The 57,671-nt window shown below is 64.9% G+C and carries 46 protein-coding genes, 3 rRNA genes, 1 other RNA gene, 9 pseudogenes and 1 riboswitch (1 of these 60 running past the window's edge); of the genes and pseudogenes, 37 read left to right on the top strand and 22 right to left on the bottom strand.

Going from position 1 to position 57,671, the window contains the following annotated elements; genetic code table 11:
• Positions 1-68: 68 nt before the first annotated feature.
• From rrf to OL239_RS00015, 3 genes are all read right to left on the bottom strand, one after another.
• Positions 69-184, bottom strand: a 5S ribosomal RNA gene (gene rrf, locus OL239_RS00005).
• A gap of 312 nt (positions 185-496) precedes the next feature.
• A 23S ribosomal RNA gene (locus tag OL239_RS00010) occupies positions 497-3,663 on the bottom strand.
• A gap of 518 nt (positions 3,664-4,181) precedes the next feature.
• Positions 4,182-5,711 (bottom strand): 16S ribosomal RNA (locus OL239_RS00015).
• Together the 16S, 23S and 5S rRNA genes form the textbook arrangement of a ribosomal RNA operon.
• A gap of 741 nt (positions 5,712-6,452) precedes the next feature.
• Here OL239_RS00015 and OL239_RS00020 point away from each other — a divergent pair.
• The 7 genes and pseudogenes from OL239_RS00020 to OL239_RS00050 all read left to right on the top strand — a co-directional run bounded on the left by OL239_RS00020 (position 6,453) and on the right by OL239_RS00050 (position 13,736).
• The gene (locus OL239_RS00020) at positions 6,453-7,175 is read left to right on the top strand and encodes a serine hydrolase domain-containing protein (protein ID WP_268910225.1); all 723 of its coding nucleotides are present in this window, start codon (positions 6,453-6,455) and stop codon (positions 7,173-7,175) included.
• A complete protein-coding gene (locus OL239_RS00025; protein WP_268911618.1) occupies positions 7,109-7,525 on the top strand; it encodes a serine hydrolase in 417 nt (138 codons plus the stop codon). The genes OL239_RS00020 and OL239_RS00025 overlap by 67 nt, the downstream gene beginning before the upstream one ends.
• 36 nt (positions 7,526-7,561) lie before the next feature.
• Positions 7,562-8,209 carry a GNAT family N-acetyltransferase gene (locus OL239_RS00030; protein ID WP_268910226.1) on the top strand — a complete coding sequence of 216 codons (648 nt, stop codon included), beginning with the start codon at positions 7,562-7,564 and terminating at the stop codon, positions 8,207-8,209.
• Positions 8,210-8,216: 7 nt separating this feature from the next.
• Positions 8,217-8,312: signal recognition particle sRNA small type (gene ffs / locus OL239_RS00035), an RNA gene on the top strand.
• Between the two features lie 33 nt (positions 8,313-8,345).
• A pseudogene (locus OL239_RS19880) lies at positions 8,346-9,915 on the top strand (DNA polymerase III subunit gamma and tau); the annotation flags it as partial.
• Positions 9,916-11,624: 1,709 nt separating this feature from the next.
• Complete coding sequence (gene recR, locus OL239_RS00045) at positions 11,625-12,221, top strand: recombination mediator RecR (protein WP_268910227.1); 597 nt, start codon at positions 11,625-11,627, stop codon at positions 12,219-12,221.
• 229 nt (positions 12,222-12,450) lie between these two features.
• Positions 12,451-13,736, top strand: a pseudogene (locus OL239_RS00050) (aspartate kinase).
• Between the two features lie 41 nt (positions 13,737-13,777).
• Here the strand turns inward: OL239_RS00050 and OL239_RS00055 are convergent.
• The gene (locus OL239_RS00055) at positions 13,778-13,993 is read right to left on the bottom strand and encodes a hypothetical protein (RefSeq protein WP_268910228.1); all 216 of its coding nucleotides are present in this window, start codon (positions 13,991-13,993) and stop codon (positions 13,778-13,780) included.
• An 88-nt stretch (positions 13,994-14,081) separates the two neighbouring features.
• On the opposite strand from OL239_RS00055, the gene OL239_RS00060 reads away from it, so the two are divergent.
• From OL239_RS00060 to OL239_RS00105, 10 genes and pseudogenes are all read left to right on the top strand, one after another.
• Positions 14,082-14,537, top strand: a complete 456-nt coding sequence (locus tag OL239_RS00060) for a MarR family winged helix-turn-helix transcriptional regulator (protein WP_268910229.1) — start codon at positions 14,082-14,084, stop codon at positions 14,535-14,537.
• A 319-nt stretch (positions 14,538-14,856) separates the two neighbouring features.
• Entirely contained in the window at positions 14,857-16,740 is a 1,884-nt protein-coding gene (locus tag OL239_RS00065) for a BCCT family transporter (RefSeq protein ID WP_442864266.1), read from the top strand.
• Between the two features lie 54 nt (positions 16,741-16,794).
• Positions 16,795-17,787 (top strand): 3-methyladenine DNA glycosylase, encoded by a 993-nt coding sequence (locus OL239_RS00070; protein WP_268910231.1) that lies wholly within the window; start codon positions 16,795-16,797, stop codon positions 17,785-17,787.
• A 159-nt stretch (positions 17,788-17,946) separates the two neighbouring features.
• Positions 17,947-18,267 carry a hypothetical protein gene (locus OL239_RS00075; protein WP_268910232.1) on the top strand — a complete coding sequence of 107 codons (321 nt, stop codon included), beginning with the start codon at positions 17,947-17,949 and terminating at the stop codon, positions 18,265-18,267.
• Between the two features lie 64 nt (positions 18,268-18,331).
• The gene (locus tag OL239_RS00080; protein WP_268910233.1) at positions 18,332-18,844 is read left to right on the top strand and encodes a hypothetical protein; all 513 of its coding nucleotides are present in this window, start codon (positions 18,332-18,334) and stop codon (positions 18,842-18,844) included.
• Between the two features lie 200 nt (positions 18,845-19,044).
• The gene (locus OL239_RS00085; RefSeq protein WP_268910234.1) at positions 19,045-19,455 is read left to right on the top strand and encodes a hypothetical protein; all 411 of its coding nucleotides are present in this window, start codon (positions 19,045-19,047) and stop codon (positions 19,453-19,455) included.
• A gap of 219 nt (positions 19,456-19,674) precedes the next feature.
• Entirely contained in the window at positions 19,675-19,929 is a 255-nt protein-coding gene (gene purS / locus OL239_RS00090) for a phosphoribosylformylglycinamidine synthase subunit PurS (protein WP_268910235.1), read from the top strand.
• Positions 19,930-19,942: 13 nt separating this feature from the next.
• Positions 19,943-20,701: pseudogene (gene purQ, locus OL239_RS00095) on the top strand (phosphoribosylformylglycinamidine synthase subunit PurQ); the annotation flags it as partial.
• Positions 20,701-23,013, top strand: coding sequence for a phosphoribosylformylglycinamidine synthase subunit PurL (gene purL / locus OL239_RS00100; protein ID WP_268911619.1), 2,313 nt, complete (start codon positions 20,701-20,703; stop codon positions 23,011-23,013). The pseudogene purQ and the gene purL, both read left to right, overlap by 1 nt.
• A 171-nt stretch (positions 23,014-23,184) precedes the next feature.
• The gene (locus OL239_RS00105; protein ID WP_268910236.1) at positions 23,185-23,739 is read left to right on the top strand and encodes a GNAT family N-acetyltransferase; all 555 of its coding nucleotides are present in this window, start codon (positions 23,185-23,187) and stop codon (positions 23,737-23,739) included.
• Here OL239_RS00105 and OL239_RS00110 read toward each other — a convergent pair.
• Together OL239_RS00110 and OL239_RS00115 are read right to left on the bottom strand one after the other, a co-directional pair.
• On the bottom strand, positions 23,715-24,284 hold the full coding sequence (locus OL239_RS00110) for a DUF1990 family protein (RefSeq protein ID WP_268910237.1): 570 nt from the start codon (positions 24,282-24,284) through the stop codon (positions 23,715-23,717). The two genes, OL239_RS00105 and OL239_RS00110, sit on opposite strands and share 25 nt — an antisense overlap.
• Complete coding sequence (locus OL239_RS00115) at positions 24,281-24,730, bottom strand: MmcQ/YjbR family DNA-binding protein (RefSeq protein ID WP_329609308.1); 450 nt, start codon at positions 24,728-24,730, stop codon at positions 24,281-24,283. Before OL239_RS00115 ends, OL239_RS00110 begins: the two co-directional genes overlap by 4 nt.
• 131 nt (positions 24,731-24,861) lie before the next feature.
• Here OL239_RS00115 and OL239_RS00120 point away from each other — a divergent pair, with 131 nt between their 5' ends.
• Positions 24,862-25,434: a DUF1206 domain-containing protein gene (locus OL239_RS00120; protein ID WP_268910239.1), complete on the top strand. Its 573-nt coding sequence runs from the start codon at positions 24,862-24,864 to the stop codon at positions 25,432-25,434.
• Entirely contained in the window at positions 25,434-25,604 is a 171-nt protein-coding gene (locus tag OL239_RS00125) for a DUF1206 domain-containing protein (RefSeq protein ID WP_268911620.1), read from the top strand. Before OL239_RS00120 ends, OL239_RS00125 begins: the two co-directional genes overlap by 1 nt.
• 33 nt (positions 25,605-25,637) lie before the next feature.
• Here the strand turns inward: OL239_RS00125 and OL239_RS00130 are convergent, their stop codons facing one another.
• The 3 genes and pseudogenes from OL239_RS00130 to OL239_RS00140 all read right to left on the bottom strand — a co-directional run bounded on the left by OL239_RS00130 (position 25,638) and on the right by OL239_RS00140 (position 28,268).
• Positions 25,638-26,066 (bottom strand): CoA-binding protein, encoded by a 429-nt coding sequence (locus OL239_RS00130; RefSeq protein ID WP_268910240.1) that lies wholly within the window; start codon positions 26,064-26,066, stop codon positions 25,638-25,640.
• Between the two features lie 67 nt (positions 26,067-26,133).
• Positions 26,134-26,493, bottom strand: a complete 360-nt coding sequence (locus OL239_RS00135) for a hypothetical protein (RefSeq protein ID WP_268910241.1) — start codon at positions 26,491-26,493, stop codon at positions 26,134-26,136.
• 339 nt (positions 26,494-26,832) lie between these two features.
• Positions 26,833-28,268 (bottom strand): annotated as a pseudogene (locus OL239_RS00140) (LLM class flavin-dependent oxidoreductase).
• A 34-nt stretch (positions 28,269-28,302) separates the two neighbouring features.
• A riboswitch (SAM riboswitch) is annotated at positions 28,303-28,418 on the bottom strand.
• 365 nt (positions 28,419-28,783) lie between these two features.
• Between OL239_RS00140 and OL239_RS00145 the strand changes: the two are divergent.
• The 4 genes and pseudogenes from OL239_RS00145 to acs all read left to right on the top strand — a co-directional run bounded on the left by OL239_RS00145 (position 28,784) and on the right by acs (position 33,656).
• A pseudogene (locus OL239_RS00145) lies at positions 28,784-29,615 on the top strand (ABC transporter ATP-binding protein).
• A 110-nt stretch (positions 29,616-29,725) separates the two neighbouring features.
• Complete coding sequence (locus OL239_RS00150; RefSeq protein WP_268910242.1) at positions 29,726-30,784, top strand: aliphatic sulfonate ABC transporter substrate-binding protein; 1,059 nt, start codon at positions 29,726-29,728, stop codon at positions 30,782-30,784.
• Complete coding sequence (locus tag OL239_RS00155) at positions 30,784-31,647, top strand: ABC transporter permease (protein WP_268910243.1); 864 nt, start codon at positions 30,784-30,786, stop codon at positions 31,645-31,647. The genes OL239_RS00150 and OL239_RS00155 overlap by 1 nt, the downstream gene beginning before the upstream one ends.
• Positions 31,638-33,656, top strand: coding sequence for an acetate--CoA ligase (gene acs, locus OL239_RS00160; RefSeq protein WP_442864181.1), 2,019 nt, complete (start codon positions 31,638-31,640; stop codon positions 33,654-33,656). Before OL239_RS00155 ends, acs begins: the two co-directional genes overlap by 10 nt.
• Here the strand turns inward: acs and OL239_RS00165 are convergent.
• Entirely contained in the window at positions 33,650-33,910 is a 261-nt protein-coding gene (locus tag OL239_RS00165; protein ID WP_268910245.1) for a hypothetical protein, read from the bottom strand. The two genes, acs and OL239_RS00165, sit on opposite strands and share 7 nt — an antisense overlap.
• Before the next feature lie 154 nt (positions 33,911-34,064).
• Between OL239_RS00165 and OL239_RS00170 the strand changes: the two are divergent.
• Together OL239_RS00170 and OL239_RS00175 are read left to right on the top strand one after the other, a co-directional pair.
• Positions 34,065-35,406: pseudogene (locus OL239_RS00170) on the top strand (O-acetylhomoserine aminocarboxypropyltransferase/cysteine synthase family protein).
• 1 nt (position 35,407) lies between these two features.
• Entirely contained in the window at positions 35,408-35,902 is a 495-nt protein-coding gene (locus tag OL239_RS00175) for a CoA-binding protein (RefSeq protein ID WP_268911621.1), read from the top strand.
• Positions 35,903-35,928: 26 nt separating this feature from the next.
• Here the strand turns inward: OL239_RS00175 and OL239_RS00180 are convergent, their stop codons facing one another.
• The 3 genes from OL239_RS00180 to OL239_RS00190 form a co-directional block, all read right to left on the bottom strand.
• Positions 35,929-36,552, bottom strand: coding sequence for a hypothetical protein (locus OL239_RS00180; RefSeq protein WP_268910246.1), 624 nt, complete (start codon positions 36,550-36,552; stop codon positions 35,929-35,931).
• A complete protein-coding gene (locus OL239_RS00185; RefSeq protein WP_268910247.1) occupies positions 36,536-37,102 on the bottom strand; it encodes an RNA polymerase sigma factor in 567 nt (188 codons plus the stop codon). Before OL239_RS00185 ends, OL239_RS00180 begins: the two co-directional genes overlap by 17 nt.
• 178 nt (positions 37,103-37,280) lie before the next feature.
• A complete protein-coding gene (locus OL239_RS00190; RefSeq protein ID WP_268910248.1) occupies positions 37,281-38,087 on the bottom strand; it encodes a carbon-nitrogen hydrolase family protein in 807 nt (268 codons plus the stop codon).
• Positions 38,088-38,201: 114 nt separating this feature from the next.
• Between OL239_RS00190 and OL239_RS00195 the strand changes: the two genes are divergently transcribed.
• Entirely contained in the window at positions 38,202-39,194 is a 993-nt protein-coding gene (locus OL239_RS00195) for a DUF2804 domain-containing protein (RefSeq protein ID WP_268910249.1), read from the top strand.
• A 44-nt stretch (positions 39,195-39,238) separates the two neighbouring features.
• Here the strand turns inward: OL239_RS00195 and OL239_RS00200 are convergent, their stop codons facing one another.
• The gene (locus tag OL239_RS00200; protein ID WP_268910250.1) at positions 39,239-40,720 is read right to left on the bottom strand and encodes a tetratricopeptide repeat protein; all 1,482 of its coding nucleotides are present in this window, start codon (positions 40,718-40,720) and stop codon (positions 39,239-39,241) included.
• The gene (locus OL239_RS00205) at positions 40,717-42,063 is read right to left on the bottom strand and encodes an AAA family ATPase (protein WP_268910251.1); all 1,347 of its coding nucleotides are present in this window, start codon (positions 42,061-42,063) and stop codon (positions 40,717-40,719) included. Before OL239_RS00205 ends, OL239_RS00200 begins: the two co-directional genes overlap by 4 nt.
• Before the next feature lie 144 nt (positions 42,064-42,207).
• Here OL239_RS00205 and OL239_RS00210 point away from each other — a divergent pair, with 144 nt between their 5' ends.
• Positions 42,208-42,753: a CueP family metal-binding protein gene (locus OL239_RS00210; protein ID WP_268910252.1), complete on the top strand. Its 546-nt coding sequence runs from the start codon at positions 42,208-42,210 to the stop codon at positions 42,751-42,753.
• Positions 42,754-42,864: 111 nt separating this feature from the next.
• Complete coding sequence (locus OL239_RS00215) at positions 42,865-43,263, top strand: VOC family protein (RefSeq protein ID WP_268910253.1); 399 nt, start codon at positions 42,865-42,867, stop codon at positions 43,261-43,263.
• Between the two features lie 53 nt (positions 43,264-43,316).
• On the opposite strand, the gene OL239_RS00220 is transcribed toward OL239_RS00215, so the two are convergent.
• Positions 43,317-44,606 carry an adenylosuccinate synthase gene (locus tag OL239_RS00220; protein WP_268910254.1) on the bottom strand — a complete coding sequence of 430 codons (1,290 nt, stop codon included), beginning with the start codon at positions 44,604-44,606 and terminating at the stop codon, positions 43,317-43,319.
• Between the two features lie 231 nt (positions 44,607-44,837).
• Between OL239_RS00220 and OL239_RS00225 the strand changes: the two genes are divergently transcribed.
• On the top strand, positions 44,838-45,431 hold the full coding sequence (locus OL239_RS00225; RefSeq protein WP_268910255.1) for a hypothetical protein: 594 nt from the start codon (positions 44,838-44,840) through the stop codon (positions 45,429-45,431).
• Between the two features lie 10 nt (positions 45,432-45,441).
• On the opposite strand, the pseudogene OL239_RS19885 reads toward OL239_RS00225, so the two are convergent.
• A pseudogene (locus tag OL239_RS19885) lies at positions 45,442-46,667 on the bottom strand (Ldh family oxidoreductase).
• 56 nt (positions 46,668-46,723) lie between these two features.
• Here OL239_RS19885 and OL239_RS19890 point away from each other — a divergent pair.
• From OL239_RS19890 to OL239_RS00255, 6 genes and pseudogenes are all read left to right on the top strand, one after another.
• Positions 46,724-47,518 carry an IclR family transcriptional regulator gene (locus OL239_RS19890; RefSeq protein WP_442864267.1) on the top strand — a complete coding sequence of 265 codons (795 nt, stop codon included), beginning with the start codon at positions 46,724-46,726 and terminating at the stop codon, positions 47,516-47,518.
• 41 nt (positions 47,519-47,559) lie between these two features.
• On the top strand, positions 47,560-48,189 hold the full coding sequence (locus OL239_RS00235; protein ID WP_268910256.1) for a bifunctional 4-hydroxy-2-oxoglutarate aldolase/2-dehydro-3-deoxy-phosphogluconate aldolase: 630 nt from the start codon (positions 47,560-47,562) through the stop codon (positions 48,187-48,189).
• Positions 48,186-49,160, top strand: coding sequence for a sugar kinase (locus OL239_RS00240; protein ID WP_268910257.1), 975 nt, complete (start codon positions 48,186-48,188; stop codon positions 49,158-49,160). Before OL239_RS00235 ends, OL239_RS00240 begins: the two co-directional genes overlap by 4 nt.
• A gap of 57 nt (positions 49,161-49,217) precedes the next feature.
• A complete protein-coding gene (locus OL239_RS00245) occupies positions 49,218-50,678 on the top strand; it encodes an Nramp family divalent metal transporter (RefSeq protein ID WP_268910258.1) in 1,461 nt (486 codons plus the stop codon).
• Between the two features lie 12 nt (positions 50,679-50,690).
• A complete protein-coding gene (locus OL239_RS00250) occupies positions 50,691-51,569 on the top strand; it encodes a C-terminal binding protein (RefSeq protein WP_268910259.1) in 879 nt (292 codons plus the stop codon).
• 393 nt (positions 51,570-51,962) lie between these two features.
• Positions 51,963-52,463: pseudogene (locus OL239_RS00255) on the top strand (DUF427 domain-containing protein).
• Positions 52,464-52,525: 62 nt separating this feature from the next.
• Here OL239_RS00255 and OL239_RS00260 read toward each other — a convergent pair.
• The 3 genes and pseudogenes from OL239_RS00260 to OL239_RS00270 form a co-directional block, all read right to left on the bottom strand.
• On the bottom strand, positions 52,526-52,954 hold the full coding sequence (locus tag OL239_RS00260) for a DUF3151 domain-containing protein (RefSeq protein WP_104053616.1): 429 nt from the start codon (positions 52,952-52,954) through the stop codon (positions 52,526-52,528).
• A pseudogene (gene fbaA / locus OL239_RS00265) lies at positions 52,954-53,972 on the bottom strand (class II fructose-bisphosphate aldolase). The gene OL239_RS00260 and the pseudogene fbaA overlap by 1 nt, the downstream one beginning before the upstream one ends.
• Before the next feature lie 144 nt (positions 53,973-54,116).
• Positions 54,117-54,755 (bottom strand): TrmH family RNA methyltransferase, encoded by a 639-nt coding sequence (locus tag OL239_RS00270; RefSeq protein ID WP_268911623.1) that lies wholly within the window; start codon positions 54,753-54,755, stop codon positions 54,117-54,119.
• Between the two features lie 183 nt (positions 54,756-54,938).
• On the opposite strand from OL239_RS00270, the gene OL239_RS00275 reads away from it, so the two are divergent.
• A complete protein-coding gene (locus tag OL239_RS00275; protein WP_268911624.1) occupies positions 54,939-55,691 on the top strand; it encodes an HAD-IIA family hydrolase in 753 nt (250 codons plus the stop codon).
• A 10-nt stretch (positions 55,692-55,701) separates the two neighbouring features.
• Here the strand turns inward: OL239_RS00275 and OL239_RS00280 are convergent, their stop codons facing one another.
• Positions 55,702-56,688 carry an alpha/beta fold hydrolase gene (locus tag OL239_RS00280; protein ID WP_268910260.1) on the bottom strand — a complete coding sequence of 329 codons (987 nt, stop codon included), beginning with the start codon at positions 56,686-56,688 and terminating at the stop codon, positions 55,702-55,704.
• 51 nt (positions 56,689-56,739) lie between these two features.
• The gene (pyrE, locus tag OL239_RS00285; RefSeq protein WP_268910261.1) at positions 56,740-57,309 is read right to left on the bottom strand and encodes an orotate phosphoribosyltransferase; all 570 of its coding nucleotides are present in this window, start codon (positions 57,307-57,309) and stop codon (positions 56,740-56,742) included.
• Between the two features lie 67 nt (positions 57,310-57,376).
• On the opposite strand from pyrE, the gene nadE reads away from it, so the two are divergent.
• Positions 57,377-57,671 carry the 5' portion of an ammonia-dependent NAD(+) synthetase gene (nadE, locus tag OL239_RS00290; RefSeq protein ID WP_268910262.1) on the top strand. Its footprint extends 530 nt past the window's final position, so the window shows 295 of its 825 coding nt (coding positions 1-295); it begins with the start codon at positions 57,377-57,379; its stop codon lies beyond the right edge, outside the window.

The following is a 57,671-nucleotide window of genomic DNA, read 5'->3' on the forward strand; positions in this document are numbered from 1 at the left end:
GTAAGGCCCCGCAACCATGCGGGGCCCTACTCTCTGAACAACCGGTCAATGTTTCAACCGTAAATATTGTCCGGCGGTGACCTACTCTCCCACACCCTCCCGGATGCAGTACCATCGGCGCTGTGGGTCTTAGCTTCCGGGTTCGGAATGGGACCGGGCGTTTCCCCACGCTATGACCGCCGTAACCCTTCCACCCACACCACCCCGGCAAACAAACCCCGGGGCGAGGGGAAAACAATGGTCACAACAAGAAACACACACCCCCGGCAACCAGGAAACCCCAGCCACCTCAGCGCGTATTCCCCATAGGTGAATACAACAATAATAATTCTAAACCATCACACCGCCGGTAAAGACAGTCTGATGACCTGTTCACGGGTGACAAACCACACGGGTTTGTTATCCGGGAACCACATAGTGGACGCAAGCAGCACATGATCTAACATGATCCTTCTCTGGCCGGAACGTTTGAAGTCGTTTCCCGCCCAGATCATGGTGTGGTGTAAGTTATCGGCCTATTAGTACCGGTCAGCTTCACGGGTCTTTAGTCCCCGCTTCCACATCCGGCCTATCAACCCAGTGGTCTGGCTGGGGGCCTCTCACACACAAGGTGTATGGAAATCTCATCTCGAAGCGGGCTTCCCGCTTAGATGCTTTCAGCGGTTATCCCATCCGAACGTAGCTAATCAGCGGTGCACTTGGCAGTACAGCTGACACACCAGAGGTTCGTCCGTCCCGGTCCTCTCGTACTAAGGACAGCCCTTCTCAAATTTCCTGCGCGCGCAGCGGATAGGGACCGAACTGTCTCACGACGTTCTAAACCCAGCTCGCGTACCGCTTTAATGGGCGAACAGCCCAACCCTTGGGACCTACTCCAGCCCCAGGATGCGACGAGCCGACATCGAGGTGCCAAACCATGCCGTCGATATGGACTCTTGGGCAAGATCAGCCTGTTATCCCCGAGGTACCTTTTATCCGTTGAGCGACGGCCATTCCACAATGTACCGCCGGATCACTAGTCCCGACTTTCGTCCCTGCTCGAGATGTCTCTCTCACAGTCAAGCTCCCTTGTGCACTTACACTCGCCACCTGATTGCCAACCAGGCTGAGGGAACCTTTGGGCGCCTCCGTTACTCTTTAGGAGGCAACCGCCCCAGTTCAACTACCCATCAGGCACTGTCCCTGACCCGGATTACGGGCCGAAGTTAGATATCCAGTATGACCAGAGTGGTATTTCAACGATGACTCCGCCCGAACTGGCGTCCGGGCCTCACAGTCTCCCACCTATCCTACACAAGCCACACCGAATATCAATACCAAACTATAGTAAAGGTCTCGGGGTCTTTCCGTCCTGCTGCGCGTAACGAGCATCTTTACTCGTACTGCAATTTCGCCGAGTTTATGGTTGAGACAGCGGGGGAAGTCGTTACTCCATTCGTGCAGGTCGGAACTTACCCGACAAGGAATTTCGCTACCTTAGGATGGTTATAGTTACCACCGCCGTTTACTGGGGCTTAAATTCCCAGCTTCGCCCACGAGGGGCTAACCGGTCCTCTTAACCTTCCAGCACCGGGCAGGAGTCAGTCCGTATACATCGTCTTGCGACTTCGCACGGACCTGTGTTTTTAGTAAACAGTCGCTTCCCCCTGGTCTCTGCGGCCCCGATCCCCTCCGGACAGCAATGTGTCCATCAAGGTTGGGGCCCCCCTTCTCCCGAAGTTACGGGGGCATTTTGCCGAGTTCCTTAACCATAATTCTCTCGATCGCCTTAGTATTCTCTACCTGATCACCTGTGTCGGTTTGGGGTACGGGCGGCTAAAACCTCGCGCCGATGCTTTTCTAGGCAGCATAGGATCACCGGATTCCCCCTGAGGGGGTCCCGTCAGATCTCAGGATCGTCATCAAAGACACAGCAACGGATTTACCTATCGCTGACCCTACATCCTTAGACCAGGACAACCATCGCCCGGCCCGGCTACCTTCCTGCGTCACACCTGTTAATACGCTTACCTCCGGGATCAGGTCCCGCGCTCCACCAAAAACCATGTCGCCACAAGGGCTAACGGTCAGGTATCGGGCGGTTAGTGTCCCCCGTTCAGTATGGGCGGTTCTTCGCCGGTACGGGAATATCAACCCGTTGTCCATCGACTACGCCTGTCGGCCTCGCCTTAGGTCCCGACTTACCCAGGGCAGATTAGCTTGACCCTGGAACCCTTGATCATTCGGCGGACGGGTTTCTCACCCGTCTTTCGCTACTCATGCCTGCATTCTCACTCGTGTAGGCTCCACCGCTGGTTTACACCGCGACTTCACTGCCCTCACGACGCTCCCCTACCCATCCAAACGCTTGAACGAAAATGGATAAAACCATCCGCTTGGCTAATATTTGAATGCCACAACTTCGGCGGTGTACTTGAGCCCCGCTACATTGTCGGCGCGGAATCACTTGACCAGTGAGCTATTACGCACTCTTTCAAGGATGGCTGCTTCTAAGCCAACCTCCTGGTTGTCTGAGCAACTCCACATCCTTTCCCACTTAGCACACGCTTAGGGGCCTTAGTTGGTGGTCTGGGCTGTTTCCCTCTCGACTATGAAGCTTATCCCCACAGTCTCACTGCTGCGCTCTGACTTACCGGCATTCGGAGTTTGGCTGACGTCAGTAACCTTGTAGGGCCCATTAGCCATCCAGTAGCTCTACCTCCGGTAAGAAACACGCAACGCTGCACCTAAATGCATTTCGGGGAGAACCAGCTATCACGGAGTTTGATTGGCCTTTCACCCCTACCCACAGCTCATCCCCTCCATTTTCAACTGAAGTGGGTTCGGTCCTCCACGCGCTCTTACACGCGCTTCAACCTGGCCATGGGTAGATCACTCCGCTTCGGGTCTAGATCACGCCACTGCAACGCCCTGTTCAGACTCGCTTTCGCTACGGCTTCCCCCACGGGTTAACCTCGCGACGTAACACTAACTCGCAGGCTCATTCTTCAAAAGGCACGCTGTCACAACCACAACACCCCAAAAGGATGCTGCCCTGCTCCAACGGATTGTAGGCACACGGTTTCAGGTACTGTTTCACTCCCCTCCCGGGGTACTTTTCACCTTTCCCTCACGGTACTTGTCCGCTATCGGTCATCAGGGAGTATTTAGGCTTACCAGGTGGTCCTGGCAGATTCGCACGGGATTTCTCGGGCCCCGTGCTGCTTGGGATCCTCTCCAAGCGGCAGCATACATTCCGGTTACGGGGCTAACACCCTCTACGGCCCGGCTTTCAAACCGGTTCACCTATGCACCTGCACTCACTTCACCAATCCGGCAGAACTGGTACGGAAAGTCCCGCAACCCCAGTGATGCAACGCCCGCCGGCTATCACACACCACTGGTTTAGCCTCTTCCGCGTTCGCTCGCCACTACTAACGGAATCACTGTTGTTTTCTCTTCCTGTGGGTACTGAGATGTTTCACTTCCCCACGTTCCCTCCACGCACCCTATGTGTTCAGATGCGGGTCACCCGGTCACTCGCGCGCCGGGCGGGGTTTCCCCATTCGGACATCCTGGGATCACCGCTCGGTTATCAACTCCCCCAGGCTTATCGCAGATTCCTACGTCCTTCTTCGGCTCCTGATGCCAAGGCATCCACCGTGTGCCCTTAAAACTTGACCACAAAGATCAATAAATATTATCGCTATCGAGAAAACCATGATCTCACCAGGCACCACCCCAAAGGATGACCCCTGGATCCACCAGGTTTATCTGAAATTGCACTAATAATTTTAAGATGCTCGCGTCCACTATGTAGTTCTCAAACAACAACCCCGTCACACCCCGCCACCACCACGGATACACCGTGGACAGTCTTGGACCTGCGCAGGAACAACCGGAAACAACACGAAAACCCGTGTCCCCTCCAACCAAACATGCAGTTGTCAGTTCTTCGGTCCTGTTATTTCAGGACCCAACAGTGTGCCAAACGGTAAAACCCGGTACTTGAAGACACCGGCAGCGCTTTCCAGTTCCCGGAAGGGAACGTACTCCTGCTGCCGGGCCCAACGCCGGGCACCTGCTCATTGATATTCCACCCTTGAGCACCCACCGGAAAACGAATGTTTCCGACATGGGCATCTCCTGCAAAGCACACATCCAACACTGTGGAAGGATCCGGGCTTTGAGGTGCTCCTTAGAAAGGAGGTGATCCAGCCGCACCTTCCGGTACGGCTACCTTGTTACGACTTAGTCCCAATCGCCGGTCCCACCTTCGACGGCTCCCTCCCCGCAAGGGGGTTAGGCCACCGGCTTCGGGTGTTACCAACTTTCGTGACTTGACGGGCGGTGTGTACAAGGCCCGGGAACGTATTCACCGCAGCGTTGCTGATCTGCGATTACTAGCGACTCCAACTTCATGAGGTCGAGTTGCAGACCTCAATCCGAACTGAGACCGGCTTTTTGGGATTAGCTCCACCTCACAGTATCGCAACCCTTTGTACCGGCCATTGTAGCATGCGTGAAGCCCAAGACATAAGGGGCATGATGATTTGACGTCGTCCCCACCTTCCTCCGAGTTGACCCCGGCAGTCTCCTATGAGTCCCCGGCATAACCCGCTGGCAACATAGAACGAGGGTTGCGCTCGTTGCGGGACTTAACCCAACATCTCACGACACGAGCTGACGACAACCATGCACCACCTGTAAACCGGCCACAAGTGGGGGACCTGTTTCCAGGTCTTTCCGGTTCATGTCAAGCCTTGGTAAGGTTCTTCGCGTTGCATCGAATTAATCCGCATGCTCCGCCGCTTGTGCGGGCCCCCGTCAATTCCTTTGAGTTTTAGCCTTGCGGCCGTACTCCCCAGGCGGGGCACTTAATGCGTTAGCTGCGGCGCGGAAAACGTGGAATGTCCCCCACACCTAGTGCCCAACGTTTACGGCATGGACTACCAGGGTATCTAATCCTGTTCGCTCCCCATGCTTTCGCTCCTCAGCGTCAGTTACAGCCCAGAGACCTGCCTTCGCCATCGGTGTTCCTCCTGATATCTGCGCATTTCACCGCTACACCAGGAATTCCAGTCTCCCCTACTGCACTCTAGTCTGCCCGTACCCACTGCAGACCCGGGGTTGAGCCCGGGCTTTCACAGCAGACGCGACAAACCGCCTACGAGCTCTTTACGCCCAATAATTCCGGATAACGCTTGCGCCCTACGTATTACCGCGGCTGCTGGCACGTAGTTAGCCGGCGCTTCTTCTGCAGGTACCGTCACTTTCGCTTCTTCCCTGCTGAAAGAGGTTTACAACCCGAAGGCCTTCATCCCTCACGCGGCGTCGCTGCATCAGGCTTTCGCCCATTGTGCAATATTCCCCACTGCTGCCTCCCGTAGGAGTCTGGGCCGTGTCTCAGTCCCAGTGTGGCCGGTCACCCTCTCAGGCCGGCTACCCGTCGTCGCCTTGGTGGGCCATTACCCCAACCAACAAGCTGATAGGCCGCGAGTCCATCCAAAACCGCATCAAGCTTTCCACTCCCATGACATGCGTCAGGAAGTCGTATCCGGTATTAGACCCGGTTTCCCAGGCTTATCCCGAAGTTAAGGGCAGGTTACTCACGTGTTACTCACCCGTTCGCCACTAATCATTTTGTGCAAGCACAAAAGTCATCGTTCGACTTGCATGTGTTAAGCACGCCGCCAGCGTTCATCCTGAGCCAGGATCAAACTCTCCGTAAATGTGTTACAGACACAGGGCCGGAGCCAAGGAAAATTGGCTGCACAGTCCTGCACTAAATTCGAAACCAGCTAAAAAGCTGCTCCCAGCCCACGGGGTGGGCGGAAACAGCCAGTTCAACCAATCAAAATAATTGGTATCAATAAACTTGGCACACTATTGAGTTCTCAAACAACAGATGCATGCGAAATACTCGGAGAAACAATCCGTGAAGCGGACGTGTATTTTCTTTTTCTCTTCGCTGCAGTGTTTCTTTATTCTATTTCATCCGGACCGTTTTTGGCAATTCGGGATAATTCCCGAAGACTGCTTTCCTTGATCCGGACGGACCCGCACGAAAATCCCCGGCTTTCCGCTCCGCTGCCCGTGGGCGCGGGATGGATCACCAGGATGTTTTTGGTGGGGTTGGCCGCCATGCTCAGGATGTTTTCCAACTCCCGGCCGCGGCGACTTAGAAGACTCTACACGGGGTGGCCGGGCGGTGCAAATCGGCATTCAGAGCCGGCTCCCGGGCCCGTAGGGGACCCACACCGGGCCCACACCGGGCCCGAAAAATGGGCGCGGCAAACGGCGTCGTTCCCGTTCCCCGTTCCCCGTTCCCCGTTCCCCGTTCCCCGTTCCCCGAGAATCTCATCCCTGCGGCGGAGCTGCCTGCGTTCGCCCTTTGGCAGGCTTACTGAGCATGTCGGGGACCTGCCGCGGCGGAAAGGAACGGACCGGTGGCTGACTCGCACCTTTACTCTTTGCTGGCGGACGTCGTCGATGCGGGGATTTACGGAGTGAACGTTTCCGTCCGGACACCCGACAGGAACGTCGAGCATTTCGCGGCCGGGGTTGCGGACGCCGAAACCAGAAGGCCTATGGCGCCGAACAGCTACCTCCGGATTGCAAGCGTGACCAAGTTGTTTACCGCGACCGCTGTTCTCCAGCTGGTAATAGCCGGCCGGCTTGGCCTCGAAACACCTGCAGCGCAGTTTCTGCCCGCAGAGTTCACTGCAGCCTTAGACGGTGTCAGCATCCGGCAGCTACTGAACCACACGAGCGGTCTCAGCGAGCCGGAACTTCTCCTCTTCCCCTCCATCCGCAGGGGTTCACTGGAATCGGTGATCCACCATGCCGGCAGGACACTCGAGCCGCTGGCGCTTGCCCGGCTGGGCCTCGAAAACCCGCCGCTGTTCCCGCCCGGCAACCAGTACTGGTACTCCAACACGAACTATCACCTCCTTGGCCTGGTCCTTGAGTCCGTAACCGGACGCACGGCCTATGACGTCATCGCCTCGGAAGTGCTCGCACCGGCCGGTCTGGCGTCGACATATTTTCCCCGGGGAAAGCCCGCCTGCCCAATCCATCGAGTGCCGGATATGACAGCCTGTACCAGCTGGAAGATCCCGCCGCGGAAATCACCGCATACGACCTGTCCTTCCTCTATACGGCAGGAGCTCTGGTCTCCACTCCCGGCGACCTAAACCGCTTCATGGCCGCCCTGCTCGGCGGGCGGCTGCTGTCGCCGGAGGCGCTTGGCCAGATGACCACAATGCTCCCGGTCGGTGAGGGGGTCGAGGTGGGTCTGGGGCTGCAGCGGACGATACTGGAAACTGGAACGTATCTGGCGTCCGAAGGAACCTTTTTCGGCAGCCAAACGGTGGTGATGGCAACTCCCGACGGAACCGGCAGCTGGGTCATGGGCCTGAACACCACGAAGTATCAGGAACTGGGTCCCGACGGCTGGCCCCTGCCCCATCCGGCCGATGCCGCTGTTACCGCGCTCGGACGACACCTTAGCGGGAAGATAGCCACCAACTACCTCGCCCGGTGAACGGCATCCGGTAGCGGAACGACGAAAGGAAACACCATGGCTGCGGCACCGGGGATTCCGCGGGCTCCGCGGGGAACGCCCCTCGAGCTTCCCATCCTGCGCGGCTCCCGGGTAACACTGCGCGCCTTCACAGCCGCCGACGTCGTACTTATACAGTCGGCCTCGCAGGATCCGCTGATACCGCTGATCACCTCAGTCGCCGCCACGGCCGGACAGCCCGAGGCACTGGCCTTCATTGAACGCCAGCATCAGCGGCTGCGCAGCGGAGCAGGCTGGTCCTTCGCCGTCGCCGATGCGGCCACCAACACCGCCGTCGGGCAAATCGGGCTCTGGCCGGGCCAATCCTCGCGCCGCACCGGCAACCCCAACACGATTGGCTACTGGATCGGCCCCGAACACCGGAAACGGGGATACGCGGGTGCGGCACTGGAGCTGCTGACCGAGTGGGGCCTGGCTTCTGCGCAGCTGCCCCGGATCGATCTGTATATAGAGCCATGGAATGAGGGCTCCTGGCGCACCGCCGAGCGGGCCGGCTACACCCGGGACCGACTGCTGCCCTCCTGGCAGAAGATCGGCACCCAGTGGAAGGACATGTACCGCTATATCAAGGTCCCGCCCGCCGGCTCCCGGCCGCTCAAAGCCGCTGAAACCGGCCCCAGCAAAAGCACTCCAAAAATCGGGTAGACTGGTTCGTGGCCCCTCATGTGGTGTCATCCTGTGAACTCCCCCAGGACCGGAAGGTAGCAAGGGTAAGCGGGCTCTGGCAGGTGCATGAGGGGTCTTTAATTTTTTCAGGACCAACCGGTTTTCCCCGCCCCAGATGCCGGGATGCGAACCGTCAGTGCCAACCGATAGGGTTCTATCTGTGAGTACAGCCCTTTACCGCCGCTACCGTCCCGAGAGCTTCGCGGACGTGATCGGGCAGGAGCACGTCACGGAGCCGCTGATGGCGGCCCTCTCCAAAAACCGCGTGAATCACGCCTATCTCTTCTCCGGGCCCCGCGGCTGCGGCAAAACCACATCCGCCCGCATTTTGGCCCGCTGCCTGAACTGCGCCGAGGGCCCGACGCCGGTCCCGTGCGGCAAGTGCGACAGCTGCGTTGAACTGGCCCGCAACGGCTCCGGAAGCCTCGACGTCATCGAAATTGACGCGGCCAGCCACGGTGGCGTGGACGATGCCCGCGACCTGCGTGAACGGGCCACCTTCGCCCCGGTTCGCGACCGCTACAAAATCTTCATCATTGACGAAGCCCACATGGTGACATCCGCCGGCTTCAACGCGCTGCTCAAGATCGTCGAAGAGCCGCCGGAGCACATCAAGTTCATCTTCGCCACCACCGAGCCGGACAAGGTGATCGGCACCATCCGGTCCCGCACCCACCACTATCCGTTCCGGTTGGTTCCCCGGAACCGCTGCTGGCGTACCTGGACCGGCTCTGTGCGCAGGAAAACGTTCCGGTGGCGCCCGGAGTCCTGTCCCTGGTGATCCGCGCCGGCGGCGGCTCGGTCCGGGATTCGCTGTCCGTGCTGGACCAGCTGATGGCCGGGGCCGGCGAGTCGGGTCTGGACTATGAGCTGGCCGTCAACCTTTTGGGCTACACCCCCATCTCACTGCTCGACGACGTCGTCGACGCCTTTGCAGCCGGCGATTCCGCCACCGTTTTCCGCGCCGTCGACCGCGTCATCCAAACCGGCCAGGACCCCCGGCGCTTCGTCGAGGACCTGCTGGAACGCTTCCGCGACCTGATCATCGTGCACGCGATGCCGGACAGCGCAGCCGCCGTGCTGCGGGGCATGCCCGAAGACCAGATCAGCCGGATGAGCACCCAGGCAACCCAGCTGGGCGGCGCCGAGCTCTCCCGCGCCGCCGACATCACCAACACGGCGCTGACGGAAATGACCGGCGCCACCTCCCGCGGCTGCACCTGGAACTGCTCTGCGCCCGCATCCTGCTGCCCGCGGCCGACCAAACCGAACGCGGCACAGCAGCGCGCGTGGACCGAATTGAACGGCGCCTGAGCTATGCCGGCGACAGCACCGAGGCCGTGGGCCGCGCGGCTGCCGCATCCTCGCCCGTTGAGTCCATTCCCGCAGCCCGCCCGACGACGGCGCCGGAGACGCCCGCCGTGGTGGCCGACGCGCCGGCTGACGTGCCGTCGGAACGGACTGCACCCGCCGTTGCGGAGACCCCGGCTGCGGCCGCCGTCCAGGACAGCTCCCCGTTGGACTGGGGCGGCACCTGGGCCACGGCTCCCGAACCGCAGGCACCGGCACCGGCACCGACCAACGGTTCCGCTGCTGCTACCACTCAGGACCAGGCACCGGCTACCGCGGGACGCCCCGCAGCCAATGCTTCCCCGGCCGGACAAGGCTGGCCCGCCGCCAACCCGGACGACCGCACGGCCGTTGCAGCGGAACCCCAGAACCAGGGACATGCTGGCTCCGGACCGTCCGACCAACCTGCTGCCGGCCAGTGGGGCCAGCAGGCCTCATCTGCTCCTGCTCCCGCACAGGGTGCAGGGTCCGGGGCTGCTCCAGCCCCGGCGGCTGCTGCCGGCGGAGGACAGGTCGAAATGATCCGTCGCGCCTGGCCTGAGATCATGGATGCCCTGACCGGAATCCGGCGTGCCACCTGGCTCAACGTGAGCAAGAACGCCAGCCCGAAGTCGTTCGACGGGCGAATCCTGGAGCTGGCGTTCAGCAACCAGGGCGCCGCCACCAACTTCAACCGTCCCGACCATCTGGAGAACCTCCGCAAGGCGGTCAGCCAGGTCCTCGGTGTCGACTGCCAGGTCAATGTGGTGCACGACAGTTCCGCGGCAGCGGGTGAGTCGGGCCCAAAAGCAGGTAGCCGGCTAACCCCGGCGCCGGCTTCCGCTCAGGTCCAGGCTCCGTCCCAGCACCAGTCCGCACCCGCACCCGCACCCCAGCAGCAGCCTGCGCGCGCACCCCAGCACCAGTTCGCGCCCGAACCCCAGCAGCCTGCGCGGCAGCAGCAACCTGCACCCGCAACGGCCCAGCCGGCCACGCCGTCCGTTCCCGAGCGGTCCGCGCCCCAGCAGTCCGCGCCACCAGCGTCAGCGCCGTCGGTTCCTGCCGCCGCTGCACCCTCTCCGGCTCCCGCAACTGCGCCGGCTCCGGCTCCCGCAGCTCCTGCTGCCCCCGAAGCACATGGTGCTTCGCCTGTGGTTTCAGGACCGGCAGCAGCCGCGGCACTGAACCGGCGGCGCAGCCAAAGTCCCCAGCCCGCGACACGTCAGCCGTCAGCACCGAGCCCCACCGGCCGGAGCCGCGGGGCAGCACCGGTCGGCGGACCGCTGCCCGAAGACTGGCAGCAGGAACCGCCCGAGGATCCTTATGCCGGCGGTCCGGAAAGCAACGCCTGGGAACAGGCCGAACCGCCGGCGGACGTTTATTCGGCCGGACACCTTTCAGACACCGAGTGGGCAGCAACCAACTGGGCCGGCACCGGCTCGTCTCCGGCACGCAACGGCGGCAACGGCGACAGCGGTGAGAGCGGCAACCAGGGCAGCTCCGGTCAGGGCAGCGCCGGCTACCGGACGGCAGCGGGTCCCGCAGGACCCGGAGCACCCCGAGCACCCGGAGCCGCGGCTTCGCCTCAGGTGGTGCCGCAACCGCAGCAGAATCAGCCATCGACGGCGCCCTCCGGGCAGGCGTCCGCGCCGGCGGCGCCCTCCGGGCAGGCGTCCGCGCCGTCGTCCGCATCAGGGTCCGCGCCGTCGTCGCTGTCAGGGTCTACGCCCGCGTCCGCACCGACATCGTCCGCTCCCCCGGCGGCCGGCAACGGCAACCGTCCGCTGAGCCGCTACCAAAAACTGCTCAATGAAGCCGCCCAGCGCGGCGGCCCGGCAAACCCGTCAAGCGGACGCGGCAACGTAAACTTAATCGAAGACATCCCCAGCGCCGACGACATCAGGCTTGAAGATTCAGGACTGGTGGGACGAAAAGCCATTGAACGGATCCTGGGCGGCCGGCTAATTGAGGAACGCAGCCTCGACGGCCGCTGACCCGGGCCGCCCGGTGCATCCGGCCGCCACAGCGCAGACACAGCGCACATCTATCCAGCAGAGAAGGTCACGTGTACGAAGGCGCCGTTCAGGAACTCATTGACGAGCTCGGCAGGCTTCCGGGCATCGGCCCCAAGTCTGCCCAGCGCATTGCCTTTCACATCCTGGAAGCTGACCCGGACGATATGCGGAAACTGGCGTCCTCCATTGTCACGGTGAAGGACAAGGTCAAGTTCTGCAGTATCTGCGGCAACGTCACGGAGCAGGAAACGTGCGCCATCTGCCGCGATACGCGCCGGGACCCGACCATGATTTGTGTGGTCGAGGAGTCCAAGGACGTGATTGCGGTGGAACGCACCCGGTCCTTCCGCGGCCGCTACCACGTGCTGGGCGGAGCCATTAATCCCATTGCCGGGATCGGCCCGGACCAGCTGCGCATCCGGGAGCTGCTAAGCCGGCTCTCCGACGAGCAAATCTCCGAAATCATCATTGCCACCGATCCGAACCTCGAGGGCGAAGCCACCGCCACATACCTCTCGCGGATGCTGAAGACCCTGGGCATCAGCGTCACCCGCCTGGCGTCCGGGCTGCCCGTCGGCGGAGACCTGGAATACGCCGACGAAATCACCCTGGGCCGCGCCTTCGAGGGCCGCCGCAGCATGTCCTAGCCAACCGGCTTCCCGGCATGGGAGCAGCCCCGGCGGATCCGTGAACGTGACATTAGGTGCATATGTCCCTTCTATTTCGGCCCGTTCAGACCGCAGGGATAGACTTTTGCTGATCGGCCGCAGCATTTGCGGCCCGGCTTCCCGGGGGCTCCCGGGGAAGAGACCAGATGCACCGCGCCGAGGACGTCGCCGGGCAGCAAACCGGAAGTGATGCAGAGAGCGTGGACGCATGAGCCTGATAGTGCAGAAATTCGGCGGTTCCTCCGTATCGGACGCCGAAGGCATCAAGCGCGTCGCCAAGCGGGTCGTGGACACCCACGCCGCCGGTAACGAGGTGGTGGTGGTGGTGTCCGCCATGGGCGATTCCACCGACGAACTGCTGGACCTGGCCGGACAGATCACCACCGGCGGCAATGCCCGCGAAATGGACATGCTCCTGAGCGCCGGCGAACGCATTTCGATGGCGCTGCTGGCCATGGCCATCAATGAACGCGGCGGGTCCGCGCAGTCCTTCACCGGCAGCCAGGCCGGCATGATCACCGACGCCATTCACGGCAAGGCACGCATCATCGACGTATCGCCGCACCGGATCAAGACAGCCATCGAAAAGGGCGACGTCGCCATCGTCGCCGGGTTCCAGGGCATGAGCCAGGAAAGCCACGACATCACCACCCTGGGCCGCGGCGGATCGGACACCACCGCCGTCGCCCTCGCCGCCGCCCTGGGCGCCGACGTCTGCGAGATTTACACGGATGTGGACGGCATTTACACCGCCGATCCGCGCGTCGCGCCGTCAGCGCAGAAGATCGACACGATTTCCAGCGAGGAAATGCTGGAAATGGCCGCCTCGGGCGCCAAAATCCTGCATCTGCGCTGCGTGGAGTACGCCCGCCGCTTCGGCGTCCCGCTGCATGTGCGGTCCTCCTTCAGCCAGCATGAGGGAACCTGGGTGCTGCCCAGCCCCGATGACAAGATCAAGATTCAAGAGGAGAACCCTTGGAACAGCCCATCATTTCCGGCGTTGCGCACGACCGTTCCGAAGCCAAGGTCACGGTAATCGGCGTTCCCGACATTCCCGGCAAGGCCGCGGAGATCTTCGGCATCGTGGCCGGCGCCAACTCCAACATCGACATGATCGTCCAAAACGTGTCCACCCAGGGCTCGGGAAAGACCGACATTTCCTTCACGCTGCCGATCATTGACGGCAAGGACGCCATCGACGCCCTCAACGCCGCCAAGGCGGAGGTGGGCTTCGACAGCATCGACTACGACGAGCAGATCGGCAAGCTCTCCCTGATCGGCGCCGGCATGCGCTCCAACCCGGGCGTTTCGCACCGCTTCTTTGAAGCGCTGCACCACGCCGGCGTAAACATCGACATGATCTCCACGTCGGAAATCCGCATCTCGGTCGTCACCGACGCCGCGCTGCTGGATACGGCAGTGCGTGCCGTCCACGCAGCGTTCGGGCTCGACGGCGACGCCGAGGCCACCGTGTACGGCGGCACCGGCCGCTAAGGCTCTGCGGGCGCCCGCCGGCGGGGTTCCGGCTGGCGAGGTTACTCCGGCTTGCGCGAAACGATGTAACTGCTGCCGTCGGCGCGCGTGACGGTTTCCCACAGCGCCTTTTCCTGCGCCTGCTGCTCCTTGAGCAGCTGCTGGTTTTCGTCGGTCATGGGATGGTCCAGGGAACTGGTCTGTGCCGGACCGAAAATCATCCGGACCCTCCCGGTGGTCCGCATGAACTTCGAGGTAAAGCTCTCTTTGTTCTCCATGTCCTGCACCTTTCCGCGACATCTTCCGCCTGCAGCCCATAGTACGCTAACCATTAGTGCACTAATGGTTTTACGAAGGGATAAGGACATGAGCCGGGCCGATGAGGACCTCCTGCTGGAACATCAGCTGTGCTTTGCCCTCTCTGTAGCCTCCCGAAGCGTCGTCGGCGCCTATAAGCCGGTGCTGGAGCAACTGGGTCTGACCCATCCGCAGTATCTGGTCATGCTTGCCCTTTGGGAGCAGAGCCCGCGCCGGGTCCGCGATCTCAGCGACACCCTCCTGATGGAGCCTGCCACCCTCTCCCCCATGCTGAAGCGGCTCGAGGCAGCAGGCCTGGTGACCCGAAACCGGGCACCCGGCGATGACCGCGCCCTCGCCGTCGAACTCACCGAGGCCGGCCGGGCCCTCCGCTCCCGGGCCCTGGCGGTGCCCGGAACCATGATGGACCGTCTGGGCCTTGACCGCACCGAAGTGGAGGAGCTCAACAGCATCATGCGCCGCCTGATTTCCGCCGCACAATCCGCCCCTGGAACCGAGCGGTAACAGCAGGAAGGCGGGTTTCAAAATGCCCGAAACTTTGTCCTGAAAATGGCAACGGACTGATAACAATTGCGTGTGCTATGGCAGCCCCGGATTCTCCGCTTTATGGAAAAGCAGGTGGAATTGCCTCCGAACCGCGACTATCCTCCCTAAGGTCCTGTTTACCCAAGGGCACCCACAGCGCCCCGAGGAGAAGAGTTACGTGGCAACGCGTCCAGCACACCAGCAGCCGGAATCAGGCGGCAGTACCCCGTCACGGAAACCCACGGCCCGGGAGCGTGCTGCCAAGGTCCTGCGCCGCGAAACGCAGTATCCGCACGACATGCATCCGGGGCTGGTCCCCGGCATCGGCGTTGATGAGCAACGGGTGCGCTACGGCACCGACCGCCTGGTCTTCGGCGTTGCAGCCGTCCTGATCCTTGGTTTTGTGGGCTGGGGCGTCTTCTCCACCGAAAGCCTCAAGACTGTCTCGGATGTGGCCCTGGCCTGGGTGGTGGAAAACACCGGCTGGTTCTTCAGCTCGCTCATCGCGGTGGTGCTCATCTTTATGCTGTTTGTGGGCTTCAGCCGCTTCGGGAAGATCCCCCTGGGGGTGGACGGTGAGAAGCCGGAATACTCCAAGTTTTCCTGGATCGCCATGATGTTCTCGGCAGGGGTGGGCATCGGCCTGTTCTTCTTCGGCCCGTACGAGCCGCTGGCTTTCTATCTCTCCCCGGCGCCGGGAACTGCAGACCCGGAGACAGCCGAGGCGATGCACAAAGCGATGGCGCAGACCTACTTCCATTGGGGCCTGAACGCGTGGGCGATCTACGCGCTCGTCGGTGCAGCGGTGGCCTATGGCACCCATCGCCGCGGCCGGGTGCCGCTGATGAGCTCCATCTTTGCGCCCCTGCTAGGCCGCTCCCGCACCGCCGGACTGGCGGGCCGGGCCATCGACATGTTCGCCATTGTTGCCACCCTGTTCGGCACAGCGGCGTCCCTGGGCATCGGCGCACTGCAGATCGGGCGCGGAGTCGAGATCGTCTCCGGCATCGGCAAACTGCCCAACGCAGCATTGATCGGCATCATCGCCATCCTGACTGCTGCCTTCATTGCCTCCGCCGTCTCCGGCGTCAGCCGCGGGATCCGCTGGCTTTCCAGTATCAACATGTCTCTGGCGCTGGCGCTGGTCATCTTTGTGTTCCTCGCCGGGCCCACCCTGTTCCTGCTGAACCTCATTCCTTCCTCCGTGAGCGAATACTTCTCCGATCTCCTGCAGATGATGGGCAAGGGTCCGTCATGGGGCGAGGACGCCGCGGCGTTCTCCGCCTCGTGGACCGTCTTCTACTGGGCCTGGTGGATCTCCTGGTCGCCCTTCGTGGGCATGTTCCTGGCGCGCATCTCCCGCGGCCGCACGCTACGCGAGTATGTCCAGTACGTCCTGGTGGTGCCTACCCTGGTCTCTATCGTCTTTTTCGGGATCTTCGGCGGCACCGCCATCTGGATGCGCACGCAGGGCCAGCCCGGCATCGACATTGACACCTCTCCGCAGGATCTCTTCTTCCAGGTCCTGGACGGGCTGCCGCTCAGCGGGATCACGACGTTCCTGGCGATGTTCTGCGTCGCGATTTTCTTCATCACATCGGCGGACTCCGCATCAGTGGTGATGGGCACACTCTCCCAGCGCGGCAAGCCGGTACCGGACCGCAAGGTCATCACCTTCTGGGGCCTGGCCATGATGGGCATCGCTGTGGTGATGCTGCTGGTTGGCGGGAACAGTGCCCTCGAAGGGCTGCAGAACCTGATCACCGTCTCCGCCCTGCCCTTCGCCGTGATCCTGTTGCTGATGATGGTGGCATTCGTACGCGATCTGTCGACCGATCCGTTGACCATCCGGAGCGAGTACGCAGCCCACGCGCTGGAAAACGCGGTGCGGGCAGGTATTGACGAGCACGGGGACAACTTCGCCATCACCATCGAAAAGACGCCCGACGGCGAGGGTGCGGGCGCCGGTTTCGATTCTTATGACGCCACTGTCACAGACTGGTACCAGCGCACCGACGAGGAAGGCCGCCCGGTGGACTACAACTACGAATCCGGCGAGTACGCCGACGGCTGGACCGCTGAAGATGCCTCCGAGGAACCGGGCACCGGTACCCCGGCCTCCGGCGGCGGGGATCTTGCGGATGAAGGTGAGGCCGGCCGCCGGCCCGCCCCGGCTCGCTAACCCGGGATGGAACGGGGGCGTCGGAAACCGGATCGGACGCGGGATAATGGTGCAGTGACCGATTTCCCCTCCCCCGCCGTCGTCTCCTCCGTCCTCACCGAGGATCAATGGCTGCCGCTGGCCCGGAAACACCGCGAACGCGTGCAGCCGTTCGTGGACGGTTTCCTGGACCGCCGCTCCGCGGGACGCAAGCATCCGGTGGAGGACTTCCTCTTTACCTACTACTCCCAGAAGCCCGGCCAGCTGCTGCGCTGGCACCCCGGTGCCGGCGTCGTCCTCACCGGCCCGGCGGCGGCGGAGCGGGCCGGCTGGAAGTTTTACCGCTCCCTGACCGGCGCCGAACTGGCCAGGGAAGGAATCGACGCCGCCATGCCGGCGGTCACCGTGGACCTGGACTCTTTCAGCGCCGCACGGGGCAGCGCCGTCGACTTCACCCGCACCCTGCTCTCGCGGACGGCAGCGCGGAAAGCGTCCCTGGGCTGCTTCGGCATGCACGAGTGGGCCATGGCCTACAAGTCCGAAGTCAACGGTGTCCGGCATGACTACCTGCAGCTGCGACTGGGGGCGGAGGGAACGGACCAGCTCGTGGAGAAGAGCCGGATCCGGTGCACACACATCGATGCCTTCCGCTTTTACACGCCCCAGGCCGTTCCGCTCAATGAGCTCACGCCCACGCGGGAAAACCAGCAGGACCTTGAACAACCGGGATGCCTGCATGCCAACATGGATCTGTACAAGTGGACCTACAAGCTGGCTCCCCTGCTGCCAAGCGACTTGGTGATGGACTGCTTTGAGTTGTCCTGGCGGATCCGCGTCATGGACATGCGGGCCTCCCCCTATGACCTGCAGGACTGGGGGTACACCCCGATCCCGGTGGAAACGCCCGCCGGGCGGGGAACCTACGTTGCCGCCCAGCGCGGTTTCAGCGAGGAATCCCAGCTGCTGCGGGCCCGTATCCTTGACCTGCTGGAACCCCTTCAGGAGCAGCTATGCAACTCGAACCCACCGGCCGCGTCGCGCGCACCGGACCGCAGTCCTACGACCTGACCGTTCCCCGGAACTTCACCGCACCGCCGTCGGCGCTTTGGCGCAGCTTCACGGATCCGGAGGAGGCTGCCCGGTGGTTCGGCCGCTGGGACGGCACCCCCGGCCCGGGTGGAACCGTTGACCTGCAGATGCTGTACGAGGAAGGCCTCCTGGAGCCGGGTGCAGGTTGCCGAATGCACCGCGCCGGAAGTGCTCCGCCTGCTGGTCGAGGACGAATACGGCAGCTGGGACCTGGAGGTGCGGTTCCGGGACAGCTCCGGCGGAACCGGACTGGAGTTCATCCACCACCTGGATGACCCGCTGGCGGCGGAGAGCGTCGGCCCGGGCTGGGAGTACTACCTTGACCGGCTGACGGCGTCGCTTACTGGAGGCACCACCCCCGAATTCGAGGACTACTATCCCGGGCAGGGCCCCTATTACCTGGCCCAGGCCCGGGCAGCAGCCGACTCCGGGGAGGGTTCGGAAGGAACTTCCGGCTGAACTTCCGGCGGGACGCCGGGGGTGTCCGGTTAGGCTGGGACCACCCTAGCTGGAGGTCTCACTCATGTTCCGTCCGCTCCGCACCATACTCATCCCACTTGCGGCCGCCCTGCTGCTGACCGGCTGCGGCAGTTCGGCCGGCAGCGGACCGGACGAAGATGCGTCGCCGCCGCCGTCCAGCTCCGCCTCCCCGAGTCCCGCCGCCGCTCCCACATCGCCGTCGTCGCCGTCGTCGCCGGCGGCCACGTCCCTGACCATCGAGTTCCGCGCGGAAGGCACCGACGTCACCGACACGTATTCCCTGGAGTGCGACGGCGCCGCCCCGGTTGGCACCTCCGGCACCCCTGATCCGGCGGCCGCCTGCGCTGCCCTGGCCGGGCAGGGGGCCGAAGCCTTCGCGCCGGCGGATCCGAACATTATGTGCACGCAGATCACCAAGGGCCCGCAGCGGGCGCAGGTCAGCGGCACCATCCAGGGCGTGGCCGTGGACCGCGAGTTCTCCGTCAACAACGGCTGCGAGATCAGCCGCTGGGAAAGCCTTACCGGGCTGCTCGCCCCCGCCGGAGCCGCGGGGTAGACGGCGCTGCCGGACCGGCGGGGGTTCTCACGCCTGCGGCGGACATAAACCTGTCTGCGCACCGGGCCACCACGTCCCCGCCGGAGAACCGTTTCGAGACTTGTCACCGCGGGAACGCCTTGCGTACACTCAGTAAGCATGCTTATAACTCGTTCTGGGCGATGGAGTTCTCCGTCCGGACCTGAAATGGAGGAACGATTATGTCAACGCAGGCAAGACCCGAAGGCGCGGCCGATCCCGCCCCGGAACCCAACGTCCCGTGGTGCACCCACTGCGGGACGGATGAATACCTGATTATCGAATCCGTGGAACCGGCAGTCGGCGAAGATGCCGCGGAGTTCCTGGAAATTAACTACACCTGCGCGGAGTGCGACCGGTTTTACGGGCATCCCGTACAGCACTCCCCGGTATGGGCCCGCCGGATTAATGTGCCCGGCACAGCCGCCGAATACCTGCACTGCGGCGAGCCGATGCAGCCGAAGGACACCGGCTCCGTGTCGATTTTTGAGCCTCTTCACACCGGACCGGACGCCGTCGCGGTACCCGAGGTCCAGCTCGACACCACCCTGCTGCGGTGCCGCTGCGGCTTCCAAATGAGCGTTCCGGCCTGATTCCCGCCGGGGCAGCGGACCAGCACACCACTGCACCACCGCCTCCGGGCCGCCATCCAGGGTTGGATGGCGGCCCGGAGGCGTTACGGCTGGTCCCGCGACACGAAAGGACGGCCGGGACAAACGCCGCTAGAATGGCAGTGCAAGCTCGCGGAGCGCTGAATCAGCGTGAGACGGCAGGGTCCGCGGCCACCCATTTCTCTCACAGGAGTTGCCCGGATGCCCCGGATCGTTGTTGACGTCATGCCCAAACCCGAAATCCTCGATCCGCAGGGCAAGGCTATCGCCGGCGCCCTGCCGCGGCTGGGCCTGACCGGTTTCACCGGCGTCCGCCAGGGCAAGCGGTTCGAGCTGACCGTGGACGGCGACGTGACGCCGGAGGTCCTGGAGCAGGCCCGCACCGCGGCCGCCACACTGCTCTCCAACCCGGTGATCGAAGACGTCACCCGCGTCGAAGTTCTCCCGGAGGCCTGATTTTGAGCACTCCCTGATCGGCGACTTCTCGGTCGTCCCCGACAATGACGCCCTGCGGGCCGTCCGGGTCGGCATCATCACCTTCCCCGGCACGCTGGATGACCGCGACGCCGCCCGCGCCGTGACCATCGCCGGCGGCACCGCCGTCGGACTCTGGCATGCCGAAGCCAACCTGCAGGACGTGGACGCCGTCATCATTCCCGGCGGTTTTTCCTACGGCGACTATCTGCGCGCCGGAGCCATTGCCCGCTTCGCGCCGCTGATGGACAAGGTCGTGGACGCGTCCAAGGCCGGCATGCCCGTGCTGGGCATCTGCAACGGCTTCCAGATCCTCACCGAGGCGCACCTGCTGCCCGGCTCCATGATCAAGAACAACCACCTGAAGTTCTCCTGCGCGGACCAGCTGCTGCGCGTGGAAAACAACACCACGGCCTGGACCTCCGCGTACGCCAAGGACTCCGGCATGGTGATTCCGCTGAAGAACCAGGACGGCCAGTACGTCGCCGATGAGAAGACGCTGGACGAGCTCGAGGGCGAGGGCCGCGTGGTGTTCCGCTACGACGGCGTCAACCCCAACGGCTCGCGCCGGAACATTGCCGGCATATCCAACGCGGCCGGCAACGTGGTGGGGCTCATGCCCCACCCGGAGCACGCCGTGGAGGCGGGCTTCGGCCCGGACGCCTCCGCCTACGGCGAGGTCGGGCTGGGCTACGGCACCGACGGCCTGGGCATCTTCACCTCAGTACTCACCTCGCTTGTTGCCGGAGGCAAATCACGACCGTTTCCGCAGATTCCGCCACCGGCGCGAAGAAGTTCCGCATCGACACGGTCGAGCACGCCGCCGCCACACCGGACACCGACCTTCCCTGGGCTGAACTGGGCCTGAAGGAAGACGAATTTAACCGCGTCGTGGAAATCCTGGGCCGCCGCCCCACCGCGGCGGAACTGGCCATGTACTCGGTCATGTGGTCCGAGCACTGCTCCTACAAGTCCTCCAAGGTGCACCTGTCGCAGTTCGGCGAGAAGGTCACCGACAAGATGAAGGAACACCTGCTGGTCGGCATCGGCGAGAACGCCGGCGTCGTCGACATCGGCGAGGGCTGGGCCGTGACCTTCAAGGTCGAGTCCCACAACCACCCCTCCTTCGTGGAGCCCTACCAGGGCGCCGCGACCGGCGTCGGCGGCATTGTCCGCGACATCATCTCCATGGGCGCCCGCCCGGTGGCGGTCATGGATCCGCTGCGCTTTGGCGCCATCGACCACCCCGACACCGCCCGGCTGGTGCACGGCATCGTGTCCGGCATCGGCGGCTACGGCAACTCCCTGGGCCTGCCGAACATCGGCGGCGAGCTGGTCTTCGACTCCGTCTACCAGGGCAACCCGCTGGTGAACGCGCTGGCCGTGGGCGTCATGCGGCACGAGGACATCCGCCTGGCCAACGCCTCCGGCACCGGCAACAAGGTGGTGCTCTTCGGCGCCCGCACCGGCGGCGACGGCATCGGCGGCGCCTCCGTGCTGGCCTCCGAATCCTTCGACGCGGACAAGCCCTCCAAGCGCCCCGCCGTCCAGGTCGGCGACCCGTTCGCCGAAAAGGTGCTCATCGAGTGCTGCCTGGAACTGTTCAAGGCCTCCGTGGTGGAAGGCATCCAGGACCTCGGTGCGGCCGGCATTTCCTGCGCGACGTCGGAGCTGGCCTCCAACGGCGACGGCGGCATGCACGTGGAACTGACCAATGTGCTGCTGCGCGATCCCACCCTGACCCCGGGCGAAATCCTGATGTCGGAATCGCAGGAACGCATGATGGCCGTGGTAACGCCGGAAAACGTCGAGGCGTTTGAAGCGATCATGGCCAAGTGGAACGTGGAATACTCCTGGCTCGGCGAGGTCACCGGCACCGGCCGGCTGGTCATTGACTGGGCCGGCGAAACGATCGTGGACGTGGATCCCAAGACTGTCGCGCACGAGGGGCCTGTTTACCACCGCCCGTTCCACCGTCCCGAATGGCAGGATCAGCTGCAGGCGGATTCCTTCGCCGAAACCCGGCCCTTCGGCTCCGATGCGGTCAAGAAGGCCATGCTGGAACTGATGGCTTCACCGAACATGTGTGACAAGTCCTGGGTCACCAACCAGTTTGACCGCTACGTGCAGGGCAACACCGCACTGGCGATGCCCGACGACGCCGGCGTCATCCGCGTGGACGAAACCACCGGCCTGGGCGTGGCCATCTCCACCGATGCGAACGGACGCTACGCCTACCTGGACCCGTACGAGGGTGCCCGCCTGGCCCTGGCCGAGTCCTACCGCAACGTCGCCACCTCCGGCGCCACCCCGCTGGCCGTCTCGGACTGCCTGAACTTCGGCTCCCCCGAGGATCCCGAAGTCATGTGGCAGTTCGCCGAAGCCGTCCGCGGCCTGGCCGACGGCTGCCGGGAACTGGGCATTCCGGTCACCGGCGGCAACGTCTCGCTGTACAACCAGACCGGCGGCGTCGCCATCCATCCCACCCCCGTGGTGGGCGTGCTGGGAGTGTTCGACGACGTCGCGCGGCGTACGCCGTCGGGCTGGCGCGAGGACGGCCAGGCGATTTATCTGATGGGCGTCACGAGGGACGAGCTGGACGGCTCCGAATTCGCGAACCTCCACGGGCACCTGGGCGGACGGCCGCCGGCCGTGGACCTGAAAACGGAAAAGCTGCTGGGCGAGCTGCTGGTCAACGCTTCCCGTGACGGCATGATCGACGCCGCGCACGACCTGTCCGAGGGCGGCCTGGCCGCAGCACTGTCCGAAATGGCGCTGCGCTTCGGCGTGGGCGCCCGGATCGGACTGGATGAAGCCTGCGAGCGGGACGGCGTGGACCTGTTCACCATGCTGTTCTCCGAGTCGCAGTCCCGTGCCGTGGTGGCCGTGGCCCGCAGCGAAGAGGTCCGGTTCAAGGACATGTGCGGCGCCCGCGGCTACGCGCACATGCGCATCGGCGTGGTGGACACCGAGATCGAGGCGCTGGACTTCCAGGGCCACTTCTCGCTGCCGCTGTCCGAACTAAAGGAAGCGTACGAGGGGACCCTGCCGAAGCACTTCGGCTGACCCTTCCCCACCCGTGAAAACAGTTGAAGGTGCGTTTCCCCGCCCCGGGAAGCGCACCTTCGCCCGTCCCGGGGCAGGGGTAGGGCACGGCAGGGCAGGGCAGGGCAGGGCACGAAAAGATATTGCTCACCAAATGAGGGCAAACTGGAAGCGGGCAGGCAGAATGAGCCAGTGACTTTGACCCCTGACCACACAGCATCGACCGCGGAACCTTCCGTCCCGGCCAACGGTCTTTCCACTGAACGACTGCACCTTGCGCCCATTTCCACCGCCGAGCTGGATGCCCTGATCGTCCAGACCCGGCTGGATGACTGGGCCCCTGATTTTCCCCAGCCCACCGACCACGACGCCGCCCGGCAGTTCTTCGAAGCCGGCCTGAATTCCGTGGAACAGCCCCTGACCACCCGGCTTATCCGCGAACGTTCAACCGCCGAGGTGGTGGGCACCATTGGCTTCCTGCTCCTGCCCGAAGAAGGCGACGTTGAGGTGAGCTACAGCGTGGTCCCGTCCCGGCGCGGCCACGGCTACGCCACCGAAGCACTCACCCTGCTGGCACGGCATGCCCTGGCGGAGGCCGCGGTGTCACGGGTCCTGGCTCACACCGAACCGGAAAACGCCGCGTCCCAGTCCCTGCTGCTCTCAGCCGGCTTCCTTCCGGTGGAAACCCCGGGCCTGGGCGTGAGCTTCATCCTGGACGCAGCTCAGCGGCCCGACGCCAGCGTGTAGGCCGCAGCGAGATACCGCCGGGTGATGAGCTGCTGGACCGCCCGGTTGGCGAAGTCACCCGCGGCGATCAGCCGGTTGGCGGGCCGGCTGTAGGCAGCCACCCGGAACACCAGGGTGGAAGCTTCGTCCAACTCGGCGTAAAACCCTTCCTCCCCCTGCTCCGGGTGCCCTTTTAGGGTCCCGTAGCCGAACCCGGCGCGCTGCCCCGGAACCGGCGCCCCGCCGTCGTCGAGCGCGGGTTCCTCCGCCCACAGCACCCGGCACGGCGCGTAGTACCGCAGCGGCCCCAGCCCGACCCCGGAGGCCATTTCCACACCGCTCGCAGCTCGGGGAGTCGCCGCAGCCACCCGCAGTCCCGAGAGCCGGTGCAGCTCCCAGTTCAGGATGCCGTTGGCCAGCCGAAGGAATCCTGCCGCCGGATCCGGCACGCCCAGCTTCTCCCGGCGCAGCACCAGCCGGTAGCCCCCGGGCCAGCGCTGGGTCAGCGGCTGGGGATAGGGCCGGCGGGTATAGCCGGGGTCCGGATAGCTCAGGGCCCTGCTCACCCGCCGGCCAGTCCCTTCCACGCCAGCGACTCACGGTCCCGCCGCGGCAGCGACGCCACCACCAGGTCGTACGAATCTTCCACGAGGTCATGCACCAGGTCCGCGCCCAGCCCGCCGTCGAGCCGGACGGAGTTCCAGTGCTTCTTGTTCATGTGCCATGCCCCGGTGATCTGGGAATGAGCGGCACGCAACTGCAGCGCCAGCTCCGGCTCGCATTTGAGGCTGACGGTCAGCGGTGAGCTGCCCAGCCAGCACAGGGCGAACATCTTGGCCTTTCCACCGGCGGCCTGGACCTTGAACACGGATGCCTCCGGTCCGAACGGAAAATCCTCGTATGTCCCCGGGAACTGCAGGCACACCCGTTTCACCTCTGCCGCGTCCATCCTCCGAGCGTAGTCCGCGGCGCCGCGGCGGCGCCATAAGTGACAGGATGGAAGAAACCACATTCATCCGGTGCGCCCCTGCGGAGGCGCCCGTACCCATGGAGGACACGTTGGCTCGTACAGGACACGGGGGCAAGCTGGCCTCAGCCGCGGAAAGGGCTGCCGATTCGAAGGGGTTCGAACGCGCAGCGCGGATGGGGTACGCCGCAAGCGGGCTGCTGCACGTGCTGATCGGCGTGATCGCGCTGCAGATAGCCTCCGGCGGCAGCGGCGACGCGGATTCGTCCGGCGCGGTGGCCACTCTCGCCGGGCAGCCGGGCGGACTCGTCCTGCTCTGGATCTGCTTCCTGGGATGCCTGGCCCTGGCACTGTTCCAGGTCTCCCGGATTTGGCTGGGGGGCGGTGCGCTGAAGGACAAGGACCTGTGGAAGATGCGCGGTTCGGCGGCAAGCCAGGCCGCCGCCTACGGTGCCATCGGCGTGACCTTCGGATCGTTTGCCCTGGGCGGCGGAACGGACAGCGGCGAGAGTTCCGCCAGCTGGAGTGCCCGGCTTATGGCCCAGCCCGCCGGGGCACTGCTGCTGGGCCTGGTGGGGCTGGGAACCTTGCCGTCGGCGGCTACTTCGTGTTCAAGGGTGTCAGCCGCCGGTTCCGCAGGGATCTGGGCGCCGTGCCGCCCGGAGCGTGGGACCGCGCGGTCACGGTCACCGGTGTTCTCGGCTTTATTGCCAAGGGCATTTCGCTGGCCGTCCTCGGCGTCCTGGTGATGGTTGCCGCCGCCACGGCCGATCCCGAGCGTTCCAGCGGGCTCGACGGCGCCCTGCACGCCCTGCGCGAGCAGCCGTTCGGCTGGCTGGTGCTGGGGGCGGTGGGCGCGGGCCTCATTTGCTACGGGCTCTACACCGGGATCCTGCGGGCCCGCTTCGGCAAGCTGTAGGCCCGGCCGTCCCGGCCACTGCAGGGACTGTCTTTACAGTCCGTAGTGCGGAGCCTCGATGACGGGGCAGGTGTTCATCACGACGTCGAGGCCCGCCTCCGCCGCCCGGCGGGCGGCCGCTTCGTCGATGACGCCCAGCTGCAGCCACACCGCTTTGGCGCCGGCTTCGATGGCCTGATCCACCACGTCGCCCACCCGGGCGGAGTTTACAAAGCAGTCGACGACGTCGATCGGCCCCGGAATGTCGCCGAGCCGGCGGTACCCCTTGTTGCCGTGGACGTCGTCGCCCTTGAGGCTCACCGGGATGATCTCCATGCCCAGGTGGTCCTGCAGGTACTTCGACACGCCCAGCGCCGTCCGCCTGGGGTTGTTGGAGAGCCCGACCACGGCCCACCGGCCTTTGTGCCGCAGCAGGCGCTCCACTACCGCCGGGTCATTTACCTGTGCGCCGTCAACTGCCATGTGCCGTCCTTTGCTGGAATGGAAACCGAGAAGGGGCACCAGCTTACGCCCGTGCTGCCGGGAACGCTCAGCGCAGGAAGGATTTGATGGCATCGGCGAGCGCGGCATCGGGGACGCTGGCCGTGTCGCCTTCCAGCAGCTGGAACTCCCCTTCATCCAGGGCATCCGCGGCGCGGCGGGCCAAGTCCTGGGCCTCGTCGCCGCTGGTGCTGCCGGCCAGAACGAGAACCGGAACCCGGACACCGCCCAGGCCCTCAAGTTCGGTCTGCAGGAGCAGCAGTTCGTCCTCGCCCTCGTCCAGGGTCAATGTCGGTTCCAGCGCCACCACCCGGGTGATTACCGCAGACTCCTCGGCGGCGCGCAGCGCCAGGAAAGCTCCGGAGGCAAACCCGTAGAGGCTGGCGGAACCGCCCGCCACCTGCACCACGGCCAGCAGATCGTCGACGTCGGACTCGGCGGTGTATTCCTCCCCCGTATCACTCTCCCTGTTCCCCGCCGGTCATAGGTGAACACGGTGTGGTTCTCCGACAGCAGGTCGGCCAGGACCCGGGTGCTGGAGCTGCTGCGGTTGGCCAGGAGAGGATCGACAATCACCAGCGGCGGCCCGCTGCCCTGGCGGGACCAAGCGATGCGGGTTCCGTCCGCGGAGAGAGCGAATCCGGTGGCGCTGGATGGGTGTTCCATGGCTGGCTCCTGCTCAGGTGGGAAAGACGCTCGGGAAGGGGATGCGCCGCCTTTCCAACCTAGGAGCCGCTTCGATGAACGGTCAACGCCCCGGCACGGAAGCCGGGCCGGGAGCAGCGTACTCGCCGGTCTTCAACCGGTAGGAGGCTCCGCGGTGCTCCGCGGGCAGCCGGCTCCCCCGGCCGAACAGCTTGGAGCGCAGGGTTCCGGGTTCATACCCGGTGCGGTAGGCACCGCGCCGCTGCAGCTCGGGCACCACAAACTCGACGATGTCCTCAAACGTCCCCGGCGTGATGGCGTAGGCCAGGTTGAAGCCGTCGACGTCGGTTTCCTCCTGCCAGCGGATCATCTCCTCCGCGATTTCCGCGCCGGATCCGACCATGCGCGGGCCGAGGCCGCCGATGCCCGCGGAGTCGGCGATGTCGCGCACGGTCCACGGTTCGCCGTCGTCCGCGGGTTTTGGAAGTTCGCCGCCGCGGACTGGATGGCGTTGGACTTCACGTTGCCCAGCGGCTCGTCCAGGTTGTAGGTGGACAGGTCCACCCCCATCCAGCCGGACATCAGGGCCAGCGCCCCCTCGTGGCTGGCATACTGCCGGTATTCCTCGTGTTTGGCCGCGGCTTCTTCGGCGGTCGCGGCGGTGATCACGGTCATCAGCGTGTAGATGCGGATGGAGTGCCGGTCCCGTCCCGCGGCCTCGGCGGCGTCCCGGATCCGGGTGACCGTGGCCTTGAGCTTTTCCTTGGTGGGCGCTCCGACGAAAACCGCCTCCGCGTTGGCGGCCGCAAATGCGATCCCGCGCGGAGAGGCGCCGGCCTGGTAGATCACCGGCGTGCGCTGCGGCGACGGTTCACTGATGTGGATGCCGGGGACGGTGAAGTACTTGCCCTCGTGATTGATGTCGTGGACCTTGGCCGGGTCGGTGAAGATGCCTCGCTCCTTGTCGCGGACGACGGCGTCGTCCTCCCAGGAGCCTTCGAGCAGTTTGTAGATCACTTCGAGGTATTCGTCGGCGTGGTTGTAGCGCTCATCGTGTTCGAGCTGGTCCCGGGCGCCCAGGTTCCGGGCGGCGGAGGGCAGATACCCGGTAACGACGTTCCAGCCCACCCGGCCGTTGGTGAGGTGGTCCAGGGTGGAGAGCCGGCGGGCAAACGGGTACGGATGCTCGTAGGCGGTTCCGGCGGTGACGCCGAAGCCGAGGTGCTCGGTCACCAGTGCCATCGCGGACACGAGCAGCAGCGGATCGTTCACGGGCACCTGGGTTCCCTGGCGCAGCGTGGCGTCATTGGAATTTCCGTACACGTCGTAGGTGCCCAGGACGTCGGCCAGGAAAATGCCGTCGAACAGTCCACGCTCGCAGGTTTTCGCCAAATGGGTCCAGTAGTTGAGGTCCGTGTAGTTGGCTGACCGGTCCTGCGGGTGGCGCCACAGCCCGGGCGACTGGTGGCCGACGCAGTTCATGTCGAAGGCGTTGAAACGGATCTGGCGCAGGCTGTCCGGGTCTTGGTGCTCGGTCATGGGAGCCTTTCGGAACGGGACGCTCCATGGCGGAACGCCGTACTTGCCGTCCGCGGACGCGGCACGGCCGGATCCTCATCTGGGGCACCCCGCTACGGAGAAGAGGGTTGCCGCCCAACCAGCCAGAGCTTCGCGTTGGGACTCATGATCCTTCGGCTCCAGTATCTGCACAGTCCGGCCGCCCGAGGGAAGCCTGTGACCTTTTATTAACCGCCGGGGCTGAGCCGGCGGTTAATAAAAGGTCACGGGCTGCCGGCAGGTACCTATCCACATTCCCCCGGGCCGGTCCGCCGAAATATTACGCGGGGGACTTGCCGGTTTCCGCAATGACGCGTTTAGTAGCACTTGACCATCCCGAGCGGCTGAGAGACCTGGATCAGTGAAGCCGCAGCAACCCTGGTTGCCGTACCTCCTCCTTGAGGAACGGCAATAACGAGGACAACACCGCAGGAGGCCCTCACCGGCCCAAGGTGCTTTCCGTAGGGTGCTACTGCCAGGACCGATGGAGAGTTAACATGACAGCCTTGGCTTCACAGTCCCCTGCCGCTCCGCCGGCCGGCACCCCGGTGCACGCGCCCGCCGGCCCCGCCCTTCCCGTCACGTTTTCCCGCCTGGGCCGCAGCTTCGGCACCGGGCCGACGTCCCACCAGGTCTTACGCGACATCAATTTCGAGGTGTCCCCGGGAGAGGTCCTGGCCATCCTGGGCTCCAGCGGCTGCGGGAAATCGACCCTGCTGCGCGCCGCCGCCGGGCTGGATGCCGCCAGCACCGGGGAAGTGCTGATCAACGGCACTGCAGTGCGCGGGATCGACGACCGCTGCGCCGTCGCATTCCAGGAACCCCGGCTGCTGCCCTGGCAAACCCTGCAGGCCAACATCGCGATGGGGCTGCCCAAGGGCACCAGCGCCAAACACGGCAAGGCCAAAGTGGCCGAACTGCTGGAGCTCGTGGAGCTGGCGGACTTCGCCAAGCACCGTCCGCGGGCTGTCTCCGGAGGCATGGCGCAGCGCGCTTCCCTCGCCCGGGCGCTGGCCCGCACCCCGGAGTGCTCCTGCTCGATGAACCCTTCGGCGCCCTGGACGCGCTGACCCGGCTCAAAATGCAGGACCTGCTGCTCGCGGTCCACAAGGCCACCCCCACCACGGTGCTGCTGGTAACCCACGACGTGGATGAAGCCCTTCAACTGGCGGACCGCATCATCATCCTCGGCAAGGAACCCGGCGCCCCGGAGCCACCATCACCGACGTCATCACCGTACCGGGCAGCCGGCCGCGGAACCGCGCCTCGGCGGAGCTGGCCCGAATGCGCGGCGAGCTCCTGGCCCGCCTCGGCGTTGACCGCCACTAACAGCTCTTTCCCCGGGCAGCGCCCCTACCGGGCCGCTCCTCCCCAGCCGTTTTGCGCCCTGTTGCGCATGAACCGCGCCTTCCGCAGCCTTCCCACCAGAAAGAACTTCCATGAACAGCCGTTCCCTTCCGTCCCGCCCCGCCGCCCGCACGACGCTCAAGACCCTGGCCGCAGCAGCCGCAGCCGCATCCCTGCTCCTGACCGGCTGCGTGGCAGGCGAGGATTCCGACGCCGCAGCCAACGCAAACGGAGCCGACGGCGGCACCCTCACCCTGGACTTCGCCACCTACAATCCGCTGAGCCTGATCATCAAGGACCAGGGCTGGCTGGAGTCCACGCTGGCCGACGACGGCGTCAGCGTGGAATGGGTGCAGTCAGCCGGCTCCAACAAGGCCAACGAGAACCTGCGGTCCGGAGCGATCGATGTCGGTTCCACCGCCGGGTCCGCCGCCCTGCTCAACCGGGCCAACGGATCCCCGATCACGGCCATTGACGTTTTCTCCCAGCCCGAGTGGTCCGCACTGGTGGTGGGCGCCGATTCCGGCATCACCTCGGTGGCGGACCTGAAAGGCAAGTCGGTGGCCGCGACCAAGGGCACCGACCCCTACTTCTTCCTGGTGCAGGCGCTGGAGGAAGCCGGACTGAGCCTTGACGACGTCACCGTGGAGCAGCTGCAGCACGCGGACGGACGCTCCGCACTGGAAAACGGTTCGGTGGACGCGTGGGCCGGACTGGATCCGATCATGGCCGGCGCCGAGCAGAACGGCGCCCGGCTGATCTACCGGAACCTGGACTTCAACACCTACGGCCTGCTGGCCGCCAACGAGGCTTTCCTCGACGAGGATCCCGAACTCGCGCAGGCCGTGGTGAACGCCTACGAGAAAGCCCGGGTCTGGGCCGCGGAGAACCCGGAGGAAACAGCAAGCATCCTCGCCGATGTTGCCGGCCTGGACCCGGCCGTGGCGCAGACGGTGATCCTGGAACGCAGCAACCTCGACGTCGATCCGGCTCCCGGCGCGGCGCAGCGCAGCGTGCTGGAGAAAATTGGTCCCACCCTCGTGGACACCGGAGACGTGGCGGACCAGGCCGGCATTGACTCCGCCCTGGACAGCCTCTTCGACGACTCCTACGTAAAGAACGCCGACCCGGATGCGGTGAAGGAATCCTGATGGCGCACCTCGAAAATCCACAGCTGACCGGCAACAGCGCAGCGGCTGCGGTCCCGGCCGCGCCCGCTCCCTCCGCACCGGGGCGGAACTCCACCCCTGCCGGGCGCCTCTCCCGCCGCGGGGTACGGCTCGCCCTGGGCCTGGTGGTTCCCGCCGTGCTGCTCGCGGCCTGGCAGCTCAGCACGGCCGCCGGTGTGTTCACCGCCGTCCAACTGCCCTCCCCCGCCGCCGTCTACACCGCGGCGGCCAACCTCATCGACCGAGGCCAGCTCGGCCTGCACATCGCCATTTCCACCCAGCGGGTCCTCATCGGCTTTGCCGCGGGAGCCCTGCTGGGACTGGCATTGGGCGCCCTGCTGGGGCTGTCCCGGCTGGCGGAGGTCCTGCTGGGCCCGGCGATCGGCGCGCTGCGCGCCGTCCCGTCCCTGGCCTGGGTGCCGCTGCTGATCCTGTGGCTGAAGATCGGCGAAGATTCCAAGATCACGCTGATCGCCATCGGCGCGTTCTTCCCGGTGTTCACCACCGTGTCCCTGGCCCTGCGCCATGTGGACCGGAACCTGGTCGAAGCTGCCCGGGCCTTCGGCCTCAACGGCCTGAAACTGCTGACAACGGTGCAGCTGCCCGCCGTCGTGCCGGCGGTCTTCTCCGGCCTGCGGCTGGCGCTGGCGCAGGCCTGGCTGTTCCTGGTCGCCGCCGAACTCATCGCCTCCTCGATGGGCCTGGGCTTTTTGCTGATTGATTCGCAGAACAACGGGCGCACCGACCGCCTGTTGCTGGCCATCGTGCTGCTCGCCGTCATCGGCAAGCTCACCGATGCCCTGCTCGGTCTGGCCGAGAAATGGGCGGTGAAGAAATGGGCGTGACTCCAACCATCGAAGCCACCGCGGACCTAACCGCCGCCGACCCATCCACCGAAGCCGAACGAATCGCCTTCTGGGAAGCCGCCGCCGGGCGGCTCCAGTGGGAGCAGCCCTGGCACACCGCGCACACCTTCACTCCCCCGCAGCGCCTCAGCGGAGCGGAAATCCCCGAAGCCGACGCCGAGTACAGCGTTCCCGTGATTGAGTGGTTCGCCGGCGGCACGCTCAATGTCGCGGTGAACTGCGTGGACCGGCATGTGGCCGCCGGGCGCGGCGGCAACGTGGCCCTGCACTTTGAGGGCGAGCCCGGCGACCGCCGGACCATCACCTATGCGCAGCTGCAGCGGGACGTCTCCCGCGCCGCCAATGCCCTGCTGGCCCTGGGCATCGGCCGCGGGGACCGGGTGGTCATTTACCTTCCGGTGCTGGTGGAGACCATCGTCATTACGCTGGCCTGCGCCCGGATCGGTGCCGTCCATTCGCTGGTCTTCGGCGGTTTCTCCGCCGAAGCCCTGAAGTTCCGGGTCGAGGACACCGGGGCGAAGCTGCTGGTCACCACCGACGGCCAGTTCCGCCGCGGAGAGGCGGTGCCGGTCAAGGACAACGCCGATGCGGCCGTTGCCGGAACCAACGCCGTCGAGCACGTGCTGGTGATCCGGCGGACCGGATCCGAGATCGCCTGGGTCCAGGGACGCGATGTCTGGTGGCACGAAACCGTCGACACGGCGTCGGACGTCCACCAGCCGGAGGCCTTTGATGCGGAAACACCGCTGTTCATCATGTACACCTCCGGCACCACCGGAAAACCCAAGGGCCTGGTCCACACCATGGGCGGCTACCTGACCCAGGCCTCCTGGAGCTACGAGTACCTGTTCGCCAACCCGGACCACTCCGCCCGCGGGCGCGACGTTCACTGGTGCACCGCGGACCTGGCCTGGGTCACCGCCCACACGTACGAGATGTACGGGCCGCTCGCCAACGGCGCCACCCAAGTGATTTTCGAGGGCACCCCCAACACCCCGCATCCGGGCCGGCACTTCGAGATCATCGAGCGGTACCAGGTAACCAGCTACTACACGGCGCCCACCCTGGTCCGGTCCCTGATGGGCTGGTTCCCCGACGGCATTCCGGACACATACGACCTCTCCTCCATCCGGCTGCTGGGCACGGTGGGGGAAGCGGTGAACCCCGAGGCCTGGCGCTGGATGCGCGACCAGCTCGGCCGCGGCGAAGTACCGGTCATCGACACCTGGTGGCAGTCAGAAACCGGCGCCACCATCCTTTCCCCGCGCCCCACGGACACAGCGTTCAAACCCGGCTGCGCCTCCCGTGCGCTGCCCGGCGTGAGCACCAGGATCGTGGATGAGGCCGGAGCCGCGGTGCCGCCGAACACGCAGGGATTCATCGTGCTAGACCGGACCGGGCCGGCCATGGCCCGCACGGTCTGGGGCGACCCGCAGCGCTACCTGTCCTCCTACTGGCGGCAGTATGCGCGGCAGGGCTGGTTCCTGGCGGGCGACGGCGCCAAGTACGACGACGACGGCGACACCTGGATCCTCGGCCGCACCGACGATGTGCTCAACGTGTCCGGGCACCGCCTGTCCACCATCGAAATCGAATCGGCCCTGGTCTCCCATCCCTGGGTCACCGAGGCCGGGGTCTGCCCGGTCGCCGATCCGACCACCGGACATGCGGTGGCTGCCTTCGTGGTCCTCTCGGCGGCCGCGGCGGAGGCCCTGCCCGCACCGGGACCGGCGGACCCGGTGTTCACCCGCCGCGTCACCGCGGAGCTGCGGGCCCACGTTGCCCGGGAAATCGGGCCGATCGCCAAGCCGGCCGCCGTCGTCGTCGTTCCCGATGTGCCCAAGACCCGCTCCGGGAAAATCATGCGCCGGCTGCTGACCCAGCTGTATGAGGGCACCGGGCTGGGCGATACCACCAGCCTGCAGAACGAACCGTGCATCCCCGACATTGCGCGCATCTGCGGTGCCCGGCGGGAAGCGGCTCAGTGAACGCGCGCCAGCGTCACCCGGTCCAGGACCGCCACGCCGCCCATCAGGCGGTGGATGCGCATGAACTCCGTCGGCGAGACCTCCAGGTAGGTGGTGTCCGCCTTCGCGGGGAGCAGATCGGCGTGCATCCCGTCCAGCAGTTCCAGGAACAACCGGTTCGCCTCAGGGCGCGGCAGCGGGTCCGTGGCCGTGATCTTGTGCGTGGAGGCGGCCAGCTTGTAGCCGGTTTCAATGACAACGACATATTCATCCATGGGAGTGCTGTCCTTCGCTGGTCCGTCCGGCGTCCTGCGCCGCTGCCCGTCCGCTGTATACCCGTCCCTGCTGAACATTCTTCGTCCGCCGACCCCAACTTGCAACGATCAACCAGCCGCTTTGCCGCGGTGACCAGAAAGGAGCACTCATTTCATGAGTGATCGCCAGTTCGGCTTCCGGACCCGTGCCCTGCACGCCGGCGGAACGCCCGACGCCACACGGCGCCCGCGCCGTGCCCATCTACCAGAGCACATCGTTTGTCTTCAAAGACACCGACGACGCCGCCAACCTCTTCTCGCTGCAGAAGTACGGCAACATCTACTCCCGCATCGGCAATCCGACCGTCGCTGCCTTCGAGGAACGCATCGCCTCACTCGAGGGCGGCATCGGGGCGGTGGCCACGGCGTCGGGCATGTCCGCGGAATTCGTGACCTTCGCCGCCCTGTGCGGGGCCGGCGACCATATTGTGGCCGCTGCCCAGCTGTACGGCGGCACGGTAACCCAGCTCGACGTCACCCTGCGCCGCTTCGGCATCGACACCACTTTCGTTCCCGGCACCGACCCGGCCGATTACGCCGCCGCCATCCGGGAGAACACCAAGGCCGTGTACGCCGAAGTGGTGGCCAACCCCAGCGGCGAAGTCACCGACATTGCCGGGCTGGCGAAGGTGGCGCACGACGCCGGCGTGCCGCTGATCCTCGATGCCACCCTGAGCACGCCGTACCTGGTGCGCCCGTTCGAGCACGGCGCGGACATCGTGATTCACTCCGCCACCAAGTTCCTCGGCGGGCACGGCACCACGCTGGGCGGCGTCGTCGTCGAATCCGGAAAGTTCAACTGGGGCAACGGCAAGTTCCCCGCCATGACCGAACCCGTGGCCAGCTACGGCAACATCTCCTGGTGGGGAAACTTCGGCGAGTACGGGTTCCTGACCAAACTGCGCTCCGAGCAGCTGCGCGACATTGGACCGACGCTGAGCGCAACATCGGCATTTGCCCTGCTGCAGGGCGTGGAAACCCTCCCGCAGCGCCTGGATGAACACCTGAAAAACGCGCAGGCCGTGGCCGAATGGCTGGAAGCCGACCCGCGCGTATCGTGGGTCAGCTACGCCGGCCTGCCGTCCCACCCGCACCATGAACGGGCCAAAAAGTACCTGCCCAAGGGGCCGGGATCGGTCTTCAGCTTTGGCGTCCGCGGCGGCCGCGAGGCCGGCAGAGCCTTTATCGAGGCCCTGCAGCTGGCCTCCCACCTGGCGAACGTGGGTGATTCACGGACCTTGGTCATCCATCCCGGATCCACCACGCACGGCCAGCTCTCCACCGAGCAGTTGTCCGCCGCCGGCGTCGCCGAGGACCTGATCCGCATTTCCGTGGGACTGGAGAACCTTGAGGACATCCTCTGGGACCTGGACCAAGCCCTTGACGCGGTAGTGTCCGCCGATGCCGCCGCCGTATCTGTTGTGCCGACCTTCGAGGAGCCCGCCCGTGTCAGCTGAAATCGAATCCGAGCCGCGGACCTGGAGCGGGCCGGGCGCTCCCGAACGGCTCACGCTGCTGCGCCGGGCACGGTCGATCGCCATTGTCGGCGCCTCCGACAAGCCCTCCCGCGCGTCCTACTTCGTGGCCACGTATCTGCTCTCCTCCTCGCCGTACACGGTCTATTTCGTGAATCCGGTGGCCCGGGAGATCCTGGGCCGGCCGGTCTACGCCTCGCTGGCGGACCTGCCCGAGGTACCGGACATCGTGGATGTGTTCCGCCGCCACGATGACCTGCCGCAGGTGCTGGCGGAGTCCCTGGCCGTTGGCGCGAAAACGCTGTGGCTGCAGCTGGGGTCCTGGCATGAGGAAGTGGCCCGGGACGCGGAGGCAGCAGGAATGGACGTGGTGATGGACCGCTGCATCAAGATCGAGCACGCCCGGTTCCATGGCGGACTGAACCTGGCCGGGTTCAACACCGGCGTCATTTCCTCGAAGCGGCAGCTGACCGCCTGAGGACGGGCTGGAGCGGACCGGCCCGGTCAGCGGCCGCCCGGCCCAGCCCCGTTCGGAACAACGGGAGATTCCAGGGCGGCGCCCGGCGCGGGAAGGGGATCTTCAACCGGCGGCGGAACTTCCGTTGCTGCGGGTGCCGCAGGGACTGCGGGTGCCGCGGGCACTCCGGCGGAAGGCGGCGGCAGGTATGCGCCGGGATCGGCAGTTGCTTCGGCGGCGTCCCCGGGTTCGGTTTCCACCGGCGTTTCACCGGCGGTGAGCAGGGCTTCGTCCGGTGCCTCGGCCGGCAGCGGCTGCGTTTCCCCGTTGTCGTTACCGGGCAGCACCTGCTCGATGAGATCGGAGCAAAATGAATCGGTGGCTTGGCGCAGTTCATTGTTGGCGGCCACCCCGGTGGTGCCTGCCCCCATGGCTCCCGCGAGCGCAAAGCTCAGAATCAGCCCGCGGTGCCTCGGCGGCCCCTTGCGGGGCGGCACAGGTGTTTCGGTGAGCAGGGCGGCCAGCTCCCCCGTGGGCTCGGGGGCCGGAGCGGCCCGAAAGGACCGCAGGCGCCGCAGCCCCTCCAGGAGTTCCGGGGTTTCGTCAGTCCCACATTCGGCCAGGAGGTTCCGGATACACCGGTCATCACCGGGTTCAGGCGATTCGTTCATGTGCCGGCGCCTCCTTTCGTTCCCGTTCCAACCGGTCCTTCAGTATTTTCAATGCCCTGCTTTGCAGCTGTTTGACGGCTCCTTCGCTGCAGCCCATGATTCTTGCGGTATCCCCGATGGACTGGTCGCCCACAACACGCAGCAACAGCACTTCCTGCTGCCGGGGCGTCAGGCCTTCCAAAAGCGCTGCAACCCCGGCCCCGGATTCGAGGACCGTCTGTTCGGCGGAAGCGCTGACGCGGACATCGTGGGCGTGTTGGAACTCGGCCAGCAGCGGTTGTCGCTCCCGCCGCCGGACGTCATCCACCATCCGTGCATGGGCCACCGAAAAAGCGAATGTCCGCATCCCGGACAGGCCTCCGGTGAGCGTGTCCAGTTTGCCGAACACCGTGAGGAAGACTTCCTGGGTTTGGGCCTCCGGGTCCTCACATCCTTTGCCCGTGAGGTACGCGAGGATCGACGGGGCCAGCGCGTCGTAGATCCCGCGCAGCGCTTCGGGGTTCCCGCCGGCGGCGGCAGAGAGAACTTCCTCTCTCAGGGTTTTGGCCAAGATTCGGTCTTTTCCTCGCGTAAGGATGGGCGCCCCAAATACTACCCTGACGGTTTCGTCGCACTGCATGAAGAAACGACCGCACCGGGGCTCGTTGGGGGGATAAGCCTCGGTGCGGTCGTTCCAAAAGAGTAATCGTTACGGATCACCAAAAGGTTACGCGGTTACGAAAATAGTTTTATTGAGCGGAAACAATCCGGTCGTTGGCGGCAAAACGGCGGTTCCGGAGCACCGGCAGGAACTCCCGCACGTCGTCGATCCGCTTACGGGTCACATCGGCAGTGACCACTGCCTCGGCCTCATCGCCCAGGAAAGCCTGCGCCACACCCATGGGGTCCAGGATCGCCGAGTGGCCCACCGTGTGGCGGCTTGAGGTTCCCGCCGCGGCCACCCAAACGGTGTTCTCAATGGCGCGGGCCTTGAGCAGGGTTTCCCAGTGCTCAATCTTGTGCTCGCCCTTGAACCAGGCCGCCGGCACCGCCAGCAGGTCCGCGCCCTGGTCCGTGAGCGCACGTGCCAGTTCGGGGAACCGGATGTCGTAGCAGGTCATCAGCCCAACCTTGATGCCGTCAAGCTCAACAACCTTCACTCCGCCGTCGCCGGGTTTGATCCGCTCTGATTCGGCGTAGCTGAAGGCGTCGTACAGGTGCAGTTTGCGGTAGGTGTCGGCGATTCGCCCGGTAGCCTCGATCAGCACCAGCGTGTTGTAAGGCCGGTCCTCCCCGCTGGATTCATACCCGCCGGCAACGACGGCGATGCCCTGGTCAGCGGCGAGGAGGGACAGTTGCTGCACGAAGGTGGTCCAGCCGGCGTCGACCGCAGCGGCCAGGGGTCCCTCCACTTTGCCGACGCTGAACATGGATTCCTCCGGGAACACGATCAGCTCGGCACCCTCGGCCTTCGCCTTCGCCGCCAGGGAGCGCATCACCTCAAGGTTCGCTCCGACGTCACCCGTGGGACTGAACTGGCCTACGCTCACCAACATAACAACCGCCTTCACCTGGATCCGAAGTTCTCCCCCAGCCTAAACCAGGACCCGGCAGGGCAGCAGGCCTTCCTGCCGCCGCCTAAATGAGAGTTACACCTAGACTGGGGCCGCATGGACGAACTCACGTTGCCGACAGACCTGACCACTGCCCGCGGAACCCTCAACCCGGGCGCGGTGGGCTACTCCCGCACCCCGCTGCACCGCACCCCGCTGCCTGATGGACCTGCGGGCCGGCTGCGGACCAAGCGCTGGGAGTACTGGGGGATCCTGTCCCCCGAGCTGGCCGTGGGCATGACCATCGTGAACCTGGGATACGCGGCGAGCCTGCAGATCTACGTGCTGGTCCGGGCCACCGGGGAGGAAATCAGCATCGAGCCCCTGAAGCTCCTTCCATCCGCCGCCGATGTCCAGCTCCCCGATACCCTGCCCCCGCTGACCGCTCTTGCCGCCGCGGGCGATGTGTCGCTGCGCTTCCACGACGACGGCGCCGGCACCCACCTGCGGGCACGATCACCGCGGGTGGCGGTGGACCTGTATGCCCCGGCCGGGGGCGATGTGCTGGGCGTGGTGGTGCCCTGGTCCGACCGGCGCTTCCAGTACACGCTCAAGGACGTGGCCCGCAGCGTGTCCGGAACGGTGTCCGTGGACGGCAAAACCTACGAGCTGGGAACAGGCGCCTTTGCCGTCCTGGACCGCGGCCGCGGCCGCTGGCCGTACCGGACCACGTGGACCTGGGGCGCCGGATCGGGAACGGTGAACGGCACCCGGCTGGGCCTGCAGATCGGCGGGCAGTGGACCGCCGGAACGCCGGCCACCGAAAACGCGCTGATTGTGGACGGGCGGCTGCACCACTACGACGGCGAGCTGGACTTCGCGTACGACCTCACCGACCCGAACTCCACCTGGACAGTTCACGGACCGTGGATCGATGCCGTGCTGACGCCGTTCCACCGCCGAACCTCGGCGACCAAACTGGGCGTGATCTCCTCCGAGATCTGGCAGGCCTTTGGCGCCTGGACCGGAACGGCGCGCACTCCGGACGGCACCAGCTACTCGCTGGACGGGCTCGGCGGCTGGGTCGAGGAAGCACGGCACCGCTGGTAATCAGGCATCCCGAGCAGGCATGCAGCGCATCACCGGAGGAAGGACTAGTCGGGCATGGCATTGGCAACCAGGATGCCTGCCCCGACGAAGAAGATGATCAGCGGAACAACCGCGATGCGCACGGTGTAGACCATTGCTTCCCACGTGCCGCGCCGGCGGGCGGAGGATTCCCGTCCCGCCGGCCTTTGCAGCACCCTGCCCACCACGAAGGGATTGTCGGCCCCGAGGGCAAGTTGCAGCCGGGCCAGGTACGCGGCGCGCGCCAGCCAGAGCAGGGCGGCCAGGCACGCGCCGGCGCCGGCGGCTGCCGGTGTGTCCGACTCGGAAAGCCCGGCCGCCGACAGCCCGGCGATGCCCGGGATCAGCCCTGCCCAGGCAATCCGCCGGGTCGACAGGTACATCTGCACGCGGTTGTTCCAGTAGGCACGGCGGGCGTCGGTATCCGCCTTGTCCCAGGCGGCGAACAGCTCGGGGTACTGCCCCTGGCCCAGCAGGTGCTGGCTGGCAACCACCGGCAGGGCGGTCAGGGCCAGCGCAGCGGCTCCCAGCTGGTTTCCCCCGGACAGGGCAACCCAGAGCGCACTCGCGCTCACCCACACTTCCGCCGCTGCCGCCCACTTCATCGCCTTGAGCGCCCGGGGCGAAGACCTGATCTCATCCCTTAGATAACCCCGCGGCAGCCGCCGTTCGAGCCGACGGACGGAGAGGAAGAAGATTCCGCCAGCAGCGGCGGTGAGGCCCAGGGCCACGGCCGCTGCGATGAAGGGATTCGGCAGGACCAGCACGGAGATGATCCCAAAGAGGATGCCCTGCAGCCACGGCAGATAGAGGAGGCGGCGCAGTCCCGTGAAGGCCAGTGCACGCAGGTCTTCGGCGCTTTCCTCATCAAACGGGTTGGCCGCCAGCGCAGAGGACAGCAGGGGTGCGCGGTCGCCCACCACCCGCTCACCGTCGTCGACAATGCCGGCGGCCTGCAGCAGCACAGCGCTGTTGGGGTGCGCGGCGAGCCCGGTCCGCAGAAGGTCATGGGCCTCGCTTTTACGGCCCAGCAGGTCCGCCGCCCGGGCGCCCAGGGCAAACGCGTCCTCGTGTTCCGGTGACAGGTTGATGGTATTCAGCGCGGCCTGCAACGCAACCTGCACATCCGTGCCATTGGAGCGGCGGTAAAAATGGGCGGATGCGACGGCGAGGTGAGCTGAGGGCTCCTGCGGGTGCTCCGCGGCGGCCTGCAGCGCAACGGACACCGACTCGTCGCTGCGCTTGGCACGGGTCAGGACGTAACTGAGCAGCGCCAGCGCCGGCAGCATATCCGGCACCAGCTGCAGGGCTTCCCGAACGGCATGCTCGGATTCGGCCAGCTCCCCCAGGTTGGCCAGTCCACTGGCCAGGTAGAACCAGAGCCGCTCGTCATCAAGATGGTGGCCGATCTGGCCGCGGATCAGCGCCACGGCTTCCTCGTGCCGGCCCGCCTGCTCATACGCGGTGTAGCGGACGACTATCAGTTCCGGGTCGAGGACGTCGCTCACAGCATGCTTCGCTGGCGCAGATACTCGGCCAGATCGTTGTAGCGGCCGTGCTCGTTGCTGAATTTCACCACGTTTCGCGACGATTCCAGCCAAGCGAGGGTGGAGGGCCCGATCTCATCCAGCGCCGCGTTGATGTGCGTCATGGTGATGGGGCAGATCCGGTTGGCCTGGATGGATTCCGTCATGGCTTTCTCGGCGGCTGTCACACAGATGTGGGCCAGGTCCGCCCCGGAGAACATCTCGGTGCGGGAGGCGATGCCGGCCAGATCGATTCCGGCCAGCGGGCGGTCCCGGAGGTGATATTCCAGAATGGTCCGGCGCGCCTCGAAGTCCGGCGGTGTCACCAGCAGCGTGCGGTCCAGCCGGCCGGGACGCAGCAGTGCCTCGTCCAGGTCCCAGGGGTGGTTGGTGGCGGCCAGCAGATACAGGCCGTCATTGTTGCCCGCCATCGAGTCCATTTCAATCAACAGCTGGTTCACCATCTGCCGGATCATCGCGTGGTGGCCCAGACCGCTGCGCTTCATCCCGATGGCGTCCACTTCGTCCAGGAACAGGACGGTCGGAGAGTGCGCGCGGGCGGAGTCGAAGACGGCCTTCATGTTCTTCTCGGTCACCCCGTGGTACGGATCGAGAATGTCCGTCATGGTCACGGACATGAACACGGCACCCAGCTCACCGGCCACCGCGCGGGCCAGGAAGGTCTTTCCGCAGCCGGGCGGCCCGTACAGCAGCAGCCCGCCGCGCAGCGACTTGCCGAAAGCCTTGGCCAGCTCGGCATTCTTCATGGGCTGCATAAAGGACTCGTTCAGCCGTTTCTTCACCGCATCCAGGCCACCCACATCCTTCAGGGTGACGGCGGGGGCCTCCGGCTCCAGCGGAGCTACTCCTTCGCCGCCCTCTCCGGCTGCCAGCTGGGGTTCCGGCAGGAAGGGCGGGGGAACGTCGGAGCCGACTTCGCTTTCGGCGCGGGTCCAGTCGAAAGCGGCGGCGGCCGGGTCCGCCGGTTCCACGGCGGGGTCAGGTTCCACAGGCTCCGGTTCCACGGCGGGGTCAGGTTCCACAGGCTCCGGTTCCACGGCGGGGTCAGATTCCACGGGTTCAGCGCTCCCGGTGCCGGAGGCTGCAGTGCCGGACGCCGACGTCAGCGCCGCCACGGTGCGGCCCAGGAGCTCCAGCGCCGCCGGATGGGCCGGTTCCCGCTGCAGCACAGCGTTTACTTCGCCGATTGTTTCGGTATGCCGGCCTGCGGCCAGCAGCATTTCCGCTACGTGAAGGCGAAGGGCTGCGTCCTCCGGGCTGGCTTCAACGGCCCGCCTCAGGCTGGCCAATACGTCGTCGTTCATTTCCCCGTGGTCCTTCCCCGATATGCGTGACACCAATTACTCTGCCACGGCGGCGGCGTTACCGCGGGGAACCACATCTGCCGGCGTCGGAAGCAGCGAGCGGGCGCAGCCGGGGCGGCGGCCGGAAATCGGTACGCTAACTGCATGAAGTCTGCGCGCCTGCTCCTGTCCGGAATCGTCCTGCTCCTGGCCGCCGGGTGTTCCTCCGCTGCCGCCCCCGAGCCGCTGCTCAGCGAATACGGGCTGGAGGACGCTGATGCCCGGCAGGTAATTGACCGGTTGGACCAGACCAACGAGGACCGCGGGTCCGGGCTGAACGCGTCGGTCACCTACGACGCCGTCACGGTGCAGGACAGCGGCCGGGAGTCCGTCCTCCCGATGCCCGGGGATGAGTTCTACCTGTCCGCGGCGCCATGGAACACCACCACCCATGACTGCTTCAACCACAGCCTGACCGGCTGCCAGGGCGAACTGGTGGACGCGCCGCTGCAGGTGCGGATCACCGACGACGACGGCGCCGTCCTGGTGGACGGCGCCGTGAGGACCTACGACAACGGTTTCGTGGGTTTCTGGCTTCCGAAGGACATCAGCGGGACGCTGGAAATCAGCGCACCGGAGGGCACCGCCACCGGAACTTTCAGCACGTTCCCGGACAGCCCAACCTGCATCACGACCCTGCAGCTGGTCTGAGCCCAGCTTTCTTCCGCCTGACAAGGGCCGAAGCGGCCTGCCCGCCCGTTGACGGGTGCGTTCTTCATGCTGTTAGCATCAGGAATCATTCCCGCCGGTCAGGAGCCCTCCATGAGCAGTGTTATCGCATCCATCGCCCTCGACGCAGCCGATCCGCCGCGGCTGGCGGAATTCTGGACCCAGGCGCTGGGTTACCGGATCGAGGAGACCAACGACGCCGACGTCGTCTCACTGGTTCGGGCGGACGGCACCGGCCCGGACCTCGACATCATTCCGGTGCCCGAGGGAAAGACCGTCAAGAACCGGCTGCATTTGGACCTTCGGGCCACTGAGGGGGCCACGCAGCAGCAGGAGGTGGAGCGGCTGCTCGCGCTTGGCGCGACGCGGATCAACGTCGGGCAGGGACCGGACGTGACCTGGGTGGTGCTGGCGGATCCGGAAGGCAACGAATTCTGCGTGCTCGGCCGGTCCACGGAGGACGCCGCACTGGATATGCCGTCTGCCCCGTAGACAGCGAAAGGCCCGGCAACCTAACCGGCTGCCGGGCCTTTCATACGGGCAAGCTACTCGGTGATCAGGTCCCGCACCACGATGGTCTGGTCGCGGTCCGGGCCGACGCCGATCGCGGAGAACCGCGTCCCGGACATCTTTTCCAGGGCCAGCACGTAGTCGCGGGCGTTTTTGGGCAGGTCATCCAGCGTCCGGGCGCCGGTGATGTCCTCGGTCCAGCCGTCGAAGTACTCGAAGATCGGCTTCGCGTGGTGGAAGTCGGTCTGTGTCATCGGCATCTCGTCGAACTGCACGCCGTCGACGTCGTAGGCCACGCACACCGGAATCTGCTCGATGCCGGTGAGCACGTCCAGCTTCGTCACGAAGTAGTCGGTGAAGCCGTTCACACGCGAGGCGTGGCGGGCCAGCACGGCATCGTACCAGCCGCAGCGGCGCGGACGGCCGGTGTTCACGCCGAACTCACCGCCGGTCTTCTGCAGGTACAGGCCCATCTCATCGAACAATTCGGTGGGGAACGGACCGGCACCGACACGGGTGGTGTAGGCCTTGATGATGCCCACCGACCGGGTGATGCGGGTCGGGCCGATGCCCGAGCCCACGGATGCGCCGCCGGCGGTGGGGTTGGAGGACGTCACGAACGGGTAGGTGCCGTGGTCCACATCCAGGAACGTGGCCTGGCCGCCCTCCATGAGGACCACCTTGTTCTCGTCCAGGGCGCGGTTCAGTTCGTACGTGGAGTCAATGACCATCGGCCGCAGCCGGTCCGCGTAGGACAGGAAGTACTCGACAACCTCTTCGACGTCGACGTCGCGGCGGTTGTAGACCTTGACCAGGAGCTGGTTCTTCTGGCGCAGGGAGCCTTCGACCTTCTGGCGCAGGATCGACTCGTCGAAGATGTCCTGGACGCGGATGCCCAGGCGGGCGACCTTGTCCATATAGGCGGGTCCGATGCCGCGGCCGGTGGTGCCGATGGCACGCTTGCCCAGGAAACGCTCGGTGACCTTGTCCATCACCTGGTGGAACGGGGCCACCAGGTGAGCGTTGGCGGAAATGCGCAGCTTGGAGGTGTCCGCGCCGCGGGCCTCCAGGCCGTCGATTTCGGCGAAGAGCGCTTCGAGGTTCACTACGCAGCCGTTGCCGATCACGGGAATGGCGTTGGGGCTCAGGATGCCGGCCGGCAAAAGCTTGAGTTCGTATTTTTCACCGCCGACGACGACGGTGTGGCCGGCGTTGTTTCCGCCGTTGGGCTTGACGACATAGTCGACACGGCCCCCCAGCAGGTCGGTGGCCTTGCCTTTACCTTCGTCGCCCCACTGGGCGCCGACGATGACAATTGCGGGCATGGGATCCTCCCCCATTAGTTACGAAAGGGAAGAAACGCCGACGGCGCGATCCGCTTCCGTGCATGAGAACGCCCCTGAACTCGCAGGCCAGACCGGAAATAGCCGTGGGCCGGGTCTGGCCGGAGTTGCGGGGCTCTTACCTGCCAAGTTTAGCCGATTGTAACGCCGCCGCCCTTTCCGCAGCGCCACACCGGGTATTCCCAGTGGAGAACTCTGGCGTACCGTAACCGGATGGACCGTTTTCGCGGCTACATTGCAGGCATCGGCACCCGTTCCGGCACTCGTCTGGTGGTGGGCCACTGGCTCGAATCGCCGTTCGGCGCCTTCACCGACGTCATGATGGAGAACGCTGCCGGGTCCCGCCTGTTGCTGGCTCCGAATTCCGGCGTCGCGGAGTATGTCGGCGGAACCTACCGTTTTGACGCGGAGGACGTGGTCGACGTCGACGCCAAGCTGACGGCCGACCGCCTCCTGGTCAGTGCCGGCCCGCTGCGGCTGAACCTGGACCTGGGCCCGCGGACCTTCCTGGGGCACCTGCTGGAACGGGTGCCCCCGGCTGTGGCCGTGCATCCGCGCTGGCTGGCGGCGGTCAATCCCGTTGCCGGGCTGCTGGTGCCCGGGGTTTCCACGGCGGGTTCCGCCGGCGGCGGGCGCCGCGAGTTCTACGGCGTGCGTTCCATCCGCTCGGTCGCCGGAGCAGCCGCCATGTGGAACGGCGACGATCTGGGGCGGCTTTCACCCATCAGGCCGCCCGTCCGCTTCGGTTTCAGCTCTTTTCCACCCAAACCCCAAATTGTGGCCGTGACTACCAGCATCATGTCCTGAGCGCCGTTTTCTAGCCGACCCTAACCGGCGACTCCACCCTCATTTCCCGCGCCAAAGCGGTTACCGCCTCCAACGTCGATTCAGGAATTGGAAGCTCCCGAAGGTGACGGTTAGCCTGCTGATGCTCGGCATCGCCAGGGCTTAGAACAGCATTAACGCCTTGAGCAGGAGACACATTTCGGAGCTTTGCCTGGAAATCAGCCGTCCGGCGAACCGCCCTGTCATCTCCCTGCAGCCCCCCCGGATCCACAACCCATAGAAGATGTCCCGTGCCCATCTGCACCGAAGGGTCTGCCCACATATCAGTAGTTTCGGACGCCATATTGCCTCCGGCTAATGGTCCTGCAAGAAGCTCGATCATGACGGCCAAACCCGAACCCTTGTGCCCGCCGAACGGTAGGAGAGCCCCCGCGAGGGCGACGTCCGGGTCAGTGGTGGGGATTCCCTGAGAATCGACTGCCCAGCCCGGGGAATGGGATTGCCTTCGTTTCGGGCAGCCACTATGCGGCCGTAGGCTCCGTTGCTTGTCGCCATGTCGAGCACCACTGGCTCGTTACCTCCGGTTGGAAATGCGATCGTGAGGGGATTGGTGCCGAGGATGGGTTCCGCGCCGCCGAAGGGTGCGACAGAGGCCCCGGTGGTGGAGACCAAGAATGCAACTAGCCCGTCATATGCCAAGCGGGAAGCCCAAAAAGCACCGGCACCATAATGTGAGCTGCCTTGTATGGCTACGACGGCTGTCCCGTGGTCCCGGACAAGCTCTCGCGCCTTAACGGAGGCTCTGTCCACCGCTACCTGCCCGAACCCGCCGGCCGCATCCAGGACGGCGGTCGCACCGTGTTCATTTCGCCAACTCATCGCAGCGGTAGGCAGGATCCCGCCGGTACGCACCGCTTCCACATAAAGGGGCAGCCGCATAACTCCGTGGGAATGGGTTCCTCTGCGATCGGCTTCGACGAGTGACTCAGCGATCAGGTCGGCATCACCCGCCGGCACCTGCACAGCACGCAGGACATCGGAAGTCGTTCGGAAAAGGCTCTCTGAAGAAACAGTTGGCAAGGTAACGCGAATGGTCATAGTCAGCTCCTGACAGTAGGTGAACGCTGTCGCATCGGTTCCCCCTTGCATTTGTCGGGGAATGTTGCCACTATCACATACTATTATTCGATTTTGAACCTCGGTTTTGCAATGCAAAACAAATCGATTTGCATTTGTTTTGCATTGCAAAACGAGCATTTAGTAGATGTCGAAAGGAATGCCTCTTGGAAACTCCTCGCAACTCATCAACGTCGTTGCGGCGCGCCCTCCAGCTCCTTGAGGTCGTCGCCGGCGGTCACGCAAGCGGCGGCTACACGCTTACCGGCCTGGCGGAACAGTCGGGACTTTCTAAAAGCACCGCGCTCCGGTTACTGGCCCCGCTCATCGATTACGGGCACGTGGAAACGGACTCCACCAGCGGAAAATACCGACTCGGCGCAGGGCTGGCTCGCCTCGGAACTAACTACTTAGAAGGGCTCGACCTCCGGTCCATCGCTTCAGACTCGCTTCGGGGCCTGTCTCAGGACTCTGGCGAAACGGTGCACTTGCTGGTTCCGCACGGTACGTCCATGGTTTACGTGGATAAGGTCGAGGCACCTCGCCCGGTGCAAATGGCATCACGTGTTGGGATGCAGGTACCCATGTACAGCACGGCAAGTGGAGCAGCTTATCTATCGCTGGCTGGACCCGCAGCCTTTGAAGCCGTTGTAGCCCGCGGGATGCCTCCCCTGACGCCTGCCACTCCATCCACGCGCCAGGAACTGCAGGCTGTAGTCGACCTAGCCCTAAACCGTGGTTATGCAATCGACGATATGGCAAATGAGGACCACATCCGGGGCATCGCAGCGGCAATCGTTGATGCTTCCCACCAGCCCGTAGCCGCCCTGAGCATTGTGGGGCCCGAGTTCAATGTGACCCCGGCCAGATTCGAGCTGCTGGGCTCCCTGGCTGTTGCGGCAGCCCGCCGCATCTCTGCCCGCTTGGGGGCGCGCCACTCCATCACGCCGTCCGCGAGCATCAAGTCTTCTACAGAAAAGGAACGTATCTGATGACGTCACCTTCCGCTTCCGTCCGTCCCGAACGCGTAGGTATGAGCGCGGCACTCCTAGATACGCGCCTTATTGCCATTCTCCGTGCCGCGGATGCATCACGTGCCGAGGCTGTCGCGGAAACTCTGATAGAGAACGGAGTTCGCTCACTGGAACTCACCCTGACCACAGTGGGCGCTCTTGACGTTCTGGCACGCCTGGCGGCACGCCTCGGCACCGACATCGATCTGGGCATGGGCACAGTCCTAACTGTGGACGATGTCAACCGTGCGGCCGACGCGGGCGCCTGCTTCGTCGTTTCGCCTACCGTTGACACCGACGTCGTATCGGCAGCACAAGCCCGAGGTTTGGCAAGCTACCCCGGCGCGCTAACCCCCACGGAAATCGCCACCGCCTGGAGCGCAGGCGCCACCGCAGTCAAGCTCTTCCCCGGCGGCGCTTTGGGACCGAGCTATCTATCCGCAGTTCGCGCCCCACTTCCGAACATCCCCATTATCCCTACCGGTGGAGTGGCGCTTCAAGACATCCCGCTCTGGCTGAAGGCTGGTGCCCGGGCAGTTGGTTTGGGCAGCCCACTGATCGGCGATGCGATGTCGCCCGATGGGGACCTAACAGCACTCGCTCACCGCACCCGACAAGCCAGCGACGCTGCATTTGAAGGCCGCGAATGAATACAACTACCCAGCCCCAAGGCCACGGACTGGTCACTCTCGGAGAAACACTGGGCCTCCTAGTCGCCGAAGAAGTAGGTTCGCTTAGCCTCATTCGCAATATGAAACTCAGCATGGGCGGTGCAGAGTCCAACGTGGCAATTGGCGTAGCCCGTCTCGGTCAGGCAGCAACTTGGATTGGCCGGTTGGGCATGGACCCTGTCGGCGATCTTGTCGAACGGGAACTTCGAGCCGAGGGGGTCCGGTGCCTGAGCCGCCGAACCGAAGCACCCACGGCCATGATGCTCCGGGAACGTCGGACCAACTCATCGACAAGCGTTCTTTACTACCGGCACGGCAGCGCCGGCAGTCAGCTCAGTCCGGATGACCTTCCCGACCATGTCATCGAAGATGCCGGGATACTGCATCTTACAGGTATCACTCCCGCACTGGGAGACGGTCCCGCCGCTGCTGTCCGGGAAGCCGTATGCAGAGCTCGGGCCGCCGGAGTACCTGTGTCAGTTGACCTTAACTTTCGCTCGAAGCTATGGAGCGAGGCTTCGGCCGCCCCCGTGTTTCGAGAGCTCATTTCGTCGGCCGACATGCTATTCGCCGGAGATGACGAGATCCGGATTGCCCTCGGTCCCGAACACAGAGAGTCGACCACTGTAGATCTGGCTCGGGCGGTGGGCGAAATGGGGCCTGGCGAAGTAGTGGTCAAGCTGGGCAGGCGGGGTGCTACGGCTCTCATAAACGGTCAGCTGATTGAAGTACCCCCGGTCCTGGTAACTTCCGTTGACAGCGTAGGGGCAGGGGACGCATTCGTCGCCGGTTACCTTGCCAGCCAATTGGCTGGGCACGACACAGCCGAACGTTTGCGCGTTGCGGCCATCACCGGAGCCTTTGCAGTAACGGCCCCAGGGGACTGGGAAGCGTCTCCACGCAGTCACGAACTCGGCTTACTCGGGTCCGACGGAGATGTGCTCCGATGATCACGGTCCAAGCCGTGTCGCTGTCCACCGAAACTCCAACCATGAAAGGTGCAAGCCATGGCGCTTGACGACCCAAGTGATCCCGTGATCTCCGAAGACCGCGGCGCATCTTCCACACGCGCGTTTCCCACCAAGTATTTGCCCGCCCCGAAACTGCGCGACCTACCCGCCCCTCCTGGGCGGAAACAGCAGTGGAGATACGTGGGACCCGGCATCATTGCCGCAGGCGTGGGTATGGCCAGCGGTGAATTCATACTTTTCCCCTATATCGCTTCCCAGGTCGGTCTGACATTCGTTTGGGCGGCATTGGTAGGGCTGGTCACCCAGTACTTCGTTAACATGGAAATCGAACGGTATACCTTAGCCACGGGAGAAACTGCCATCACCGGCTTCAGCCGGCTTTGGAAGCACTGGGGACTGGTATTCGCAATCGGCGCCTACTTCGCAAACATTTGGCCTGCTTGGGCAACGAGCTCCGCAACCCTGATTACCTACACGTTCGGAGGAAGCGTCCCTGTCATTGCGGTAGCAATCCTCATCGTTGTCGGGTTAATACTCACTCTCGCACCCGTGGTGTATAACGCCCTCGAACGGGCGCAAATGGTCAAGGTAGCGGCTCTCCTACTCCTGATTGTTATCGGGGCCATCGTCGCTATCGGTCCGGCTTGGCAGGATGTACCGCAGGTTGTCACCCAGCCCCGATTCCCCGCAGAAGAACTTGGCTTTGCCCTCCTGATGGGAGCCTTGGCGTTTGCCGGCGCAGGCGGAGCGCAAAACCTTGTTCAAAGCAACTGGATCCGAGATAAGGGTTTCGGCATGGGCCGATATATTCCGAAACTCGCATCGCCGCTGACCGGACAGCCTGAAGCACGCGGCAGGGTCGGCTTCGTATTCGAGTCCACCAGTGCGAACCTGGAGAAGTGGCGCGAGTGGTGGCGCTTCGCGAATCGGGAGCAGTTGGTCACCTTCGTCCTGATCTCGTTCCTGTCCATCATGTTCATGTCCCTGCTCGCGTACGCCACCGTCTTCGGACGTGACAACGTCAACGACATTTCCTTCATGCAGACCGAAGGAGAGGTGCTAATGGAGACTGTTGGCACCTGGTTCGGCTACTTTTTCTGGGTTGTTGGGGCGCTGGCAATGTTCACCGCCGCTTTGGGAATCGTTGACTACACCAGCAGGCTAGCTGCTGACGTCCTGAAGACGTCCTATTTCCCATCGGCCTCTGAAAGCAAAATCTATGCGGGTCTTGTGTGGGGCTTGGTCGTCATTGGAATCATTGTTATTTCGGTGGGCTTCTCCCAACCGCTCGCGCTGGCTGTCATATCCGCCTGTGTCGGTGGCACCATGATGTTCATTTACTCAGGACTGCTCATCATCGTCAACCGCAAGATGCTTCCAAAGGAAATCCGCGTTCGCGGAGTGCGCCTCGCCGCCCTCGTCTGGTCAATCCTTCTCTTCGGGACTTTGGCCATTCTCACCATTCAACAACAGCTCGCCAGGCTTTTTGGCCTATGACAGGAGTAATTAATGCGCATTGTCATCACGGATTGTGATCATAAAGACATAGCCATAGAGGAACAGGTTGCGGCTGAGGCCGGCTTGATGATTCGACTCGAGAACTGCCGAACTGAGGATGAAGTGATAGCGCAGTGCGCCGATGCCGACGCTCTACTGGTGCAGTATGCCCCGGTCACAGCACGGGTCCTCGCTGCTCTGCCGAACCTACGTGTTATTAGCCGTTATGGTGTCGGCGTGGACACCATAGATGTGGCGACCGCGGAGCAAAGCGGCGTAGCGGTCATGAACGTGCCACACTATTGCACGGATGAAGTCAGTGACCATGCAATTGCACTCCTCCTTACCTTGGCCCGCGGAACGTCGAAATACGACCGCTTGGTCCGAGAAGGTGTCTGGGACGCAGCCGCAGCAAGACCCCTTTACAGGATTCGTGGGAGGGTTCTCGGCATCATAGGTTACGGAGCCATCGGCCAAGCAGTTGCCCGCAAGGCCACCGCTTTGGGATATGAAGTCGTAGCCCACGACGTGGCATTTGAGCCCGGCTCCATAGCCGCGGACGGAACGCCGATGCTGGCTCTGGAGGATCTACTCGTGCATGCCCATGCGGTGACGCTGCACGCGCCGCATGTTCCCTCCACTCATCACCTGCTGAACACCGCGCGCATGCGTCTGATGCGCCCCGACGCCATCTTGGTCAATACTGCGCGGGGCGCGCTCATCGATTCGGAGGCTTTAGCGGACGTTCTCGAAGAAGGGCACCTCGCCGGCGTGGCGCTGGATGTCTTGGAAGCAGAGCCTCCGGTTGCAGGGGACCGTCTTCTACGCCATCCGCGAGTGGTGCTCACCCTCACATCGGCTGGTACTCAGAAGAAGCTGAGAAGGAGCTAAAGGAAACCTGTATCCGCAATGTCATAAATGTGCTCCTAACCGGTTAGGTAGCACGCGCTGATGCGACACGGTTAGTCCAGCACCGGGGGCCTTTCCTGCTCATGACGGGAGGCCCCCACAGGAGGCGTGGGGTTATGTACTGTGCAAAGGTGCTGTCGGGAATACTGCCCGACAGCACCTTTGCACGTTTCTGTTGGTCCCCGATACAACCGAGGACAACTACGTGGTCTATGCCCGCCTTGCCCCGTAGGTGGCGGCCCGGCAATCTCTTGGCGCAGTAATTTGCGCCCGGTACCCATCCCGCGGCCCGGCCAGCCCGAAGCACCCTTAACCCCGGGCCACACCGAGCGCCCGGGCGGCGCCGGCTGCGGCCGGCTGCGGAAAGGGCTGGCCATGGAACATCACCCCCGGCGTCCCGAACAGGAGCACACCGTGGAATCGGTCTGGGACTATCCCCGGCCGCCGCGCATCGAACCAACCGAAGAACACATCCAGGTGTTCCTCGGCGGGCAGCTGATCGCAGACACCACATCCGCCGTCCGCGTCCTCGAAACCAGCCATCCGCCGGTGTACTACATTCCGCTGGAGGACTTCGCCCCGGACTGCCTCATTCCTGCCAGCGGGTCCAGCTGGTGCGAGTACAAGGGGCAGGACTCCTACTTCGACGTCGTAGCCGGAAACACCCGGGCCGGCCGGGCGGCGTGGACCTATCCCGACCCGGTTCCGGGATAGGGCCTCCTGGCGAGCCGGGCCGCCGTGTACCCGGGGAAAATGGACCGCTGCACCGTGGACGGCGAGGAGGTCCAGGCGCAGGAGGGCGACTTCTACGGCGGCTGGATCACCGGACGCATCACCGGACCGTTCAAGGGAGCGCCGGGCACCGGCGGCTGGTGACACCCGGATACGGCAAAAGCCGGCAACCCCCCAGGTGCGGGGCGCCGGCTTTCGCCGCTTAGTTAGGACTCGCGGCCCTCGATGGCGATCTTCGCCTGCGGGTCCGACTCATTCAGGAACTTGGTGATCCGGTCCACTTCCTCGGCTTCGCCGATGGCCGCTGCGGCCCGGCCCAGCGCATAGAGCGACCGCAGGAATCCCTGGTTCGGCACGTGCTCCCAGGGGATGGGGCCGGCGCCGCGCCAGCCGGAGCGGCGCAGCGCGTCGAGCCCGCGGTGGTAGCCGACGCGGGCGTAGGCATAGGACTCGATGGTGCGGCCTTCGTCGAAGGCTTCATCGGCAAGGATCGCCCACACCTGCGAGGAGGTGGGGTGCTTCGCTGCCAGGTCCACGGCTTCGTCTCCGGCTTCCAGGCGTGCGACGACGTCGGACTCCTCAGGCAGGTACGTGGGCTCGGGGCCGAGGAGGTTCTTGCGGAATTCATCTGACATTAGAGGGACTTGCCTGCCGATCCTAGGTTCTGGGCTGCTTCAACCACGCGGGCGGACATGCCGGCTTCAGCCGAGGCACCCCACACGCGCGGGTCGTACTGCTTCTTGTTGCCGACTTCGCCGTCGACCTTCAGCACGCCGTCGTAGTTGCGGAACATGTGATCCACCACGGGGCGGGTGTAGGCGTACTGGGTGTCGGTGTCGATGTTCATCTTCACGACGCCGTAGGAGACCGCGTCGGCGATTTCCTGGGCGGAGGAGCCGGAGCCGCCGTGGAACACCAGGTCGAACGGACGTTCGCGGCCAATGGATTCGCCCACTGCGTCCTGGATGTCCTTGAGGATTTCCGGGCGCAGCTTCACGCCGCCGGGCTTGTACACGCCGTGCACGTTGCCGAAGGTCAGGGCGGTCAGGTAACGGCCCTTGTCGCCGGCGCCCAGGGCCTCGATGGTCTTCATGCCGTCCGCCACCGTGGTGTACAGCTTCTCGTTGATGGCGTTTTCCACGCCGTCTTCCTCGCCGCCGACGGTGCCGATCTCAACCTCGAGGATCATTTTCGCGGCGTGGGTGCGGGCCAGCAGCTCCTGGGCAATGCGCAGGTTGTCCTCCAGAGTTTCCGCGGAACCGTCCCACATGTGGGAGTTGAAGATGGGGTCCTCGCCGCGCTTGACCGCTGCCTCGGATGCCGCCAGCAGGGGCAGCACGAAGTCGTCCAGCTTGTCCTTGGGGCAGTGGTCCGTGTGCAGGGCGATGTTCACGTTGTAGCTCTTGGCGACCTCGCGGGCGTAGGCGGCGAAGGCGAGGATCCGGTGACCATGTTCTTGATCTTGGCGCCGGACCAGTAAGCGGCACCGCCGGTGGACACCTGGACGATGCCGTCGGAACCTGCCTCGGCGAACCCCGCGAGCGCCGCATTCAGCGTCTGGGACGAGGTGACGTTCACGGCCGGATATGCGAAACCCCCCGCTTTGGCTCGGTCGATCATCTCGGCATAAATCTCAGGGGTTGCAATAGGCATGCTGACTCCTCGTGAAAGGTTGATCTACGGCAGGGCCAGGGCCCTCATTGGCTTCCTCCATCCTAGCCACAAGACGGCTTCAGGCATCAGGTCATGTCACCGGATAACGGCCGCCGGGCCAGGACCGCGCTGCGGAAGGGCAGTTCAGTTCACGCGCTGGCCAAAAACATGGCGCCGCACCCACCCGTGCATGGCAATCGCCGCGGCCGCCGAGGCGTTCATGGACCGGGTGGATCCGAACTGGGCAATGGAAAGCGTCGCATCCGCCGCGGCATGCACTTCCGGGGTCAGGCCCGGGCCCTCCTGCCCGAACACCAGCACGCAGTTTTCCGGCAGTTCGTAGGTCTCCAGCGGCACCGAGTCGGGGAAATTGTCGATCCCGATGATGTGCAGCCCCTCGCCCTGCGCCCACTCGACGAACTCCTCCACCGTGGGGTGGTGGCGCACATGCTGGTAGCGGTCGGTGACCATCGCGCCGCGCCGGTTCCACCGCCGTCGTCCGATGATGTGCACTTCCCGAGCCATGAAGGCATTGGCGGTGCGGACCACGGAGCCGATGTTCAGGTCATGCTGCCAGTTTTCGATCGCCACGTGGAACGGATGCCGCTTTGCATCCAGGTCGGCCACGATGGAGTCGTGTTTCCAGTACCGGTACTGGTCCACCACGTTGCGGGTATCCCCGGTGGCCAGCAGTTCCGGGTCCCAGTGTTCACCTTCGGGCAGCGGGCCTTCCCATGGCCCGACGCCGATCCGGGGGCCGGCTGCCGCGTCGGGCAGTTCCACTGTGTCGGTTGTTAGCCCGGGGTTCTCCGGCAATTGTTCAACGCTGTCTATCACCCTTCAAGCCTAAGGTGAAAGACTGGGACGCAGAATCACAGGCAACAGCGGCCCGGGGAAAGCCCGGCGCAGGTTAGGAAAAGGAACAGCGTGGGCGAAAACGAGAACATTGAATGCTGGCTGACGGACATGGACGGAGTCCTGGTCCACGAAAACCATCCCATTCCGGGAGCAGCCGAACTCATTGAACGCTGGGTGTCCACCTCCAAGCGGTTCCTGGTGCTGACCAACAACTCGATCTACACCCCGCGCGACCTCGCCGCCCGGCTCCGCGCCTCCGGCCTGGAGGTGCCCGAGGAAAACCTGTGGACCTCCGCCCTGGCGACCGCTGAGTTCCTCAAGGACCAGGTCAAGAACACCGGCTCGCCCGGCCGCTGCTTCGTGGTCGGCGAGGCCGGCCTGACGACGGCGCTGCATGAGGCCGGCATGATCCTGACCGACACGGCACCGGACTATGTGGTGCTGGGCGAGACCCGCACCTATTCCTTCGGCACCATCACCAAGGCCATCCGGCTGATCCTGGACGGCGCCCGCTTCATCGCGACGAACCCCGACGTCACCGGGCCGTCACAGGAGGGGCCGCTGCCGGCCACCGGCGCCATAGCCGCCCTGATCACTGCAGCCACCAACATGGAGCCCTATATTGTGGGCAAGCCGAATCCCATGATGTTCCGTTCCGCCATGCGCAAGATCGACGCGCATTCGGAGACCACCGCCATGATCGGGGACCGGATGGACACCGACATCGTGGCCGGCATCGAAGCCGGGCTGCACACGGTGCTGGTCCTCACCGGCATCACGCAGCGCGAAGACATCAACCGCTATCCCTTCCGGCCCACCCAGATCATGAATTCGGTGGCCGACCTCATCGAGACCGTCTAGAACACGGACTTCAGCCCGCCGCCCAGCTCCGGCGGGGAGTGCAGCCGCAGCACCTCGCGCACCACGTCCTGGTAGACGCCGGGGTTCCACTGCGGGCTGGCGTGGGCGGGCCGGGCGCCCTGGTGACCAGGGACGTGGAGACCATGTTGCCGGGGAAGGCCGCCGCCCACTCGTACTTCGCGCCGAAGTAATTGACCGTCCGGTCCTCCGGGTTGCCAATGAACGCCAGCGACGTGTTGCCCAGGGCGCCGGAGTACAGCCGCACGTCGTAATGGTAGATATAGGACGCCTCGGCCTGGATCAGGGTGGTCGACGGCGCCAGCGGGGAGAGCTGCTCGAGCGTCTGGTCCATCACGGTTTCCCAGGTCCGCTCATCCTTGTGCAGGACCCGCTCCCCCAGCTCATAGCCTCCGCGCAGCACGCTGGGAATGCGGTAGCCGGCGTCGTACAGGGCCGCCACGCCCGTGAACATGGCCCGGTCCAGAACATCCTGGGCACCGGCCGGGCTGGAGTCCAGGATGATGAGTTCGACGGCGACGCCCCGCTCGAGCAGCCGGGCCGCCACTTCCACGGCGAGCATTCCGCCGAAGCTGTGCCCGTAGAAGTACACGCGGCGCAGCTGGTGGTTGCGGATGTAGCGGAACACGGCGGCGACGATGTCATCGACGTCCAGGCCAAGGTTGGAGTACCCGACGCCGGCCAGCTGCCCGCGCGACGCCAGCACCGGGCGCAGCGAATTCAGGATCCAGACCGTTTCCTCCCAGCTGGTCTTATACCCGGGAAAGAGGAACCAGGACGCGGACGGAAAGCGCCGCTCGGCGTCGTCGTCGCGCACGCGCAGAATCTCCAGGTCCTCGCGGTACCGCTGGATTTGGCGCGTGACAAAGAGATCCGCGGCCAGGGTCAGGCCCAGCACGCTGCCGGCCAGGAAACGGCGGCGGGAAAACCGTTTCAGGTTCTCCGCGGAGCGCAGGAAGTCGGCCGGGTCCATACTCATGCCTGACCGGTTCCGGGATCGGGCAGTGCGCGGGCCGCCTGGTGCCCGGCCTTAGTCCAGGCCCAGTTCATCCTTGCCAAAGGCGTACAGGTACGGGACGCCCGCTTCGGCCTCAATGCGCTCCTTGGACCCCGTGTCCCGGTCCACAATCACTGCCACGGCAACCACGTTGCCGCCGGCGCGCCGCACGCCTTCCACCGCGGCCAGCGCCGAGCCTCCGGTGGTGGAGGTGTCTTCCAGGACCACGACGTTGCGGCCGGCAACATCGGGCCCCTCGACCTGGCGCCCCATGCCGTAGGACTTCTGCGCCTTGCGCACGACAAAGGCGTCAACGGGCCGTCCGGCACGGGCTCCGGCGTGCATCAGGGCGGTGGCCACCGGGTCTGCGCCCATCGTCAGACCGCCGGCGCTTTCGAAGGAAATTCCGGCGCGGTCGATCAGGTCCAGCATCACCTCGCCCACCAGCTGTGACGCCTCATGGTGCAGTGTGACCCGGCGCAGGTCAATGTAGTAGTCGGCTTCCGCGCCGGAGGACAGGGTCACCTTGCCGCGGACCACGGCCAGTTCGCTGATCAGATCCAGGAGGCGGGCACGGGCGGCAGGCAGAACGGGCGCAGTCATGGCCTCAATCCTAGCCGAGCCCGCCTTTCTCCACCGTGGATGTGACAGGAGATATAGGGTGGAGGGCATGCGCCAACTACAAGCTGAAATCATCGCGGAAATGGGCGTGCAGCCCGACATCGACGCCAAGGCCGAGATCCGTCGGCGGGTGGACTTCCTCAAGTCCTACGCCGTGGCCTCCCACACCGGCGGATTTGTGCTGGGTATCAGCGGCGGCCTGGATTCCACGCTCGCCGGGCGGCTGGCCCAGCTTGCCGTCGACGAGCTCACGGCCGAAGGCACCGAGTCGCAGTTCATTGCGCTGCGCCTGCCCTATCAGGTCCAGCACGACGAAGCGGACGCCCAGGCGGCCCTCGAATTCA

It is taken from the genome of Arthrobacter sp. ATA002 (genome assembly GCF_026898095.1).
Taxonomy (GTDB): Bacteria; Actinomycetota; Actinomycetes; order Actinomycetales; family Micrococcaceae; genus Arthrobacter_B.

Bases quoted from the DNA above. Each gene is read 5' to 3' on its own strand.
- OL239_RS00030 (WP_268910226.1), top strand. From the start codon at position 7,562: ATGGCTGCGGCACCGGGGATTCCGCGGGCTCCGCGGGGAACGCCCCTC.
- OL239_RS00055 (WP_268910228.1), bottom strand. From the start codon at position 13,993: ATGGAGAACAAAGAGAGCTTTACCTCGAAGTTCATGCGGACCACCGGG.
- OL239_RS00060 (WP_268910229.1), top strand. From the start codon at position 14,082: ATGAGCCGGGCCGATGAGGACCTCCTGCTGGAACATCAGCTGTGCTTT.
- OL239_RS00065 (WP_442864266.1), top strand. From the start codon at position 14,857: ATGCATCCGGGGCTGGTCCCCGGCATCGGCGTTGATGAGCAACGGGTG.
- OL239_RS00080 (WP_268910233.1), top strand. From the start codon at position 18,332: ATGTTCCGTCCGCTCCGCACCATACTCATCCCACTTGCGGCCGCCCTG.
- OL239_RS00085 (WP_268910234.1), top strand. From the start codon at position 19,045: ATGTCAACGCAGGCAAGACCCGAAGGCGCGGCCGATCCCGCCCCGGAA.
- purS (WP_268910235.1), top strand. From the start codon at position 19,675: ATGCCCCGGATCGTTGTTGACGTCATGCCCAAACCCGAAATCCTCGAT.
- OL239_RS00115 (WP_329609308.1), bottom strand. From the start codon at position 24,730: ATGTGGTTTCTTCCATCCTGTCACTTATGGCGCCGCCGCGGCGCCGCG.
- OL239_RS00120 (WP_268910239.1), top strand. From the start codon at position 24,862: ATGGGGTACGCCGCAAGCGGGCTGCTGCACGTGCTGATCGGCGTGATC.
- OL239_RS00125 (WP_268911620.1), top strand. From the start codon at position 25,434: ATGGTTGCCGCCGCCACGGCCGATCCCGAGCGTTCCAGCGGGCTCGAC.
- OL239_RS00130 (WP_268910240.1), bottom strand. From the start codon at position 26,066: ATGGCAGTTGACGGCGCACAGGTAAATGACCCGGCGGTAGTGGAGCGC.
- OL239_RS00150 (WP_268910242.1), top strand. From the start codon at position 29,726: ATGAACAGCCGTTCCCTTCCGTCCCGCCCCGCCGCCCGCACGACGCTC.
- OL239_RS00155 (WP_268910243.1), top strand. From the start codon at position 30,784: ATGGCGCACCTCGAAAATCCACAGCTGACCGGCAACAGCGCAGCGGCT.
- acs (WP_442864181.1), top strand. From the start codon at position 31,638: ATGGGCGTGACTCCAACCATCGAAGCCACCGCGGACCTAACCGCCGCC.
- OL239_RS00165 (WP_268910245.1), bottom strand. From the start codon at position 33,910: ATGGATGAATATGTCGTTGTCATTGAAACCGGCTACAAGCTGGCCGCC.
- OL239_RS00180 (WP_268910246.1), bottom strand. From the start codon at position 36,552: ATGAACGAATCGCCTGAACCCGGTGATGACCGGTGTATCCGGAACCTC.
- OL239_RS00190 (WP_268910248.1), bottom strand. From the start codon at position 38,087: ATGTTGGTGAGCGTAGGCCAGTTCAGTCCCACGGGTGACGTCGGAGCG.
- OL239_RS00195 (WP_268910249.1), top strand. From the start codon at position 38,202: ATGGACGAACTCACGTTGCCGACAGACCTGACCACTGCCCGCGGAACC.
- OL239_RS00205 (WP_268910251.1), bottom strand. From the start codon at position 42,063: ATGAACGACGACGTATTGGCCAGCCTGAGGCGGGCCGTTGAAGCCAGC.
- OL239_RS00210 (WP_268910252.1), top strand. From the start codon at position 42,208: ATGAAGTCTGCGCGCCTGCTCCTGTCCGGAATCGTCCTGCTCCTGGCC.
- OL239_RS00215 (WP_268910253.1), top strand. From the start codon at position 42,865: ATGAGCAGTGTTATCGCATCCATCGCCCTCGACGCAGCCGATCCGCCG.
- OL239_RS00220 (WP_268910254.1), bottom strand. From the start codon at position 44,606: ATGCCCGCAATTGTCATCGTCGGCGCCCAGTGGGGCGACGAAGGTAAA.
- OL239_RS00225 (WP_268910255.1), top strand. From the start codon at position 44,838: ATGGACCGTTTTCGCGGCTACATTGCAGGCATCGGCACCCGTTCCGGC.
- OL239_RS00235 (WP_268910256.1), top strand. From the start codon at position 47,560: ATGAGCGCGGCACTCCTAGATACGCGCCTTATTGCCATTCTCCGTGCC.
- OL239_RS00240 (WP_268910257.1), top strand. From the start codon at position 48,186: ATGAATACAACTACCCAGCCCCAAGGCCACGGACTGGTCACTCTCGGA.
- OL239_RS00245 (WP_268910258.1), top strand. From the start codon at position 49,218: ATGGCGCTTGACGACCCAAGTGATCCCGTGATCTCCGAAGACCGCGGC.
- OL239_RS00250 (WP_268910259.1), top strand. From the start codon at position 50,691: ATGCGCATTGTCATCACGGATTGTGATCATAAAGACATAGCCATAGAG.
- OL239_RS00260 (WP_104053616.1), bottom strand. From the start codon at position 52,954: ATGTCAGATGAATTCCGCAAGAACCTCCTCGGCCCCGAGCCCACGTAC.
- OL239_RS00275 (WP_268911624.1), top strand. From the start codon at position 54,939: ATGGACGGAGTCCTGGTCCACGAAAACCATCCCATTCCGGGAGCAGCC.
- OL239_RS00280 (WP_268910260.1), bottom strand. From the start codon at position 56,688: ATGAGTATGGACCCGGCCGACTTCCTGCGCTCCGCGGAGAACCTGAAA.
- pyrE (WP_268910261.1), bottom strand. From the start codon at position 57,309: ATGACTGCGCCCGTTCTGCCTGCCGCCCGTGCCCGCCTCCTGGATCTG.